The organism is Paenibacillus sp. YN15 (genome assembly GCF_003285005.1).
Taxonomy (GTDB): Bacteria; Bacillota; Bacilli; order Paenibacillales; family NBRC-103111; genus Paenibacillus_AR.
Genome location: NZ_QMFA01000042.1, coordinates 1 through 57,671 on the forward strand (window position 1 = coordinate 1; position 57,671 = coordinate 57,671).

Here is a 57,671-nt window from a genome sequence, read left to right on the forward strand (position 1 = left end):
GGCGCGTGCTAGTACCGTGCCCTTATAGGGCTGATGGAAGCCACCGGCTAAGCCGGTGGTTATGACTCGGCGGTTATCGTGATGGCCGTGCCGGAATATCTGCCGCTCCTGCGGCACCGTTACGAGCAGCTGGAGGGACGGCGTTACCGGGTATACTTCCGGGATGCGGCGAGCCTGGGTTCGGTGCTCTTGGGCTGTCCCTGTGAATACCGGATCGAGCGGCCGGGGTGGCTGCGCAATATGATGCAGAACCGGCTTAACCATATGCAGGCTTCCTTCCAGGGGACTTTGCCGCTATGACATCATATGGCAGAGCGGCGTGTTAGGATGTGGTTGTTGAAGCAGTTGACCCTCTAACAAAAGGAGCGTGCGGGTATGAGCGTGGTGCTGAACCGGTTGAAGTACCGGAATTTTTGGGTGACAAGGCTTGGAGCGCTGAAGGCGTGTATGGAGTTTTTGGGCAAAAAGGATTCGGATGCGTGGCTGTTCGGAGCGACAGGACATGCTTTTGTCCTCAATGTGGCGCCGGACGGGTGCAGCTCCGGTCCAACGGCGTGGAACTGCGATATGATCACCAATCTGGCCCATAATCTGGGGGTCAGCGTCAACGCGGTGAACGGCTGGACAACGGAGCATGATTTTGCCCTGAAGCAGAAGATTGCCTGGGAAAACACCAAGCGGGCGCTGGACAAGGGCCTGCCCTGCTACGGCTGGGAGCTGGGCATTCCGGAGTTTTACACCATTTGCGGCTATAACGAACACGGCTATCTGTACAAAGGCATTGGCACCCCCACGCTGCAATTTACGGCGGATATGAGCGTGTGGGAGGAAATTCTCCGGGGAGAGGCGGGACCGCAGCTGCGGGAGGCCTTTGCTTCCCAAGGAATACCCCTTGCCGGTCAAGTGACGTTTGGGCCGGGGGGTTATGGGGATATAGTTATCCGCTGTGAAGGAGCGGAGGGGGAATATTGCGCATTTCCCATGAACGGGCAGGTGCAGATTCATGATGACTATTCCCGCCACAGCGAAGGGCATAAGCCTTGGGAGGAGCTGGGCAATGCCTCTGTGGGCTGGCTTCATGCGGGTTGGTTGGAATTGGGGGCGGCCTCCGATGATTTCACCACGGTTCTGGAGGCGTTGGAGTTCGCCGTGGAATTTGCCGCCAATCCGCCCAAATGGGTGATGCCGGGTTATAAATCCGGCTTGCCCGGCTACGATAACTGGATTCATGCTGTGAGTCATGCGCCGGAGAACGACGATCCCCAAGGGCTGGCCTACAATGGGGAGGTCTGGGCGGAATGCCGCCGCTTTGCCGGCGCATTCCTGGAGGAAGCGGCCGACCGGATCGGCGGGCCTGCCGGAGCTTTACTGCGCGAGGCGGCCGTGCCTTACCAGGAGGTTGCCGCCAGCCTGGCCCGGTACCGCAGTCTCCTGCCCTTCTTTGGCCGGAAGCCCGGTATGCCGGAGGAGCTGCGCCGGGAGCTGCTGCAGGCGCTGGGGAACGCCCGGAAGGCGGAGGAGGCGGGGCTGGCGGCTCTGAAGACGGCATACGGCACGATGGAGGCGAAGCTCTCTGCCCGTTGACAATTGAACTTGGCGGAAGTGCAGCGGGTATCCTGCCGCCGACGGCGAGGAAAGTATGAAGCTTCCGGCAGATAAAAGGGGGACGTAAAGATGCGGATGGACAGACTGTTGAATATGGTGGCGCTTCTGGCCAACCGCCGGCAGATGAAGGCTCAGGAGCTGGCGGACCATTTTGGCGTGTCGGTGCGCACTATCTACCGGGATGCGGATACCATCAGTCTGGCGGGCTTTCCCATTGTCTCCTATCCCGGCGCGGGGGGCGGACTTGGCATCGCCGAAGGCTTCCGGCTGGACCGGACGGTGCTGTCGGAGGAGGAGCTGTCCAGCGTGCTGCTGGCTTTGCACAGCACCTCCGGCCTGTGGCCCGGCGATACCGGCTCCGCTGCCCTGGAGAAGCTGAAGGCGGTGCTGGCGGGAGCCTGCCGGGCTGAAGCGGGACATGCCTGGCTGCTGGAGGGGATGGACAGCCTGCGCTTCGACTATGCCCCGTGGAGCCGCCCGGAGGGGTATGCGGAGGAGCTTACGCTGCTGCGTCAAGGTGTGGAAGCCCGCCGCCTGGCCCGCTTCCATTATTTCAGCGCTGCGGGAGAGTCTGTGGAGCGTGTAGTGGAGCCTTATACCCTGGTGATGAAAAGCGGGCAGTGGTATCTTTACGCCTATTGCCTGCTCCGCCAGGATTTCCGGTTGTTCCGGCTCTCCCGGATGCGGGAGCTGGAGCTGGCGGAGGAGCATTTCCGGCGGCGCGAGACGGAAGCGGCTTCTCTGCCCTGGAACAACGAGTGGCCCATGGAGGGCTCTCAGGTGGAGCTGAAGCTGCGGTTTCCCGGGCGGCTGCGGCCGCTGGTGGAGGAATGGTTCGGCTGGGGGCTGCTTCACCTGGAGCCGGGCGGGGAAACCCAAGAGGAAGATCAGGTGGCCATCGTGCGGATGCCCGAGGATAACCGGCTCATTGGGTACTTGCTCAGCTTCGGAGAGCTGGTGGAGGTGCTGGAGCCGGAGCGCGTCCGCCGGAGGCTGCGGGAGGCGGCTTTGGCCGTGGCTGCCCGGTATGCGGACGGCGGGGAGTAAGCCGGAGCCCGCGCATACGCGGAAGTGCTGCCTCCGGCTTAGGCCCCTGAGTCAAGGGGATAATACAAGGAAAGGGCCGCGCTGCCCCTCCCCAGCCTCTTCCTTGCCTATGGAATTCCGCCAAACTGCCGGGTCTCCCGGGGCTTTTTTGAAAACCTGACGTTCTGTTGTCACAGCCTGGGGTTATACTGGGGAAGAAGAAGTCCCATATGACCAAGGAGGAAGGACATGGCAATGGACAAGCTGGATTTGAAGAAAGCATACCGCGAGCTTTACCGGGCCAAACCCCAGCCCGCGCTGGTGGAGGTGCCGCCGCTGCACTATCTGATGATTGACGGGGAAGGGAACCCCAATACGGCCCAGGCGTACAAGGAGTCGGTAGAGGCGCTGTTTTCCCTGTCTTATACCCTCAAATTTATGATCAAGCGTATGCCGGAGGGGACAGATTACGGCGTGATGCCTCTGGAGGGGTTGTGGTGGACCGAGCCCATAGAGGCGTTCAGCGTAGAGCGCAAGGAGGATTGGAAATGGACCTCCCTGATGCTGCAGCCGGACTTCATCACTCCGGCCCTTATGGAAGAAGCCCGGCAGCAAGCGGCCGCCAAAAAGGAGCTGCCCGCCCTCCCGCTCATCCGTTTGGAGCGCCTGGAGGAAGGAAAATGCGCCCAGGTGCTGCATATCGGCCCTTATGCGGAGGAGGCGCCCACTGTTCAGCGGCTGCATGATTTTATCCGGGAGCAGGGTCTACGCCTCCGGGGCAAGCACCACGAAATCTACTTGGGCGACCCCAGGCGCGCCGCTCCCGACAAGCTGCAAACCATCATCCGCCAGCCGGTGGAATGACAGCATTGGCTTTGCCGCTGCCTGCCGCCTATTTGACTTTGCCGCTGCCCTGGTTTTATGCTGATAATAGAAGCATCACCCACCGCGAGCACACCCCGATTGCCATTATGCAATAGGGGTGTTTTTGGCTATAAAAGAGGAGGATTTGCCTTATGTATGAATCCATTATCGAGAAGGTCAAGCATACCCACCGTCACCTCCGGCAGCAGGCGCTGGCCACCATGTTCGACCAGTTCGATATCCGCATTATGAAGCTGGACCAAACCGGCCGGATGCTGAAATACAGCAAAATGGCCGAGTCGCCCTATTCCTTTTTCCGCGGGAGCGCCTATCTGTTCTATTCCGACGTGTCCCGGGAGTGGTTCCCTTATCATACGGCGGAGGACCGGCCCACTTGGGTGCAGGGGGATCTGCACCTGGAGAATTTCGGCGCGTTCCGGGACGAAAACGGCGATCTGGTTTACGACATCAATGATTTTGACGAGGGCTGCCTGGGTTCCTATCTCTACGACCTGCTGCGGATGTCTGCAAGCATTGCCCTGGCGGGCCGGGAGCTGGGACTGGACGAGCGGGAGCGGATCGAAGCTATCGAAGCTTACGCGGAAGCCTATTACCGGCAAATCCGCAGGTTTGCCCAGCGGGAGGAGGACCCGTCCCGGCTGCAGTTCGGCGAGGACAATACCGAGGGCAGCATCCGCAAGCTTTTGCGCAAGCTGGCAAAGCGGGAGCCACATAAGTTTGTGCTGTCGGTGACAGACGGCGTTAGTGACCGGCGTTTTGTCCGTTCTGTGGAGCTGGAGGAGGTGGAGGCGGAAACACGCAAGGCCCTTCTGGCCGCCTGGCGGGAATATACCGCGATGCTGGGGCGGGAGCGGGGGATTGAAGCGCGTTTTTTGCAGATAAAGGATATGGCGGTGAAAAAGGGCTCGGGTACGGCGTCCATTGGGCTGGACCGCTATTATCTGCTCATTGAAGGGGGCGGCGCGGCGGATGCCCTGGATGATGTGGTGCTGGAGGTAAAGGAGGCGCGGGTGCCGATACCGGCTTATTTTTTGCCGTACCGGGAGGAGTTCTGGCAGGAATTTGGCCATCAGGGCAAGCGGGTGGCGGCAACCCAGCAGGCTATGCACCATGAGGCGGACCCGTTTCTTGGCTATCTGACTGTCGGAGGCAAGCATTATTACATCCGGGAGCGCTCCCCTTATAAGAAGAAGCTGAAGCTTTCCGATCTGGAGGGGAAAAAGGATTTTCTTGAGGCGCTGGAGATTATGGGGCGGATTACGGCCAAGGCCCATGCCCGGGCGGATGCGGATGTGGAAAACGGCATGCTGTCCTACCATAGCGAGGATGAGATTGCGCAGGCCATGGGAGACAAAAGCGGTGTGTTCACCAGGGATTTGGCCCTGTGGGCGATGTCTTATGCAAGGCAGACGGAGGAGGATTACCGGCTGTTTCTGGACTGGGTGCAGCAGGGCGCTCCGGCTGCCGGGGAGCTTCTTTTGCCGGAGTAAGAAGGAGAGGTTCTGTCCGGGGTTGGAAAAGGCCGGGTTTGGAGACGCCCACCGGGGTATGGTAAAATATCCTTTTATAAGACCGGTAACCAACTTGGCGTCCGGCACAAGCATGCATAAGCGGTTTTCCCCTGCGGAAAGCCCTGGGAGGTCGTTTGGATGGGCAAGCGTTTCAGGAGCACAGCAACTGCAGTAATCGTCACGGCGGTGGCCGCCAGCGGCTTAACCTTTGCCTATACCCGCAATCATTACGAGAAATGGGACAAGCTGGATGCGGTGTATCAGCATCTGGCGGCGGAATATGTGGAGCCGGTGACGGAGAGCAAGCTGCTGGACGGGGCGTTGGACGGCATGATGAAGGCGCTGGATGACCCGTATTCCGTTTATATGAACCAGGAGGAATCCAAAAGCTTCGGAGAGGTGATCAGCTCCTCTTTTGTGGGCATTGGAGCGGAGATTGAGGAGCGGGACGGGCGGATTGTCATCGTGTCCCCCATTAAGGGCGCGCCTGCCGAGAAGGCGGGGCTTAAGCCCAATGACCGGATTGTCAAGCTGGGCGAAACCAGTCTCATCGGCATGAAGTCTACGGAGGCGGTGAAGCTGCTCCGCGGCGAGAAGGGCACCAAGGCCGAGCTGACCATCGAAAGACCCGGGGAAACCGAGCCGATCCAGGTGACTGTCATCCGGGATGTAATTCCCATTGAGACGGTGTACAGCAACCTGCTGGACAACGGCATCGGGGTGATTCAAATCACTTCCGTTTCGGAGACAACGGGCGCAGAGTTCGCCAAGCAGCTGTCTGAGCTGAAAGGAAAGGGGATGAAGGGGCTGGTGCTGGATTTGCGCCAGAATCCCGGCGGTCTGCTGGACCAGGCGGTGGAAATCGGCGAGATGCTGCTCCCCGCAGGCCAAACGCTGCTTAAGGTAGAGGACCGGGACGGGCGGACCCAGGAATACCGGGCAAGAGGCAGCGGCAAGAATCCCAGCGTGGCGGGTTTGCCCATGGTGGGCCTCATCGACGGCGGCACAGCCAGCGCCGGAGAGATCCTGGCAGGCGCGTTGAAGGAATCGGCAGGCGCCAAGCTGGTGGGCGAGAAAACCTTCGGCAAGGGCACGGCCCAGACCATTATGAACCTGAAGGACGGCTCCACGGTGAAATACACCAATGCCAAGTGGCTGACTCCCGGCGGCACATGGATTCACAAAACCGGCATCGCTCCCGATGTGGAGGTGGCTTTGCCGGAATATGCCTCAACGCCTTATGTCAGCCCCGACAAGGAGTGGAAGCAGGACAGCTATGCCACCGAGGTGAAAAGCATCCAGGTGATGCTGGGAGCGCTGGGGTTTGATCCCGGCCGGAAGGACGGATACTTCGACGGGAAAACGGCGGAGGCTGTGAAGGCATTCCAATCCGCCCAGAGCTTCGAAGCCACCGGCGTGGCAGGCGGGGAAACCCTGCGGAGGATGACGGAGCTTTTGGCAGCGGAGTTGAAAAAGAATGACCCGCAGCTCCAGGCGGCAATCAAGCTTTTGGCTCCTTGAGCGAGGTTCTGAAGGCTATGAAACCGCCTCCTTAAAATACGAACTATATTCATCCTTTCTACACAAACGTTCGGTTTTTAAGGTTGACATAGCCGCTATGGGACTGTTAAACTTAACATGGACAAGTAAACTATTATATTTTGCATTCGTTGCATGACTCGTATATCTTCGGGGATAGGGCCCGAACGTTTCTACCCGGCAACCGTAAATTACCGGACTACGAGCGAAGGATGCCTGATTTGGGTCTGCCCACGCGGGACATACGCGGCAGCCGTATTCGCTCATATCCGTAAATTGCATTTTGCCCGTCGCCGGCCGCCTGTTTCTTTGGGCTCCGGTGGCGCTGCATGCGCGCAGCTTATCTGCTTTTGCGGCCACAGGTGAATACCGGCTTGCCGCGTTTTTTATCCCTTTTATTCCTATAGAAAGAAGGATGTCAGATGACGCCAGTTGTCGGAGTAATCATGGGCAGCCAGTCGGATTGGGAAACCATGAAGCTTGCTTGCCAGCCTTTGGAGGAATTCGGCATTCCTTATGAAAAGAAAGTGGTGTCCGCCCACCGCACCCCGGATTTGATGTTTGAATACGCGGAGCAGGCGGCCGGGCGCGGCATCAAGGTGATCATTGCCGGAGCGGGCGGAGCCGCCCATCTGCCGGGGATGGTGGCGGCCAAGACGGTGCTGCCGGTTATTGGCGTCCCTGTGAAGACCTCCACCCTGAACGGGCTGGACTCGCTGTTGTCCATTGTGCAAATGCCGGGGGGCATTCCCGTGGCTACGGTAGCCATCGGAAACGCCGGGGCCACCAACGCGGGTTTGCTGGCTGCGCAGATTCTGGGGGCGTTTGACCGGTCGTTGGCGGCCAAGGTAACCTCGCGGCGGGAGCGGATCAGCCGGGAAGCGATGGAGAGCAGCGAGCGGCTTGTGTAAGTGACCGGCCGAACGGCGGCGCATGGCTTATGTGGGAAAGACGGACGGCAGCGGAAAGGTGGACGGGCTTTCATGAACGGAAATGACAGATTGGGCGAGCGGGAGAGAGAGCCGGTTGCTCAGGCGGCGACGGATGGCTGCTCCGGCAGCGGAGCAGCGGGGCAGACGCAGGCTGACGGCAAAACCCCGGGAGAGATACAGTCCGGTGCCGGCCGAGGCAAAGTGATTCTCCCCGGCAGCACCATCGGCGTGCTGGGGGGCGGACAGCTGGGCCGGATGCTGGCGTTGGCGGGGACGCATATGGGCTACCGCTTCGCCACGCTGGAGCCAACCCCGGATTCCCCCATGCAGCAGGCAGGGGCCCGCCAGATTACGGCGTCCTACGGGGATGAGGCGGCGGCCCGGGAGCTGGCCCGGATCTCCGATGTGATCACCTACGAATTTGAGAATGTCAGCTCCGGGGTGGCGGAGATGCTGGCGCAAGAGTCCTACGTGCCCCAGGGCAGCACCTTGCTGCACACCACCCAGCACCGGCTGCGGGAGAAGCGGGCCATTGAGGCGGCCGGTGTTCCCGTGGCGCCTTATGCGCCTGTCGGCAGCCTGGCGGAGCTGGAGGCTGCGGTGGCCCGGTTCGGCACCCCCTGCGTGCTGAAGACCGTCTCCGGCGGCTATGACGGCAAGGGCCAATGGGTGCTTCGTTCGCCGGAGGAATGCGGCGCAGCCTATGAGACCCTGAGCCGCAGCGGCGTAGAGCTGGTGCTGGAGAAGTTCATTGCCTTCAGCCAGGAGATATCGGCGATTGCCGCCAGAAGTCCCCGGGGTGAGGTGAAGGTGTTCCCGGTGGCGGAGAATATCCATGTGGGCAACATCCTGCACCTGTCCATTGTGCCGGCGCGGATTCCGGCGGAGGTGCGCCGCCGGGCCGGAGAGCTGGCGGTGCGGCTGGCGGAGTCCCTGGACATGGTAGGGCTCTTGGCAGTGGAGATGTTTGTGACGGAGGCCGGAGAGCTGTACGTGAATGAGCTGGCCCCCCGCCCCCACAACTCCGGTCACTATACCATGGAGGCCTGCGCCACCTCCCAGTTCGAGCAGCATGTGCGGGCCGTCTGCAATTTGCCCCTGGGTCCGGTGGAGCTGCTGTCCCCGGTAGTGATGGTGAATGTGCTGGGCGAGCACCTGGCCCCGCTGCTGGATTGGCTGGCCGGACAGGAGCGGGAGCCGGAGGGGGTGGCCCTGAAGCTTCACCTCTACGGCAAAGCGGAGGCCAAGGCCCGGCGGAAGATGGGCCACGTGAACCTGCTGGCGCAGGACGCGGCTGCGGCGCTCGATTGGGTCCGCAGCACCGGCATCTGGGCAGCGGAGTGCCGGGAATGGAGCTAGAAGGCAGTCCGCGCCCGGCAGGGTGGCGGTACAGGCCGGAGAGGGCCGAATCGGGCGGCGCCAGGTCCGCCGGTGCCTGATAATCGCACAGTGGCCATTGGATGCTGTCAGATTCGACGGGCCTAATCCAACGGTTCAGGATCGCACGGTGCGGGGATTCGACGGTATCGGCCCCAGCCAGTAGATGCCCATCCTGCAAAAATGCAGTTAATTCCGGAGCATTTGGCAATAGTGGCCGCCTATCCTGCAAAAATACAGTTATTTTGCGGTTGAACCCGCTAATCCGGCCAGAATGACTGGAAATAGTTGCACTTTTGCAAGAAGCCCTCTTTTATAGAGAAGGATGGGGAAAAATAACTGCAGTTTTGCATTTTGACTACCCTTTGATCTGTATTTGCAGCAGCACAAGGTTAACTGTAACTGCAACGCAATTGAATCCATACCGCCGGCCCACAACCGGCGCAACTATATGAGCAGTAAGCATACGATTAGGAGGTTCCACATGCTGGAGCGTTATAGCCGCAAGGAAATGTCGTCCATTTGGACAGAAGAGAATAAATTCAAGGCCTGGCTGGAGGTGGAGATTCTCTCCTGCGAAGCCTGGGCGGAGCTGGGAGTGATCCCCAAGGAGGACGTAACCGCTCTCCGCGCCAACGCCACCTTCAATATTGACCGCATCTATGAGATTGAGCAGGAAACCCGCCATGACGTCATCGCCTTTACCCGCGCAGTTTCCGAATCCCTTGGCGAAGAGCGCAAATGGGTCCACTACGGGCTGACCTCCACAGACGTGGTGGATACCGCCCTGGGTTATTTGCTGCTGCAGGCCAACCGGATTCTGGAGAAGGACCTGGAGAATTTCATCGCCATCCTGAAAGACAAGGCCATCGCCTACAAGGACACTCCCATGATGGGGCGCACCCACGGCGTTCATGCGGAGCCGACTACCTTCGGGCTGAAGATGGCCTTGTGGCATGAAGAAATGAAGCGGAACCTGGAGCGTTTCCGCCGCGCCGCGGACGAGGTGCAATACGGCAAAATCTCCGGCGCAGTAGGCACCTACGCCAACATTGATCCCTTCATTGAAGAGTATGTTTGCGGCAAGCTGGGCACCAAGCCTGCGCCCATCTCCACCCAAACTCTCCAGCGGGACCGCCACGCCCAATACATGGCGACGCTGGCGCTTATCGCCACCTCCATGGACAAGTTCGCCACCGAAATCCGCGCGCTCCAGAAGAGCGAGTTCCGCGAGGTGGAGGAGCCCTTCGCCAAGGGCCAAAAAGGCTCCTCGGCTATGCCCCACAAGCGCAACCCCATCGGCTGCGAGAACATCTCCGGCCTCTCCCGTGTCATCCGCGGCCACATGCTGTCCGCCTACGAGAATGTGCCGCTGTGGCATGAGCGGGACATTTCCCACTCCTCCGTGGAGCGGATCATCCTGCCCGACGCCACCGCTCTCCTGGACTACATGCTGAACCGCCTGGGCAACATCATCAAGAACCTGACCGTGTTCCCGGAAAATATGAAGCGCAACATGCAAAGCACCTACGGCGTGCCCTTCTCCGGACGGGTGATGACCAAGCTCATCGACAAGGGCGCGAGCCGGGAGCAGGCTTACGATACGGTCCAGCCCAACGCCATGAAGGCATGGGAGGAGCAGCGCCAATTCCGCTCCATTATTGAAGCGGACGCAACCATCTCCAAAACTTTGACTGCGGAGGAAATCGACGATTGCTTCAATCCCTCATGGCATCTGAAGCATGTGGACACCATTTTCCGCAAGCTGGGACTAACTGAATAAAGAGCTTGCTTCTACCGGCTGCCCGGGGCTTACGACAGTCCCGCGGCGGCTTCAGCCGGGGGCTTTTCACATAACGCTTCACCAGACTGGATTAGAGCAACACACGGCGCTGGCGCCGGATCTTATGCCCTCACCTTCAACCGGCGGGGCGCAAAACAGGAGGCATCCTTAACGTGGTGACAACAACATTGTCCACGGCGGTGGAATTGGTCAAGGCTCCGCTTTTGTACAAAGGCAAGGTGCGGGAGCTGTACGATTTGGGCGAGGAAATGCTTTTGGTGGTGACGGATCGGATCTCCGCATTCGATTATGTCCTGTCCCCGGCTGTTCCCGACAAGGGGAATATGCTGAATCAGATCAGCCGCTTCTGGTTTGAACAGACTGCATCCCTTCAGGAGAATCATGTGGTGCATACGGATGTGGAGCGGTTGGGGGAGCTGGTAACGGCGCCGGAGCAACTGAAGGACCGGATCATGGTTGCCAAAAAGGCTCAGCGCATCGACATCGAATGTATTGTCCGCGGTTATATTACCGGAGGCGGCTGGCGGCAGTACCAGGCCACCGGCGAGATCAACGGGCGCAAGCTGCCGGAAGGACTGCGCAAGAACCAGGAGCTGCCGGAGCCGATTTTTACCCCCTCCGCCAAAAACGATGTGGGCCACGACGAGGACATCTCCATTGCGCGGATGAAGGAACTGGTGGGCGCGGAGCTTACCGATGAGCTGGAGCGCCGCAGCATTATGCTGTACAAGGCGGCCCATGAATACTGCCGCAAGCGGGGCATTATTCTGGCGGACACCAAGTTCGAGTTCGGCATCCTGGACGGGCGGATTATTCTCATCGACGAGATTTTTACGCCGGATTCCTCCCGCTTCTGGGCGGTGGAGAATTACGCCTTGGACACGGAGATCGACAGCATGGACAAGGAGCCGGTGCGCACCTATCTGGCAGGCTCCGGCTGGGACAAAAACAGCCCGCCCGACCCGCTGCCGGCAGAGGTGGTGGAGGCGACGGCCAACCGCTACCGGGAAATTTACCGCAGGCTGACGGCGGCGGAGTAAGCTGCCGATTGTGGAGTGCAAATGTTCAGCCCCCATATTTTGCTGCGGGGCACTATATGAAATGACTTTCGGGAGGAATCCGGCAAATGATCAAAGCGACAGTATATGTGACCATCAAGCAAAGCGTGCTTGATCCCCAAGGCAATGCCGTCCAGGGTGCGCTGCACTCCATGGGCTTTAACGAAGTGGGCAAGGTGCGCATCGGCAAATACCTGGAACTGACCCTGAACACCGTTGACCGGAACGAGGCGGAAGCCCGGGTGCGGACCATGTGCGAGAAGCTGCTCGCCAATACCGTCATCGAAGACTACCGCTTTGAACTGGAGGGCTACTAAAATGAAATTCGCAGTGTTGGTCTTTCCAGGCTCCAACTGCGACCTGGATTGCTACAAAGCGGTAGAGTCCACCATCGGCCAGTCGGTGGAATATGTCTGGCATACGGAGACGGACCTCTCCGCCTACGATTGCATTATTGTCCCCGGCGGCTTCTCCTACGGGGATTACCTGCGGTGCGGCGCCATTGCCCGTTTTGCTCCCGTGATGGGGGCATTGGTGGAGGCGGCGGCCCAAGGCAAATACATCATCGGCATCTGCAACGGCTTCCAGATCCTCACCGAGGCGGGACTTCTGCCGGGGGCGCTCCTGCGCAACCAGTCCCTGAAATTCCGCTGCCATTCCACGATGTTGAAGGTGGAGAACAACAATACCCCCTTCACCTCCGAATATGCGGCCGGCGAAAAGATCGACATTCCCATCGCCCACGGGGAAGGCAATTTCTACTGCGATGAAGCCACCCTGCAGGAGCTTGCGGCCCATAACCAGATCGTCTTCCGCTACGCCGGGGAAAATCCCAACGGCTCCGTCGGCGATATTGCCGGGGTATGCTCCAAGGACGGCCGGGTGCTGGGCATGATGCCCCATCCGGAGCGGGCGGTCAGCCAACTGTTGGGCTCCGAGGACGGCGTGCGGATTTTCAAATCGATTTTGAACACCTGGAGGGAAAAACATGGCGCAGCAGCTATCGGCTAAGGAGCCCAATGCACAGCAGATCGAGGAACAACAGATTTACCGCCAGTTTGGCGTAACCGACGAGGAATATGCCAAGATCTGCGGCTTCCTTGGACGCAAGCCCAATTATGTGGAGATCGGCGTGTTCAGCGTCATGTGGTCGGAGCATTGCTCCTACAAAAATTCCAAGGTTGTGCTGAAGAAATTCCCCGTCACCGGACCGAGAGTGCTCATGGGTCCCGGCGAGGGAGCAGGCATCGTGGACATCGGCGACAACCAGGCGGTCGTGTTCAAAATTGAAAGCCATAACCATCCATCGGCTGTGGAGCCGTATCAAGGCGCGGCAACCGGGGTGGGGGGCATTATCCGGGATATTTTTTCCATGGGCTCGCGGCCTGTGGCTCTGCTCAACTCCCTGCGCTTCGGCAAGCTGGACAATGAGCGCGTAAAATATCTGTTCGAGCATGTGGTATCCGGCATTGCAGGCTACGGCAACTGTATCGGCATTCCCACCGTCGGCGGGGAGGTTATGTTTGACGAAAGCTACGAGGGCAATCCGCTGGTAAACGCCATGTGCGTGGGACTTATCGATCATGACAAGATTCAGAAGGGTGTGGCCCAGGGCATCGGCAACCCGGTTTTCTACGTGGGACCGGCCACCGGACGGGATGGCATTCACGGCGCCACCTTCGCTTCCGTAGAGCTGACGGAAGAGTCCGAGGCCAAACGGACGGCGGTTCAGGTAGGCGATCCCTTTATGGAAAAGCTGGTGCTGGAAGCAACCCTGGAGCTTATCGACTCCGGCATTGTAGTGGGCATCCAGGATATGGGCGCAGCAGGCCTTACCTGCTCCAGCTCGGAAATGGCCAGCAAGGCGGGCAACGGCATGGAGCTGTATCTGGACGAGGTGCCCCAGCGCGAGGAGGGGATGACCCCTTACGAAATGATGCTGTCGGAATCCCAGGAGCGGATGCTGTTTGTGGTGAAGCCGGAGCATGAGGAGCAGGCCAAGGCGATTTTTGACCGGTGGGGACTCCATTGCGCCAAGGTGGGCAAAGTAACGGATGACGGCAACCTGAAGCTGTTCCACAAGGGCGAGCTGGTGGGCAACATGCCTGTAACGGCGCTGGTGGACGAGTGCCCCATGTATCACAAGCCTTCGGAAGTGCCTGCTTATTATGTGGAAAATGCTTCTGTAGACACCCTGCGTTATCCCGCCCCGGCCAGCCTGGAGGAGGCGCTGCTAAAGGTGCTGGGCTCCCCGACGGTAGCCAGCAAGGAATGGGTGTATAACCAGTATGACTTTATGGTGCGGACGGAGACCTTTGTCCAACCGGGCTCGGATGCGGCCGTAGTCGGCGTTCCCGGCACCCGCAAGGCGTTGGCTATGACCACGGACTGCAACAGCCGTTATGTGTATCTTGATCCGGAAGCGGGCGGAGCCATTGCCCTGGCGGAAGCGGCCCGAAATATTGTCTGCTCCGGCGGCGAGCCTTTGGCGATTACGGACAACCTGAATTTCGGCAGCCCGGAGAAGCCGGAGATTTTCTGGCAATTGGAAAAAGCGGTGGACGGCATGGCAGAGGCCTGCCGGCGTCTCGGCACGCCTGTTATCGGCGGCAATGTAAGCTTGTACAACGAAAACAACAAAGGCGCCATTTACCCCACACCGGTGGTAGGTATGGTGGGTCTGGTCCATGATACCGACCATATTACCACTCAGGGCTTCAAGCAGGAGGGGGATGTGATCCTTCTGTTGGGTGACACCCGTGCAGAGCTGGGAGGAAGCGAATTCCAGTACGCGGTTCACGGTGTAACCGAAGGGCGTCCGCCGGTTATTGATCTGGATGTGGAAAAGAAGCTGCTGGACGGCGTGCTTTCCGCCATTCAAGCGGGTCTGGTGGCCTCGGCCCATGATGTGTCCGACGGCGGTTTGGCTGCGGCCTTGGCAGAGTCCTGCATCAGCGGCCGTGTTGGCGCTTCGGTGAAGCTGGCCTCGGAGCTGCGTGCGGACCATCTTTTGTTCAGCGAAAGCCAGTCACGGATATTGGTGAGCGTGAAGGCCGATAAGGCTGCGGCGCTGGTTGCCCACTTGTCCGCTACCGGTGTTCCCGTGGGCGAGATCGGCCGCGTAGCCGGTGTTGGCGGTGATTTGAAGATTGACCTGAATGGAGCCACGATCCTCGACACCCCTGTTGCGAAGCTAGAAAAGGTTTGGAAGGATGCGATTCCATGTCTGATGAAATCCTGATCCACTCCGACCAGCCCGCGTTATGGACCGGCCGGTATTATAACGAGGGTGTGGACTCTCAGGTGTTTGACAAGCTTAGGGAGGAGTGTGGCGTCTTCGGCGTGTTCAACCATACCGAAGCGTCGGCTTTGGCCTACTTCGGCCTTCATGCGCTCCAGCACCGGGGGGAGGAATCCGCCGGCATCTGCACCACGGACGGAGAGCAGTTCTATGTTCACCGGGGGATGGGACTGGTGAAGGAGGTTTTTGACAACGACAGGATTCTGTCGCTGAAGGGCTCCACCGCCATCGGCCACGTGCGCTACTCCACGGCGGGGGCCAGCAAGCTGCAAAATGCCCAGCCTCTGGTATTCCGCTTCCGCGGCGGCGATCTGGCCATTGCCACCAACGGCAATCTGGTGAATGCCGACGAGCTGCGCCGGGAGCTGGAGGAGGCAGGCTCCATCTTCCAGACCACCAGCGATACGGAGGTGCTGATCCACCTCATTGCCCGGTCCAAGCACCATGATCCGCGGCTGGCAGTAAAAGAAGCGCTGCAGCGGGTGGTGGGCGGCTTCGCCTTCCTGATTTTGATCAACGATACCCTGTTTGTGGCCCAGGACCCCAACGGTCTGCGCCCGTTGATGATCGGCACCCTGGACGGGGGGTATGTGTTTGCCTCCGAAACCTGCGCATTTGAGACTGTAGGCGCGGCTTATCTGCGGGATGTGCAGCCGGGAGAGCTGCTGATTTTTGACAAAGATGGCATGACCGAGGACCGGTTCGCGGAGATGACCCGGCGTTCCCTGTGCGCCATGGAGTTCATCTATTTCTCCCGTCCGGACAGCGACGTAGACAATATCAACCTGCATATGGCCCGGAAGCGGATGGGGATGCGGCTGGCGATGGAAAGCTTTGTGGATGCGGATGTGGTGACGGGCGTGCCGGACTCCAGTATCTCCGCGGCTATCGGCTTTGCCGAGCAGACGGGCATTCCGTATGAGATCGGGCTGATCAAAAACCGCTACACCGGCCGGACCTTCATCCAGCCCAGCCAGGAGCTGCGGGAGCGGGGCGTGAAGATGAAGCTGTCCGCGGTGCGCAAGGTGGTGGAGGGCAAGCGGGTAGTCATGATCGACGACTCCATTGTCCGCGGCACTACCTCCCTGCGGATTGTGAACATGCTGCGGGAGGCGGGGGCGCGGGAGGTCCATGTGCGGATCAGCTCGCCGCCGTACATGAATCCCTGCTTCTACGGCATTGATACCCCCAGCCGGAGCGAATTGATCGCCTCCAGCAAGACGGTGGAGGAGATACGCCAGGCGATCAATGCAGACTCGCTGCATTTTCTGTCCAAGCAGGGACTGATCGAGGCCATCGGCCGTCCCGCGTCGGAGTATAACCGGGGCATGTGCCTGGGCTGCTTCGACAACGACTACCCCACTCCGGTGGCGGATGCGGAGAAGGCGGGCTGCAGCTGCTAGAGGGGCGGTTGCCGGAAGAGAATAGCGTACATGATTGGTATGCTATTTGTCTTTTTTCGCCGGAAAACCGGAAATAGCATACATGTTTTGTATGTTATTTCTTCGATAATGGCGCAATTGCAGGGTTTCCACTTGAATAGCAAGCATTTTATGTACGCTATTTGGCTTCAAACAAGAGAAAAAACGGAATAGCGTACATTTTGTGCCGCTTACATCAGATGATCTGTTGCGGCAGGATGAACCAGTTACATCAGATGATCTGTTGCGGCAGGATGAACCAGTTACATCAGATGATCTGTTGCGGCAGGATGATCCAGTTACATCAGATGATCTGTTGCGGCAGATGATCCAGTTACATCAGATGACCAGTTGCGGGTTAGCCTGGCGGGCTATTCCCGGGATGGCGGCCCCGCAACGTGCAGCAGCTTTACCATTTACTTAACCAAAGGAGCGATCCCGGTGTCAGAAGCCTACAAACAAGCTGGTGTCGATATAGCCGCAGGCAATGAAGCGGTGGAGAGGATGAAGAAGCATGTCGGCCGGACGATGCGCCCCGAGGTGCTGACCGGTCTGGGCGGCTTCGGCGGTCTGTTCGGATTGGACAAAAACGGCTACCAGGACCCGGTGCTGGTTTCCGGCACGGACGGCGTAGGGACCAAGCTGAAGCTGGCCTTCGAGCTGGACAAGCATGATACCATCGGCATCGATGCCGTGGCCATGTGCGTCAACGACATTGTGGTGTCCGGCGCCGAGCCTCTGTTCTTCCTGGATTATCTGGCTTGCGGCAAGCTGGTGCCGGAGAAGATCGAAGCCATTGTCGCCGGCGTGGCCGAGGGCTGCGTTCAGGCCGGCTGCGCGCTGATCGGCGGGGAAACCGCCGAGATGCCGGGCATGTATCAGGATGGCGAATACGATATCGCCGGTTTCTCCGTGGGTGTGGTGGACCGGCCCAAGATTGTGGACGGCACCGCCATCCGCCCGGGTGACGCCGTGATCGGCCTGGGCTCCACAGGGGTTCACAGCAACGGCTTCTCCCTGGTGCGCAAGCTCCTGCTGGAGACCAAAGGCTACAGCCTGGAGGCCCGGATAGAAGGCTTGAACGGAACTCTCGGCGAGGTGCTGCTTGCCCCCACCAAAATTTATGTAAAATCCATCCTGGCGCTGCTGAAGCAGGTGGAAGTCAAGGGCATGGCCCATATTACCGGCGGCGGCTTCCTGGAGAATATTCCGCGCTGCCTGCCCGACGGGGTGAATGTGGAGATCGATTACGGCTCCTGGCCGATCCATCCCATTTTCCACCTGATGCAAAAAGACGGCAATATTACCAACAACGATATGTTCCGCACCTTCAACATGGGCATCGGCATGGTGCTGATTGTGCCTGAGGCGGAAGCGGAGAAGGCGTTGAAGCTGGCGGAGGAGCATGGAGAGAAGGCATACCGCCTTGGCCGTGTTACTCCCGGAGAAAAGATCGTTACCTTTGCAGGTGCGGAGGTATGATCAGCCCGGCCTCTTTTTCGGGAGAGGCGCAGCCTCTGCGGATCGCGGTGTTTGCCTCCGGCGGCGGCAGCAATTTCCAGGCGATAGCCGATGCCATTGCCGAAGGCAAGCTCCATGCGGAGCTGAAGCTGCTGGTCTGCGACAAGCCCCAGGCGGCCGTGGTGGAGCGGGCAGCCAAGGCGGGAGTGCCCGCCTTCGTCTTCCGCCCCAAGGATTACCCCGGCCGGGAGGCTTATGAGGAGGAAATCCTGCGGAAGCTCCGGGAGGCCCGGGTGGAGCTGGTGGTGCTGGCCGGGTATATGCGGATTCTCACGGATGTGATGGTGCAGGGCTATTGGGGACGGATGCTGAATATCCATCCCTCGCTGCTGCCGTCTTTTCCGGGAATGCACGCGGTCCGGCAGGCTCTGGATTACGGAGTCAAGGTTACCGGCGTGACTGTCCATATTGTGGACGGGGGACTGGACAGCGGACCGATTGTGGCCCAGCGGGCCGTAGAGCTCCGCGAAGGGGACACGGAGGATTCCGTCAGTGAGCGGATTCACCGCATTGAGCACGAGCTGTATCCCCAGGTGGTGCAGGATATCGCCAGCGGGAAAATCAAGCTGGAGCAGCTGGTCCGGCAGGAGCAGTAGGCAAAAGGATCATCTGCCGGGACGTATGGTGCAGCGGATAGGGTAAATCGGACAGGGTTGAATCGGATATGAACAAACGGATACTTCAACAAAAAAGGACGGGATAAGAACTCATGAGTCAGAATGCGGAATCCAAGGAATTGACCCTTCGCTATGGCATGAACCCGCACCAGAAGCAGGCCAAGCTTACCCATGACGCGGCGCTTCCGCTCAAGGTGCTGAACGGGGAGCCGGGTTATATCAACCTGCTGGACGCCCTGAACGGCTTTCAGCTGGCACGGGAGCTGCGGCTTGCCACCGGTTTGCCTGCGGCGGCATCGTTTAAGCATGTCAGCCCTGCGGGGGCGGCGGTAGCCGTACCGCTGACAGGGTCGCTGGCCAAGGCGTATTTTGTGGAGGGGCTCACGCTGTCTCCACTGGCTACCGCTTATGCCCGGGCCCGGGGAGCGGACCGGATGTCCTCCTTCGGCGATGCGGCGGCGCTCTCCGATGTGGTGGACGCCTCCACCGCGCAGCTCTTGAAGCGGGAGGTATCCGACCTGGTAGTGGCGCCGGGATATACGGATGAGGCGCTGGAGATTTTGAAGGCCAAGAAGGGCGGCAAGTACCTGATTCTGCAAATTGACCCCGACTATGTGCCCGACCCGCTGGAAAGCCGCAAGCTGTTCGGCCTGACCCTGCAGCAGGAGCGCAACAATGCGGTGATCGATGAGGATGCCCTGAATCATATCGTCACTGAAAACAAGGATTTGCCGGAGCAGGCCAAACGGGATTTGCTGATTGCTCTGGTGACGCTGAAATATACCCAGTCCAACTCCATCGTGTACGCCCTGGACGGACAAACCATCGGCATCGGCGCCGGACAGCAGTCGCGGATTCACTGCACCCGGCTGGCCGGGGACAAGGCGGACCGCTGGTTCCTGCGCCAGCATCCGGCGGCCCTCTCCATGAGCTTCCGTCCCGGTCTCTCCCGTGCCGAGCAGAACAACGCCATCGACCTGTGGCTGGAGGAGGAACTGACGGCCGTGGAGCAGGCGGCGTGGGAAGCGGCCTTCGCAGAGGTTCCGGCCAAGCTGACCCGGGAGGAGAAGCGGGCCTGGCTGAATAAGCTCACCGGCGTGTCCTACGGCTCGGACGCTTTCCTGCCCTTCCGGGACAACCTGGACCGGGCCAGCCGCAGCGGCGTCAAGTATGTGGCCCAGGCAGGCAGCTCCGTGCGGGACGAGGAAGTGGTCCAGGCCGCCAACGACTATGGCATGGTTATGGCCTACTCCGGCGTCCGGCTGTTCCACCACTAAGAAGGAGGCGCAGGCATGACAACCAACAGAGCCGCACTTGCGGACGCTTATCTGAATGAGCTTCGAACCAATTCCTACCCCGGCCGGGGCATTGTCATCGGCTTGTCCGAGGACGGGGAGCAGTATATCCAGGTCTACTGGATCATGGGGCGCAGCGAAAATAGCCGCAACCGGGTGTTTATTGCCGAGGACAACGGCTTCCTGCGGACGGAAGCCCGGGACCCGGCCAAGCTCACCGACCCGTCGCTGATTATCTACTACCCGCTGAAGCACTTGGGCGGCGCCCATATCGTCACCAACGGGGACCAGACGGACACCATCCACGAGGCGCTCCAGCAGGGAGGCAGCTTCGAGGGCGCTTTGGCCACCCGGACCTACGAGCCCGACGGCCCCAACTTTACCCCGCGGATCAGCGGGCTCACGGACCTGGCGGACAGCCAGTTTGCCTACAAGCTGTCCATCCTGAAGTCCGCCGGCAACAGCGAGGACCAAACCCTGCGCCACACCTACACCTACGAAAAGGCCCTGCCCGGCTTCGGCCACTGCATCCATACCTACGAAGGCGACGGCAACCCGCTGCCCTCCTTTACTGGCGAACCCCGGCTGGTTCCCCTCCGCGGCGATGCGGAGACGATTGCCGGCACATATTGGAGCCTGCTTGATGCGGACAACCGCATTTCTCTTTTGGTCAAAACCATCCGCAAAAACAGCGGTGAAACCGGACTTGTTATTATCAATAAGGAGTAGAGAACATGCGGATTTTAGTCATTGGAAAAGGCGGCCGGGAGCATGCCATTCTGTGGGCCCTGGCCAAAAGCCCCAAGGTGTCCAAGCTGTACTGCGCTCCGGGCAACGGCGGAATCGCCTCCCTGGCGGAATGTGTGCCCATCAAGGAGCTGGAGTTCGAGAAGCTTAGCGCTTTTGCGTTGGAAAACAAGATTGATCTGGTTATGGTTGCCCCTGACGACCCTCTTGTGGCCGGGCTGGTGGACCATCTGGAGGAGAAGGGCATTACCGCCTACGGTCCCCGCAAAAACGCGGCCCTCATCGAAGGCAGCAAGATCTTTACTAAGCAGTTGATGATGCAATACGGCATTCCTACTGCTGCTTATGCCAGCTTTACCAGCTACGATGAGGCTGTGGCCTATGTGCGGGCCCAGGGAGCGCCTATTGTGGTCAAGGCCGACGGCCTGGCCGCAGGCAAGGGTGTAATCGTGGCGCGGACGGTGGAAGAGGCGGAGGAAGCTTTGAAGAGCATTTTGCTGGACAAGGTGTTTGGCGTTTCCGGCAGCAGTGTGGTGATTGAGGAATTTTTGGAAGGGCAGGAAATGTCCCTGCTGTCCTTCGTGGATGGGACGACTGTTAAGCCGATGGCGCCCTCTCAGGACCATAAGCAGGTCTTCGACAATGACCAGGGGCCGAATACGGGCGGGATGGGTACCTACTCTCCTTTGCCCCATATTCCGGAGGCGGTGGTAGAGGAGGCTCTGGCCAACATCGTGCGCCCCATGGCTGAAGCGCTGGTCAAGGAAGGACGCCCCTTCAAGGGCATCCTGTATGCCGGACTGATGCTGACCAATAAGGGTGTCAAAACCATCGAGTTCAACGCCCGTTTCGGCGACCCGGAAACCCAGGTGCTTTTGCCCAAGCTGAAGACGGATCTGGTGGATATTATGCTGGCGACCTTGGACGGGACGCTGGAGCAATTGGAAATTGAATGGACCGATGACGCGGCTGTTTGCGTCGTGATGGCTTCCCCCGGCTATCCGGGCAGCTATCCTACGGGCTTGACCATCAGCGGTTTGGACCGGGTAAGCCCCGAGGCCATGGTATTCCATGCAGGGACGGCGTTGGGTCCGAACGGGGAAATTGTCACTGCCGGAGGCCGTGTGCTGAACGTGGTGGGTGTGGGCCGCGACATCGCCGAAGCCCGGAACAACGCCTACGCCGAAGTGGACAAAATCAGCTTTGATGGCGCCCACTACCGGACGGACATCGCCGCCAAGGCGTTGCGGGGCTGATAAGGCATTACACACAATACGGCAGATAGAATTGCAGGCGGCTCCCAAAGCGGGGGGCCGCTTTTTGTTGCCTGTTTGTCTCCCTGTCCGGACCATGCCGTGCCCGCCGCCGAGCTGTTCTTTTGCCGCTTCCCCCAAAAAAAGTCACCTCCACAAGAAAAATGAGCTGCCATACCTAAAGAATGGTCACCTGACGGGAGAGGTGTCAGTTGTCCGATAAAGGCGGGCTTTGCTATGCTTCGTCACAGCGCGGGAGTCCCGGCTCCGGACTGCGTCAGGATCGGAGGTCGGAGCGCAGGCGGCAGCACCGCCCAATATGCCCCAAGAAAGGGAGAGATAAGATTTGGCCAATCACAGATGGAGGCTTGCAAGAAACATGCTGACGGTTCTTCTGGCAGCATTGCTGGCTGTTCCCGCAGTCCCCTGGCTGCCCGGTGAGCGCAATCGCACAGTTGCTATGGCAGCTGGCGGAGGGAATATTTTCCAGTTGGCTCCTACAGATGATGCATATGTAAGAGGAGGCCATGCCAATGCCGATACTGCTTTCGGTACAGAGGAGAGCATTATTATCAAAAATGTAAACGCTGACATTGTTTCGACCAGACAGGGGTTGCTGAAATTTGACCTGAGCGCCGTTCAGGGGCCGGTCCGCTCGGCCAAGCTTAAGGTGTACGGCAAGATAGACTCCGATCCCGATCCCAAGTATCCGCCGCATGACCTGTTTTTTTACGGGCTGGAAAATGACAGCTGGACGGAAAAGGGAGCCACCTGGAACAAACGTCCGGATATGGACCATTTTATCGGTTCGTCGTTGCCGGATAAGACATGGAAGTGGCTTGAAATTGATGCGACCGCTTTCGTAAATAAGCAGCTGCTGCAGGACGGCAAAGCCAGCTTCGGCGTGGTGCAGAAAACCGCCAATGGGGTTGTCGCCCGCATCAACAGCAAGGAAAGCAGCGCCAATCAGCCGTATCTGGAGATTGAAACCGGTTCTGCCGGGGAGGGTGTGCCGGAATGGCCGCAGGACGCCCGTCTGGAATTGGCGCAGCGTGCGGGAGAGGAGCCCGCCTTGCAGTGGACTCCCGCAGAGTATGCCGGAGACTACCGGATCTACCGGGACGGCGCGCTGCTGGGTACAAGCGGCGGCGGAACCTCCTTCACCCTGGCCGGGCTGGAGCCAGGCCAAAAACATACCTTCCGGGTAGAAGCCGGAAATGCCCTGGGCCAGTGGAATTCCGCCGGACCGTATGTAACGGCAATCATTCCTCCTGCAGGCAGTGGGGTGATTGCTCCCGCTGCGGACACCTTTGTGCAGGGCGGAAGCTCTGCAACGAAAAATTATGGCTCTTCCCCGGTTTTGGCCATCAAAAATGTCAACAGCGACCTGAACGTCACGCGGCAAGGGCTGCTGAAGTTTGATCTTTCCGGCTATGCGGGAGCCGTTGGCTCCGCTAAGCTGCGCATTTATGCAGCCAGCATAGACGCCGATGCAGCCAATCTTCTTTTTTACGGTCTGGAGAATGATGGGTGGCAGGAGAATGCAGTGGTTTGGAGCAACAAGCCCGAGTTGGAGCATACGCTGGGGAAAGCCGCTCTGAACAGGATCTGGAAATGGGTGGAGATAGATGTCACTTCCTTCATCAGGGAGCAGGCAGCCAAGGACCGGACGGCAGGCTTCGCCATTGTCCAGCAGGAGACAATGGGCAATGTCATCAACATGACCAGCCGGGAGAACAGCCTGTTCCGTCCCTACCTGACCATTGCGGAGGAAAAGGCCGATCCGCTCGCCCCCGTCTGGCCGGATCAGGCCCGGGTTGCCGCTGACGGTATGACGGAAACGGGACTCGCCCTGAGCTGGTTCCCTGCAGCCGACCCGGGAGGTGTGACCGCCTACCGGATTTATCGCAACGGGGAAATTATGGGGACAGTGGATGGCAGTACCCTTGCCTATCAAGCGGAGGGACTGGAGCCGGGCCAGCGGTATACCTTCCGGGTGGAAGCGGGCAATGCCGCCGGACGGTGGACCTTGGACGGACCGTATGCCACTGTGCTTGTTCCAAAGACCTCGCTGGTATCCGAAGTCATGGGCAATGTTTTCACTGCCGGGGAGCCCATCCGCATGAAGGTGGCCACCACAAGGCCTTTGGTGGAGTGGAGGGTGCGGGATTGGCGGGGAAGCCTGCAGCAGGAGGGGACTGCCTATTCTCATAATGGCGAGGTTCAGTTGAATGTCCCTTTTAGCAAGCTGGGGCAATTTATTCTGGAAGCGGCGGTGAAGTCGGAATACGGGGAGGATATCGAGCTGAAAACAAGCTTCGCCGTTGTTCCCGGGCCGCAGGATCAGGCCAAGCTTGCCGGATCGCCCTTTGGCGTTGCCGCCCATCTTCACCGTTATGCGTACGGCTGGACGCCCGATTTGCTTCCGTTGATGCATTATGCAGGCATTCATACCGTCCGGGGAGGCAATGAATGGCCTCTCGAAAATCCCAGAGGCGTATACAACTTCGGGACGCCGGACGGATATATGTACAAGGTTGCCGATAGCGGCATGGAATTTATGCTGGTGACCGGCTATAACAATCCTCTTTACGACAATAACAGCACCCCCTATACGGAGGATGGCCGCCAGGGCTTTGCCAATTTCGCCAAGGCGTATGCGGATCAATATCCCGGCATGATCCACTCCATGGAGGTCTACAATGAATTCAACGGCGGCTTCGGGGACAGGGGCACGGGTCCTGCCGATTCCAAGCCGGAATATTATTTTTCCCTTCTCAAAAAGACCTATGAGACGGTGAAGGCAGCGCATCCGGACCTGCCGGTGGCGGGGATGGTCACGGCCGGCACTCCGCTGGCCTGGATGGAGGAGGTCTTCAAGCTGGGCGGGCTGGACTATCTGGATGTCATTTCTATCCACCCCTACCAGTATCCCAATTCGCCCGAAAAACTGCTGAAGGACATACAGGGGCTGAAGGCGCTGGTGCGCAAGTACAATAACGGGCAGCTGAAGCCGATTTGGATCAGCGAATTCGGCTGGCCCACCTTTATCGGAGCCAGAGGGGTAACGGAGAGCGTGCAGGCGGATTATTTGCTGCAGGCCCATGTGCTGGCCCTATCGGAGGGAATCGAAAAGATCATCTGGTACAATTTTATGGATGACGGCATTGTGAAGGATCTGAATGAGGATAACTTCGGTTTGGTGCACAATGTATTAAGCGAATGGGGGGCCTATACGCCCAAGCCGGCTTATGCGGTATATGCCGCTATGACCCGGGAGCTTTCCCAAGCGGAATTTAAGGCGGATGAAACTGCCGATGGGGTGTCCAGCTACTTGTTTGACGCCGCCGGAACGCCATTGCGGGTGGTTTGGAGCAACACGCCCCTGCAGGCTGCCATTCTTGCGGATGGGCCGGTGGAGATTATGGATGCCATGGGCAACTCCGCTCTTTATACCCCCTATGAGGGCAAGATTTACGCCACTCTGACGGGGGAGCCCATCTACATCAAGGGGGCCGTCGAAGGCGTTGAGCCGGATTCCTCAATCACCATAACCGCCGGCAATGCTTTTGCCGGGCAGCCCGTCCCGATGAGCGTCGGGTTTGCCAATTCCGATGCAGAAGAGTTCCAGGCGGAGCTGCGTGTGGACGGTCAGACTTATCCGATTCAGGCTGCCGCCGGGGAGACTGTCAGTGTGCCGGTTGCCGCAGGGGGACTGTCCAATCCGGGAAGGCGGGTCGTGGAGGGTTATCTGTACCGGGACCAACAGCGGATTGGTCTGCTGCGCAGCATGGCCCAGGTGCAGGAAGCCTATGAGGTCAGCCTGCATCCCACCTATGCAGCCGGGGAGAAAGGAGAGCAGGTGCTCAAGCTCAAGGTGCGCAATCTGGATGAGCAAACCCCGCTGACGGTGGAAAAAGCACAGTGGAAAGTAGGGAGCCAGTCTGGAGAGGAAATCTGGAGCGCCCGGATACAGCCGGGCGAAAGGGGGAGCTTTTCTATTCCTCTTGCGGCCGTGCCCGAAGGCACCGATCAGGCCGTCAGCGTTAGTCTGAGCCTGGGCTCCGCAGGCAAATACGTCTATGAGGGCAAGCTGCAATTCAACCCCGTTCTGAAGGGAACCGTAGCGGTGGACGGCAGTGTGGATGAATGGGTTGGTTCAAGCCGGCCTGCTATTGATTTGTCCAAGGGAACCGTCAAAATAACCGGCTATCAGGGAGCCGGGGATTTAAGCGGGCAGGCATGGATGCACCATGACCAGCAATATCTGTACGTCACGGCGCAAATCACCGACAACAAGCACAGCGCCGCATTTGCCGGAGCGGATATCTGGCGCAATGACAGCATCCAGTTCGGCATTGCCTCCGGACTTCCCGGAGCAAGCGCCGATTGGTACGAATACGGCATATCCCTCACAGATGCCGGTCCTCAGTTGTACCGCTGGACCGCTCCCGCCGGGAAGAAGGCCGGTCCGGTGGAGAGCGGGCAGGTCAGGATTGCCCGTTCCGAGGAAGAGAAGCACACGGTCTATGAGCTGGCTCTGCCCTGGGAAGAGCTTGAGCCTGTCCGGGCGCAGAAGGATGGCGTCATCAGCTTCTCTCTGCTGGTTAACGACAACGATGGCGATGGCAGACGGGGCTGGATTGAGTGGGGCTCGGGAATCGGCGAGGGCAAGCAGCCCAGCAAATTCAGAACCATGCAGTGGATTGACGATTCCTACCTCCCTGCCGTCCGCATCACCGGGGTTCAAAATGGGGCCGTCTACAACGACCGGGCTGTGCCCGTTGTGAGGGCGGAGGATGAGGACGGGGACCTGGCGGAGGTTCACATTCTCCTGGACGGAGCGCCCTGGGATTCCGGCATAGCCGTCACCGGCAAAGGAAGCCATGTGCTGGCCGCAGAGGCGAGGGATCAGGCTGGGCATACGGCCAAGGCTTCCGCTGCCTTCACCATCCTGCACAGCACGGCGCTCGGGCTGGAGAACAAGGCGGTGAAGCTGGGCGAAGCCATCGTCCTGCAGGCTGCGCTCCGTGATCTTGGGGACCGTCCGGTTGCCGGACAGCCGGTTGCCTTCAATATTTCGGGACAGTCGGGCACCGCTCTGACGGATGAAGCGGGGATGGCTTCCTGGACAGTGCCGGAAGGGGCTTTGCCGGAAGCGGGCATATACCCGTGGCAGGCTATGTATGCGGGGAGCGATACGGATTATTACAGGGGGAGCAGCGGGCGGAGAAGCCTGCATGTGTATGAAGGCGCAGCCGTTCCGCCTGTTGCTCTAAGTGGACGGTATGCCACCCGGAGCGGTGAGGCGGTTAACGGGACGCTCCGGGCGGAGGCGGCGGCAGGCAGCAGTCTGAGCTTTTGGATCACTGCCAATGGCAGCAAGGGAACGGCAACGATTACGGATGCGGTGTATGGGCAGTTTATTTATGAGCCGCGGCCCGGTGAGACAGGAATGGATGAATTTCAGTTTGCGGTTTCCGATGGAACAGCGCAATCGGCGCCGGCCACCATTGCCATTGAAATCCGGGAGGAGGAGCCGGTTCTCCGTCAACTGGAGTTTGGGCAATCCGGGTACACTCTGTATCCGGGGGATACCCTGCAGACCGTGGTGCAGGCTGTTTATGAGCATGGCGCCCGCGTGGACGCAACCTCCCGGTCCAGCTTCTCCTCGGGCAATCCTGCCGTGGCGGAGATGAATGCCGCCGGGGTCATTCAGGCGCGTTCAGCGGGAACAACGGTGATTGCAGCCACTTATGGAGGGCTTAGGGCAGAAGCGACAGTAACTGTGAAGGAGCGCTGGTATTCAACAGGGGGCGCCCCCTCTGAAGCAATATCGGCTACAGGTCGTCTGCTGGTTCCTTCGGGAATACCGGGTGAGCTTTCGCTGAACAGCGAGGCGGCAATTTCCATCCCGGCCGGGGCCATGAATGCCTCTGTTCTCTATACCATCGAAAAGCTGGAAAATCGGCAGGACTATCCTGCGGGCGACGGTCTTATCCTGATGAGCGGCATGTACGATATCCAAAAGGATGTCCCGGGGGATTTTGCCAAGCCTGTGCTCGTCCGCATCCGACTGGCTTCGGGGATGCCGGGAGCAGGACGGCAGCCGGCGCTTTATTATTATGATAACCAGACGGGGAAATGGGTGAAAATAGGCGGGACGCTTCAGGACGGATTCGTCGGCGCTCAGGTGGATCACTTTACCGTATTTGCTGTTTTTGCGGAAGCGCCCGGGCAGGAGAAGCCCGTGAAGACGGAGCCGCCGTTAATGGGATTTGCGGATATTTCAGGCCATTGGGGGGAGGCGGCCATCAAGCGGGCTGTACAGTATAAGCTCGTCGACGGCTACGATGGCGGCCTGTTCCTGCCGGACCGGAGCTTGACCCGGGAGGAGCTTGCGGTGATGCTGTGGCGGGCTGCGGGCCAGCAGGCGGCTGCTGCAGGAGGGGCTGCCTTCACGGATGAGGACCGGATCAGTCCCTGGGCGCTGGAGGCTGTCCGCCATGCCGCCGCCCGCGGCTGGATCGAAGGCTATGAAGACGGCAGTCTTCGCCCGCAGGCCCTTGTCACCCGCGCCGAAATGGCCGTTTTGCTGATGAGGATGTGCCAGGACGGACCTTGGACGCTGGCGGCAACCGGATTCTCCGATGACGGGAACATTCCCCAATGGGCCAAATCCTTCATTGCCCATGCAGTGGAGGCGGGGTATCTGGAGGGAAGAGGGGAGAACCGGTTTGAGCCGTTGGCTCCCGTCACCCGGGCGGAAATGGCAGCCGTTCTGGTCCGCGTGAAGGAGAAGGATTGATCTCCAAAGCGTGGAAAAACAGTAAATGAAAATAGCTGTTCAAATTTCATTTTTTTGTGCAAAGAAAGAGACTGTGCGAAAAGTCAAATGGGAGAAGCGCTAACGAATCTATGTATCGCTATTTGACTATAGGTGAGCATGTTTGAAATCTAACGAATCGTAGGATCGCTATTTGTCCGAATTTGCGCCGAACTGCGCTCAAACAGGCGAATAACGCGATATAGATTCGTTAGATTTTTTTTCATGCCCGTTTTCGCGAAATAGCGTGATAGAGATTTGTTAGCCAGATTCTGCTTGTCCTCAGGACAGCCCCTTGTTCTTGTTTTTTTGGCCATAAAAATGCTGCAAAAAACAGCCCAAAAAAGTGCAAGAGCCGCCTCCCGGGATATGATACGCTTTTGGGAGCTTCCCGAAAGTTTCCTGCTGGAAGTTGATGATCTGCGGGAGGGCGGCGGATTCAGTCTGGACTTATGGCTGAAGCTGGAATCGCTGGAGGAAGGACAGATGATCGCGGACACAACAGCTTCTTCAGGTGTGGGGCTAAGGCTGTGTACCGGGCCGCATGGAACCTTGCGTCTGGAAATGAGCGACGGGCGGAGCGGCTCTTATTGGGACAGCGACGCGGGATTGCTGCAGACAGGGAAATGGCATCATGCCGCCGTTATTGTGGATGGGGGCCCCAAATTGATTCTGTTCGTCATGGATGGCATTCTGTGCGATGGGGGAGAGGAACGCCCCTTCGGGTGGGGACGCTTTAACCGGGAGCTGCGCTCGGTCACAAGCGGAGCGCCTCTCCGCACCGGTACTTCCAGGGGGATTGAGCTTGCGGTGCTTCGGTTCTACAACCGGGCGCTGCGGACCTCGGAGGCGGTAGGAAACTTTCAGGCCGGTAAGGACTAGCCATTCGGGGGAGGGGGAAGCACCCTATGAGTTGAGGAGCCTGTACTTCCCGGGCATAATGAAGCATTGTGGGATATCGCCCTGCACAGCAGCGCGCTTATTGCTGCGGGAGAACGGATGTTTTCCCGTTGGAGAAAATGCGGCAAGCAGAATCTGGCTAACGAATCTCTCTCACGCTATTTCGCGAAAACGGGCATGATGAAAAATCTAACGAATCTATATCGCGTTTTTCGCCTGTTTGAACGCCTTTTGGCGCAAAATCGGACCAATAGCGATCCTACGATTCGTTAGATTTCAAACATTCTCGCATATAGTCAAATAGCGATATATAGATTCGTTAGCGTTTCTCCCATTTTTGAGCTTTCAAGACAGCCTCTGGACCGTTGTGCCGGAAGAGGCCATTTGGTACGGTACAATCCGCCAATTGCATCTTTTGTTCCGCTCAGGGCAGAATTTCCGGATGATTATCCGGTGCTCTGGGCTTGTTTCGTCTTCTATGTAAGCGGGGCTTTTCTGCTGGAGGAATGCTCTTGATCAAGCCGCCGCGGAAAAAACATACGGATAATGCAGCGCCGCAGGAGCAGCGGAGCTGTGAACAATCTGATTCGCTTAGGGCTCCGGCTTGTTGTAGAACAGCCGCTGCTTATGAGCCCAGACGAATGCCACCGCACCCGCCGAACCGGCCAACAGAGCCAGGAACAGCCAATGGTTCCGCACAAAATCCACAAAAGCTCCCATGCTGGTTTTCCTCCTGCCTTAATCTCCCCAAACCTGTGCCCTGTGAATGCTCCCGGACTTACGTCACGTTTTGGGGGATGATTATAGTATGGGTTCCATAAATTCACCTTATGCTAAGCCTTGGGTCTTCAGGACAGGTAATAAAATGGCAGGAATATGTGATACAATGGAAGGAGGACAACTGCAAGAATCAAATCGAACCGAAAGGTGGAGCTTCAAAATGGATGTTCAATCCCGCCCGATTGTGGTGGATATGGAACGGGAAGCGTACAATGATCCCTTCCACAAGCTTATGCGGATGTTTACCATCTCCGTTCTTATTTCCTTCATTGGCACGGCTATCGGAACCATGGTTCCGCCGGCGCTGTTCCTGCCTTTGGTGGTGGTGGAGTTCGTGATGGTGATTTCGGCGTTCTGGATACGCAGAGGCAAAAAAGCCATCGGCTACCCCTTTGTGTTTGCCTTTACCTTCATCAGCGGCGTGACGCTGTACCCGACCATCGCTCATTATGCCAATATTGGCGGCAATTCTTTGGTGCTGACGGCATTTTCGGTGACGGCCGCAGGTTTTGCCGCGCTGTCCTTCTACGCCTATTTCTCCAAGCGGGACTTCAGCTTCCTGGGCGGTATGCTGACCATCGGGCTGTTTACCCTGGTGGGCTTCAGCCTGGTGGGCATGTTCACCGGCGGCTTCGGCGGCGGCCTTGGTCTGGGAATTTCCGTTTTGGGCGTGCTGATCTTCTCCGGCTACATCCTGTATGATATTTCCCGCTACCGGCAGGGTCTCTCCGACGAAATGATTCCGCTGGCTGTCATGTGCCTGTATCTGGACTTTATCAACCTGTTCCTGTACGTGCTGCGCATCCTGGGCATTCTCAGCTCCGACGACTAGAGGCGGCGGTTGGGCAGAGGTGCGCGGGCCAAGCCTGGGCCGGTTGCGGATGCGGGTCAAGCCTGGGCCAGTTGGTACGGGTCAAACCTGAGCCGCGCGCGGGTGCGAATCAAGTGAACAGCAGCAAGGGGCCGACTCGAATTCGGCTAGGACGTGTTTGCAAACTCCGAGTGGAGCAGATTTGGCCGAATTTTCGTTCATGGCAAGGAACTTTCGTGAAGGCGTACCGGGGGTACGTCAAGCGGAAGTGACGAAGTAAGGGACGAAAAGGCGGTGAAAGATGCCCTCAAGCGGGTTTGCAAACACGGCCTAGGCAGGCGACCGTGCGGGTTCGAATCCCACCCTCCGTTTTATGTACCACAGATCAAACTCCTGCCGATTGCTGCAGGAGTTTTTGTTCGTATATCGGAGAAGCCCGTTTTTCTGGCAAGGAAAATGATAGCGCACAACAAAAGTATGCTATTAGCATAAAACGGATGAAATTCGCCGATTAGCACACATAAAATGTATGCTATTGCCGCTCAAGTTCCACCAAATGGGCAGAATGGAGCGAATAGGATACATTTTATGATTGCTATGTGAGAAATTTGGAGGCGAATAAACAGTTAGCGTACATTTTTAGGCGCTTACATCAGCTTGGCGGCTTGGCATTTTACCAAACACGGGTTTCTTTTTGTTTTTGCAAAAATGAGAGGCCATCCCTCCGTCATCCTCATGACTTTTGGGACAGCCTCTTTTTTTGTGGTCGCCGGGGCCAATTGGTGGAATAACGGAAGCCAATTTTTGCTATTCGTCTGAGGGAATGGAGATCACCGGGGAAAACCTATCGCTTCTCCTCCACCCGTTGGAGAGAGCGGCGGAAGCGGTGGGGGCTTAGGCCCACATGCTTGCGGAACATCTGGCAAAAATAGGAGGTGTTCTGCAGCCCCACGGCGCGGCCGATTTCCTCCACGCTTTTGTCCCCTGTCCGCAGCAGGAGACAGGCCTGGCGGACCCGGACTGCCGTCAGGTAGTCCGTAATGGTGCTGCCCACCGCCTGGCGGAAGGCGGCGGAGACATGGCTGGGGGTCAGATGGACGGCCTGGGCCAGCAGCTCCAGCTGGAAGGGCTCGGCGTAGCGGGCCTCCAGCCAGTCCATCACCTGCTCCGCCACCTGCGAGCCCTGGGGCGGCGGCAGCCGGCGCAGCATATCCGGCTCCTCATGCCGCTTCAGATGCCCCAGCATATCCGCCAGGCAGAGCATTTGCTCCTCCAAAAGCTGGGCCTGCTCCGCCCCCTCCATCCGCTCCCGGTATTCCGCCAGCTTGTCCACAGTCCGCTCGAGGGGGAGGCTCTGGAACACCTGCTGCTGCAGGGGCTCTTTCCATAGCCGAAGCAAAAACTGGCGAAGCGAGGGAAAGGCCTCCAGACGCTCGGCCAGCTCTCCCGGCTCAAAAACCAGGAGGGTCCGGATATACGAGCCGCCCGGCTCTGTCCGCATGATCACACGGTGGAGCTGAAAGGGCCGGAAGGCCACCAGATTGCCTGCTGTCAGGTCAAAAATTTGCCGGTTGACCACCACCCGGATGCTGCCTTCATGGACAAACAGCAGCTCCATGCCTTGATGGGCATGGTAAATTTCCGAGAACTGCCGGGTCCGGTCCACCCGGAAGGAGCATTGCACCGGATGCTGGTTCAGGTTCATATAGTTGAGTATTTTCATAAGCAACATTCGCCGCCTCACCGTAATGTAACAACATTTTATCATAACAGACCCGGACTTTGCAGGCTCCTTCATCTGGTAAGATGCAGGTATAACCTTCCCCCAAAAGTGACGGTAAGCCCAGAAGCGGATTCCGGGTACTTTTGGGGGAGCCCCCATTTGCAAAAACGCAGATTAGCTTGTTTCACATAAATGAGGAGGGAACCGACATGCAATCCATCACATTGACAGAGGGCTGGGAGCACTACCGCGGCGGTTTGGGAGGGATTTGGGAGGTTTGGCGGGCGGATAAGCTGCCCAACAGTTTTTTTCATTTGCCGTGGGAAAAGGTGACGCTGCCCCATTGCTTCAACAGCCATGACGGCGTGGACCCGGACGTGAAGTATTACCAGGGGGAAGGCTGGTACCGGACCCGGCTGCAGATCAATAACCCCTATCCGGGCGGGCGGACGCTGCTTCATTTTGAGGGTGTGGGGCAAAAATCGGCGGTGTTCATCCATACGGAGGAGCTTGTCCGGCATAACGGCGGCTATGATGAATTTACGGTGGATATTACCGAAGCGGCGGAGCGCATCCGGCAGCATCCCTTATACGGAGACGGCCGAGTGCCCTTGGCGGTGCTGGCGGACAATTCCCGGGACCTGCAGACAGTGCCGTCGGATATCAGCGATTTTAACCTGTATGGGGGGATTTACCGGAAGGCGCATCTGGTGTATGTGCCGGCGATCTCCCTGGAGCGGGTGCATGTGGCGGTGGAGACGGAGGAAGCCGGACTTGGGCAAAAGGGGCAACCCCGCTTCCGGGCACAGGTTTCCGTGCGGACCAGATTGTACAATCCGGCAGGGACAGCGGGGGAGACGCGGCTGACGGCTGTGGTCCGCGATCCGTCCGGAACGGAAATCGGCCGGTTCGAGCAGCTGTGCGACCCGTCGCGGGAGGGGACGGTGGAGATCGGTTCCTTCGGGCTGGAGGAGCCGGTGCTGTGGAGCCCGGACGAGCCTCTTTTGTATACATGTGAGGTTATATTGTCAGGGGAACACGGAGAAACCAAGCTGCTGGAGCGCTTCGGGGTACGCCACTTTGAATTTGTGCAAAAAGGGCCGTTCCTCCTGAACGGGCAGCGGCTTCTCTTAAACGGCACCCAGCGCCATGAGGACCATGCCGGAGTAGGAGCGGCGATGACCGATGGGATGATCCGCGCCGAAATGAAGCTGGTGAAGGAAATGGGCGCCAATTTTATCCGGCTGGGCCATTACCAGCAATCCCGGCTGGTGCTGGACCTGTGCGATGAGCTGGGGCTCTTGGTGTGGGAGGAGATTCCTTGGTGCCGCGGCGGGCTGGGCAATGAGGCGTACAAGGCGCAATGCCGGGACATGCTCCGGGCGATGATCGACCAGCATTACAACCACCCGTCCGTCATCATCTGGGGACTGGGCAATGAAAATGACTGGGAAGGCGACTACGACTATTTTGACAAAGAAGCCATCCGGGCGTTTATGAAGGAGCTGCATGAGCTGTCCCACCGGCTGGACGACTCCCGGGTGACGGCCATCCGTCGCTGCGAATTCTGCAAGGATCTTGTGGATGTGTATTCCCCCTCCATCTGGGCGGGCTGGTACCGGGGCATCTATACCCAGTATGAAACCTATACCCGCAATGAGTTTGAGCAGACAGACCGCTTCTTCCATATGGAGTGGGGCGCGGACAATATGGCCGGCCGCCATGTGGAAAAGCCGTACACCGGCTTTGCGGAGATTGCTTCCGGCGTTACCGCCGAGGAGCGGGACGGGGATTTCCTGATGTCCGGCGGCGAACCCCGGGTATCCGTGCTGGGGGATTGGTCGGAAACCTATTTCTGCGATCTGGCGGATTGGCATCTGAAATGCCAAGAGACCATGGATTGGCTCACCGGCACGGCCCAATGGGTGTTTAAGGATTTTTCCACCCCGGTGCGTCCGGAGAATCCGGTGCCGTATGTGAATCAGAAGGGCTTGGTGGAGCGGGATTTGACCAAAAAAGAAGTCTATTACGTCTTCCAATCCTATTGGAGCAAGGAGCCCATGGTGCGGATCTACGGCCATTCCTGGAAGGTGCGCTGGGGCCGGGCCGGGGAAAAGAAGCGTATCCGCGTCTACTCCAACTGCCGCCGGGTAGAGCTCTTCGTCAACGGCGTAAGCCAGGGTGTGAAGGAGCGGAACAACCAGGATTTCCCCTGCGCCGGATTGCGCTGGGACGTGGAGCTGGCGGAGGGAAACAATGAGCTGAAGGCTGTAGGCTGGAATGGTGATGGCGCAGTTGACGGAGCGGTTGGCGGGGCAGGAGAGTCTGCAGGAGCTTCCGCGGCTGCGGGCAGCGCACAGTCTGCCGCTGTGGCGGATCAGGTGCAGCTCCGCTATCAGACGGAGACCTGGACGGCGCCGGCTCACCTCCAGCTCACCGCCCGCCGGGTTGCCGCGGACCGGGTGCTGCTGGAGGCGGAGGCCTATGACGCCAATGGCGTTTACTGCGCCGATGCCGCCTGCTTCGTGCGCTTCTCTACGGCAGGGGATGGCCGGCTGCTGGATAACCTGGGCACCGCCCAAGGCAGCCGCCTGGTGCAGCTGGCCAACGGCCGGGCGGCCATTTACGCCCAGGTTCAGCCGGGAGCGGGCTTTGTGGCCGCTGTTTCGGCGGAGGGACTGCCGGCCGCCCATGTGATTGTGACCTAATGCAGGCAGCACTGCTTTCCCGGTAAGGAATGAAAATGGATGAATATTTTTGGCTCTAACCATAAATCAGGGCTTGAGCGCGCCTCTGCCTGTTGTCTGTTCATAAGCTTAGGCAGTTTAGCGCAGATTTGAACCCATGGCGATACTGGGAACATGCCCCCATTCCTAACGGCGGTGAGAGCCTCTATTTGCTCCAAAACGGGGGGCTGCCAAATCTAACGGAAGCAGGAGCCCTTATTGGGCTAAAAAAGGACTTGCGGCGGAGCAATCGGTCCCAATAGCGGCTGTTGCCGCCGTTAGATTGTCTGAAGCGGTGTTTTTGCAGAAATAAGAGCTCCCACTGCCGTTAGCGTCAGACCATGGCATGGTCTAACAGCCCTCCGTCCGTGGCGTCAAGCACTGATTTTGGCGTAGAGCCATATNCGTCAGACCATGGCATGGTCTAACAGCCCTCCGTCCGTGGCGTCAAGCACTGATTTTGGCGTAGAGCCATATTTATTCGCTTAAACAACTCCGTTGGACAGACTCCTGGTATACTTGTACAAAACGAACGAGAAGGGGGCGGGCAGAGCAAAGCCGTACTCTCCCCGGCTGTCGGGCTGCAGCAGCAGCGGTTGCGGCGGGGATGGCTGCAGCGAACCGCCGTCCACCCGGATCAGCTCCTCCAGAACAATGGGGGAGCTTTCCGTATTCCATAAGCGGAATTTCGCCGATGGGGCGGGGGCAAGCTCCCGGAAGATCAGCAGGTAGCCGCTGTCTGCGGAGGAGATGCTTTGCAGCCCAGTCCATTCCGCGCCCGAGGGTTCCTGACCCAGGGGCAGAATGTGGCCTGCCAGAATGGCGCTGTGGTGGGGCTTCACCGCCCGGATGACGGCGGTCAGCGCCTCCGACTGGGCATCATTCAGACCGGAGAGCTCCATCCATGCCAGCGGATTGGCGAACATGGCCGCTGCCAGGGCGTACAGCTGCCCGCAGCGCGCAGGCGCAAGGGGGTCCGCCCCATACTTCTCAACGTTGCGCTCCACATTCAGAAATTCCATCTGCAGCCTGCGGGCAGGCAGATACGGACACAGGGTCCACAGATTCCGCAGAGTCCAGTGGGGATAATAATTGAGCCAATCGGTGTAGCGGTTCTCCAGAAAAATGCTGCCGTATTGGGTGCGGCCAAAGTATCCCAGACGTTTCTGTGCAGTGGCGTCCAGATTGAACTGCACCCGCCCCCTGGCGGCCAGAACAACCTGCTGCATGGCTTTGCACAGTCTTTGCTCTCCGGTCTTGGAGCGGATATCGATGCCGTCCAGCTTGAACGCGGCGATGCCGTATTGCCGGTGCAGCTCCAGCATTCTGGCGGCATCCTGCTCCCAGTGAATGTAGTCGTTGGTGGTGTCCAGAGAGAACCATAGCCCCAGCTTTACGCCCAGCTGCCGCGCCAGCTCCGCCACAGGGCCAAGCCCGTTGGGGAACCGCTCAGGATGATGGCTCCAGAAATCGCCCCCGCCGCTGTAGAAATCCCCCCACCGGCCGTTGCCTCCGGCAGCGGCCACGGAATTGGAGCTTACGCCCTTCTGCCAGCCGTCGTCAATCTGGACGATATCCAGTCCAAGCTCCGCCGCTTTGCGCAGCTCCTGCATCAGGAAATGCTCGTTGACTCTTCCGTCCTTGGAGCGGTCGCCCCAGGTATTGCTCATCATGAAGGCGTCCCGCTCCGGGCGGAATACCCGGATGCTGCTGTGGTAGTCGTGAAGCAGCCTGAGTCCTCCATATTCCGAACCGTCGAATACGCCGACTGTGCTGCCGTATGTGCAGATTTCCTCCCCGTCAGCCTCCTCCCGCCGTATTCCCGTCCCCATAATGGCCAAACGGCAGCCTGTGAGCTGAAAGTCCAAACCAGGCTCCTCCAGCTGTCCAAGCGGGGTGGGCCCCTCCTTGATCAGAACAAGTCCGGCCTTCGCCAGCGTCCGGCGGAAAAACATCAGATTGCCCTTTAATCCCCTGCGTTCATTCCGGTACAAAAGCCCATGCTCATGGCTTGCCAGATTATTGTTGGTATCGGTCCGGTCATAGAAGGCCGCCGTCTCCCAGCGGCAATGAAGATGATTCAGCTCCAGCGCGTCCAGATATCCGCCTTCTGCGGCCGCAAGCTGCTGCGTGGCATTGTTGTCCAGGACGGGGGAGCCGTCTTCTTCACGTTTGTCCGTGTTTTTGTCCTTGTCCCGCCTCTCTTCCCACAGAAGCAAACCCGCGGGTTTGCCGCTATCCGAAGGGCGGGGAGTGCAAGCCTTCACCGTGAGAACCTGCCGAATAAAGGGGCTATCGGGATAAATCGCCGCACTAAGCCGCACGGTCAGCCCCATACCCGGAAACGCCATGTCGATATGAGCCCGCAGGTGCTTGCAGGCGATGCCGCAGTCATCATCCGTGTCGGCGGATGCGGCGATCCATGCCGCGGCCTCCTCATTGACGGCCTGCCACGGCAGGGCGAACGCCAGCGCAGCAGAGCCGTCCAGCTTGATCCATTCCTCCTTTCCGGTTTTGTCCAGGAGGGAGACGCAAGCAAGGCGTCCTCCCGCGAAGCTCCAGCTCCGCTCAATGCGGCTGTTGCCCACTGCAATCCGTTCTCCGTCCGCCAGCACGTAGCAATCCTGCCATTGTCCGATAGTTTTCACTTTATTCATGCCCCGCTTTCGTTCCTATGAATAGAGTAGTAATATATTATTAAGCATATATAGGAGCATTTCTTGCATCAACAGTAAATAATTCATAAGGAGTAGTAAAATATGACGGCCAACAGTGTTGGATTCCGCTATCTGTCCGAAAGCTCCGACCGGTTGTACCGCATCTATTCCATCGGACATCAGACAATCCGGAGCGAAACGTATTCATGGAATGGCTTGACTAGGGAGGGCGGCGGCTTGATCTTCCAATATACGCTGCAGGGGACAGGCTGGCTGGAGGTTGGGGGCGAAAGGCATAAAGTGGGCAGGGGCCGGGGGTTTCTCGTGCAGGTGCCCGGCGATCATAAATATGCCTTCGACGCTCATGAAGCGGGGGAGTGGGAATTCATCTGGCTCAGATTCGAGGGGCCGGGGATTGAAGAGCTGTGGCGGGAGTGGATGGACAAGGTGGGGCCGGTGGCGGAAATTGCCCCCCAGGACCAGCCCATTGTCCTCTTGCATGATTTGTACCGGGACGTGGCGCTGAGGCAGACGGGAGACCGTTTTGCCATGTCCCTGCGGATTTACGAGTGGATGCTGTCGCTGCTGCGTCTGCTTGCTGGCAAGCAGGGGGAGCCAGCGGGTATTCCCGGTCCGTGCCGCAATGCGGCTGCCATGATGAACAAATTCTTCGCCAAGGATTTGACCCTTGGGCAGGTAGCGGAGCAGGCGGGGGTAAGCCCCGGCCATCTGTGCGCCATGTTCACCCGCTATTACGGCGTCACCCCCATCGAATACATCCGGAACCGGCGGCTGGAGCATGGAGCCAAGCTGCTGCGCCAAACGGAGCTTTCCGTATCGCGGATAGCCGTCCTGTGCGGATACGACAATGCCAGCTATTTCGGCAAGGTGTTTCACAAGGTGCTGGGCATGGCTCCAAGCGCATACCGGCAGCTTCCCCCTGGGGAGATTGAGGACGCCATGCGGCTGCTGGAATAATTCCCCTGGTAATCGGGCCACACGCTGCAGAGAGACTCAGAATGGCAGCTTTTCCACCGTGCCTGTCTTGCGGGATGACTCTGCAGCGAATCCGATGGCATGTCCGTAGATGGATTGCTCCAGCGCTGTGCAGGAGATGGAGGGCGCTTCCCCCTGAAGCACCCTGACGAAATCCTGGACAAGCAGCAAATCCCCGCCTCCGTGATGGTCGCCTGAGACGTTCAGGACAACCTCCCGCTCTGTGTAGCCGCTGGCAGTCCGGAAGGAAGGCCTGCGGATGAGAAAACGCCCGTCCTCCATTACACCCTGAATCTCCCCCTCCGTGCCGATGATATGAAGGGTGCGGCATGGTCTGGTTGTAGCCCCCACCATATTGTGGGTGGCGGTGCTCCCGTTGGCGAACCCGATCAGCACGGACTGGCGGTCCACCACATCATTGCCACAATGCCACACACACCTTCCATAAGGACTCTCTTCCTTGAGGAGGCGGTGTTTTTCCTCTTGGGACATCGCACTGCCCAGATGCTCATTGGGCCACACATAGAAGCCCCACCAGTTCTGCAGCAGGTAGTGCTTGGCGGCGGAGAACATGCAGGCATGCTCGATGGCGCAATCCTTCAGACAGCGTGTTCCCGCTCCCGCCGGAGCCCGCTCCGAACGGAAATAGACCAGCCCGCCCAAACTGCTGACCTGTTGGGGAAATGTATCCCCGTTGAGCCAGGATATCAGATCCAGATCATGGCAGCACTTTTGCATCAGCATGGGGGAGCCGCATTCCGCCTCGTTGGCCCATTTGCCCCGGATAAAGGAAACCGCCATATGATGATAGCTGACATGCTCGGCAGTCTGAACATTGACGATTTCCCCGATTTCCCCGTCCTTCAGAGCCTGGCGGACGGCTGTGTAGAAGGGGGCATAGCGCAGGACATGACAGATCATGACAATCCGGCTGCATCGGCGGGCGCATTCCTGCAGGCGGATAATTTCCTCCATGCTGACGCCAATGGGCTTCTCCAGCAGGACATGGTAGCCTGCTTCAAGGAAGGGGATTGTCGTTGCGATATGCTGCCGGTCCATGGTGCCGTTAATAATGGCATCCGCCATCCGGGGACGGGCCGCCGCTTCCTCGGCAGAGCGGAAGCAGGAGGCAGGCTCAAGGCCGTATAACTCGGCTGCCAATTGTCTCCGCTCATCATCAGGCTCCACCACTCCGGCAATGCGCAGCTTGTCGGGATGCAGCCGGGCATACGAGGCGTAAATCATGGCCCGGTGCCCGGCGCCGACAATGACGGCTGTGACAGGATTAGGGCCTTTCATGGACAGCACCCTCCTCCCGGTGACGAAGGTGACGCCGGATCAACCGGTTGACAGCCTCCCGCTTTTCAAGAAGCCAGCTGTCCTCCCGGGGATAGCTGCTGAAGGTCAGCTGAGTGTCCAGACCTTCCTCCAGCATAGCCAGGACATGCTCTCTGCCGATCAGGGCCTCGAGACATTCCAGAGCCCGCAGATCCTGCAGCCCTTCATGGAAGGCGGCCAGCCGGATGGATTCAATCGGTCCGTCCGGTCCCGGATAGACAACGAAGGCGTCGCCGGAGGGGAAGGCGTGATCGCAATCCGTAACCTGGAATGGATTTAACTGCCGGATGGAGTATTGGCTGTACCAGAAGTTGTAGCCCCAATGCAGGAACCCGCTGATTTTGTATTTGTACAGCTGCATGCCGATGATCCGGGTGCGGGCAAGGGGATGGGCCATAAAGCGGTTGGATACATCTCGGTCCTGGGAGTTGCAATAATACACCCATAAGCCGGGCACCTCCGCGTCAAGAAACGGCTGGACATGGTTGGTGGCGGGCACCGGAACCGGCACCAGGCCGGATTCATAGAAAGCATAATCCGACAATGCATCAATGCGCGGGTACGCATCCACATGGCCGCTGATCCCTTTTACCGCTTCCCGGTAGGATTCCAGATGCTCCAGATGAGGCTCGTCCGACACATGAAAGAAGCAGTTGGAGCCAAGCTGATGGTCTTCAATGAAAAGCCTCAGTTGGGGAAGAAACTGCTTCAGGAACGACCGGTATTCGCTCCCGGCCGCATCGGTGTCCCATCCGAACAGCCTTACCGTCCCTTCCTTTGTGTCCGCCATGATTTTCGGCGCATGCTGTGCCCCCCACTGGGTGAACAAGTGGGAGAACTCAAAATGGGTAATGCCGCATTTCCGGCATAACGCCACCCAACGCTCCAGCTTGGCGAATCCGAAGCTGTAACGCCCTGCCGAGGCGTACACGTCCACCAATTGGGCAGTGGGCCGTTCTCCTCCCACTTTGGTATCCAGAGGAGGGGTAAACAGCGGGGTCAGCAGCGTGTTGACTCCGTTCCTGACGGCGGTGCGAATAAACGCCTCCATCAGTTTCCAATGCTCCTCGCTGAATATCTCCTGCCTGTAATGGGTGGCGATGCAATCCGCATGGAACCATTCGGTCCGCAGCAGCCTTTGCCCGGGAAGAGTGGCGGGAAGCAGCTGCAGGTTGAGGGTTTCCTCTCCCAATATGCCCTTTTCCGGGGAGCTTAGCCGGATCGTAATGGGATAGCTGCCTGGAGCATACCGGCAATCCGGGTCCACTTCAATCCGCAGCGAATGCCATTGGCCGCCAAGGGCCGTGATGGGTTCGCCGGAGGCCAGGCCATAGAGCGGGTCCGGATACAGCCCCGGCGTCCGCCGGAGGACATAATCGTCCGAGGTGTCTCTCACCGGATATTCCGACGGAACCAGCCCGATGCGCTGCACCCGAATCGCCTCCTTCAGCCCGGACTCCACCTCTACCTTGATGTCCCGAATCCGTTGGCCGGAACGGAAGGCAATCTGAAAGGAAAAACGCTCGTTCAGAAGGGCAGAACCCGCCGAATATGCCGAAGCGTCAAGCTCCACGTCAGGGAATACCTTGGGCAGAGAGCTGATGCAACGGGTTTCGAAGCGGTTTGCATCTGATGTCATGATAAATTTCTCCCCTTTATTCTGCGATTTAATCATACCAATAACCCGGGCGCTTGTTCTCCAGACGCATCATCGCCTCGAGATAGTAGTAATCTCCCCAGATCATATAGTCATCCATGCCTCTTCCTCCCCGGACATGATAAGCACCGTGCTTCAGCAGCCCCTCTGCATCCGGCTCATGTCTGGTGGAATAGTTTTCGTACAGGGATTGCATGGCGCGTTCTGCAGATTGGGCAAAATAGCGGGTATCCTCTCCCTGCGGGTCCAGATGCTCCAGCAGCTCCAGAATGCCGCATACTGCAATGGCGGAGGCGGAGCTGTCCCGTGGGGTGTCCCCCGTAACGGGAGCGTCAACATCCCAATATGCCACGTGGTCATCGGGCAAATGCAGGATGAAGTAGCGGGCCAGCCGTTTGGAGGTTTCCAGGTACAGGGAGTTGCCGGTGTACCGGTAGGACAAGGCAAAGCCGTAAATGCCCCAGGCCTGGCCCCGGGTCCAGGTGGACCCGTCCTGATAGCCCTGATGGGTTCCGCCCCGCAGCGGCGTTCCGTCCTCTGGGTCGAACCAGAAGGTGTGATAGGAGGAATCATCGCCCCTGACCAGGAACCTGCGGCTGATGTCCGCCTGACGCTCCGCAATCTGCCGGTACCGGCTGTCGCCTGTCTGTTGGGACGCCCAATACAGAAGGGGAAGATTCATCAGGCAGTCGATAATAATTCTTCCCCCATTCTGGGGATCGCCTTCAGTCCCCCAGGCCTGGATAAAGCCTCCCTTGGGCCGGTAGCGCTCCAGGAGAAGGTCCGCCGCATCCAGAGCCAGCCGGCGGGCTCCCTCATCCCGGGTGGCCATCCATCCCGCCATGGCCGACAGCGAATAGAGGAAGCCCAAATCATGGTGGGCCAGATTCACCCGTTCCTCCAGTCTTCGTCTGAAGTCCGCCAGCTGGCGGCGGGCGGCGGACAGCAATTCCCTGTCGCCGGAATATTCAAAGCCCAGCCAGATCATGCCGGTATAAAAACCGTCGATCCAGTCGGTATTGCCTTCCCATAAGTAATGCTTGCTCGGCGATGCTTCCCGGGTGATATGCGGGAAAAGCTCCCCGTGGCTTCTGATGTTGTTGTGCAGCTTGCCAATGGCATCTTCAATCGCTGATTTCCACATGCCGTGCTCCTTTTGATGTCTGTTACTCCTTGATGGCGCCGATCATGACGCCCTTCACAAAATACTTTTGCAAAAACGGATAGAGCAGAAGTATCGGAACCGTAGCGACGATGATAGTGGCGTACTTGATGGTCTCCGATACAAACTGGGTATCGCCGCCGCCCACGCCGGTGAGCATGTTGTCCGTGCTGTTCTGGATAAGAATCTCGCGCAGAATCAGCTGCAGGGGAAACAGCTCCCGCGTCCTCAGGAAAATCAGGGCATGGAACCAGGCATTCCAGTGCTGCACGCCGTAGAACAGCACCATTACCGCCATAACCGGCAGGGACAGCGGAATGATAACGCGAAACAGAATGACCATGTCATTGGCCCCGTCGATTCTGGCCGATTCCTCCAGTGCGGCGGGAACGCCCTGGAAGGCAGTACGCATAATGATCAGATTGTAGGCGCTGATCAGAGTCGGAAGAATCAGCGCCAGGCGGTTGTCCAGAAGGCCGATGTCTCCCACCAGAAGATACAGCGGCACCAGTCCGCCTTGGAAGAACATTGTGAAAACAATCATGAACATGATGGCGTTCCTCCACATCACTCCCTGTCTGGAGAGCCCGTAGGCTCCCAGCGCTGTCATAAACACATTCAGAGTGGTGCCCAGGAGGACATAAAACAGCGTATTCAGATACCCTTTGGGAATCATCGGATTTTCGAATACCCGCATATAGGATTCAAAACTGAAGCCCACCGGCTTCCACAGTATTCCCCGCGCCTGATAAAGCTGGGACGGATCGCTCAGCGAGGCGAACAAGACATAAAGAAAGGGGTACAGAGTGAGAAGAGACAGCAGGACAAGAAAAAGGTAATTGCAAAACTCGAATGTCCGCTCTCCCGGTGTCAATTTGCCTGGCATGCAAGGTTCCTCCTTACCATAGCTTGGTGTCTCCCAGCTTCTTCGCAACGGTGTTGGTCAGAACCAGCAAGGTGAAGTTAATAATGGAATTGAACAGTCCCACAGCGGCGCTGTAGCTGAAGCTGGCCTCCAGAATGCCCTTGCGGTAGATGAAGGTGCCGATGACATCCGCTGTGGCATAGGTGCTGGGATTATACATCAGCAGGACCTTTTCGGTGCCTACGGACATAATGGAGCCCATCCGCAGGATGAAGAAAATGACAACTGTAGGCATTATCCCCGGCAGGGTGATGTTCAATGTCTGCTTCCAGCGCCCGGCCCCGTCTACCCGTGCGGCTTCATACAAGGACGGATCGATATTGGACATGGCGGCCAAATAGACAATGGAACCCCAGCCTACGCTCTGCCATACCTCCGACCCGACAAAAATGGTGCGGAACCAGGAGGCCTCCCGGAGGAAGGGGATAGCTTCCATCCCCGCCCATTCCAGAATATTGTTGACAAACCCGTCCGTTGACAGAAAATCCACCATCATGCCGACGATGACCACCACGGAAATAAAGTGGGGCATGTACGTAATGGATTGGACAACCCGCTTGAAGGAGGAATGGCGAACCTCATTAAGCAGCAAGGCCAGAATGATGGGAGCGGGAAAGGCAAACAGAACTTCATAGAAGCTTAGCAGCAGGGTGTTTTTCACAATTCTTCCAAAGTAAAAGCTGCTGAAGAATTCCTGAAAATGCTCGATTCCTACCCAAGGGCTTCCCCAGATGCCGTCGCCCGGAGAGAAGTTTTTGAAGGCAATCTGAACGCCGTACATAGGCGCATAATGAAAGACGGCATAGTACAGGACAACGGGAATCAGCATGACATAAATCAATTTATTCCGGGATAGATCCCGCAAAACGGCAGTGCCAAAGGAAGATTTGCGGACTGCTTCGGCCGGGAATGTCCGGTTCTGCTTTAATTCCATATCAGCAGCCCCTTTCTGTCATATTCAGGAAAATCATTTGCGGTTATTGTATCTGTCCAGGGCGGCCTGCCGGAGCTTTACGGCTTCCTCAATGCCCATGCTCTTGATCCGGGACACAAATTTGTCATAGCTGTCAATGGAGTCCGCTCCCATAATAATCCGGTTGACCGCTTCGTCGAACTGGGTATTCACATCATTCATGATGGAAGCAAACCGGGTGCTTTCCTCGGCAGTAGGGGACAGGAACGGCAGGAGCTTCTCGTTGGACGCGTTCATCCAGATTTCGATGGCTTCCTTCTGCTCAGGCAGCACGGCGAATTGCTCCATATACCGGGGGTCCTGAATGAACGGGCCGGAGAAGGCGGCCAACGCATATTTGGACATGGCCTGGCTAATGGGCAGGTTGTTGGGATTCTTCATAACCTCATCCGTATAGGTCGGATAATTGTTCTTCATGGTATAGCTGACTCCGTCAATACCGAAGTTGAACAGAAGATGTCCTTCCTGGCCGTATTTGTAATCCAGCCACTTCACGGTTTCGGCGGGATTTGCATTGGAGCCGGTAATTGCTGCGCCGATGCCGGTGAAGGGAGATTCCTTCTGGCTGATTTGCGGCTTGTCGCCCTTCTTCAGAACAACGGACGGAGCGCCCACCAGCTTGAAGTCCGGGTTCTTGGGTGTCATCAGAGGCATATACTTGCCGATTCCGCTGCCGGAATACATGGACAGAGCCCCTAATTGATCATTTGTCACCTTGGCGTCCTTCAGTTTATTGTCCGTGGAGACGTAATCCTTGTCGATTAGGCCTTCCTTGTACCATTGGGCCATGGTAGCCACATACTCCTTAAATTCGGGCTGGAGGGGACCGTATTTCACAACACCCTTGTCCTGATAGAAATCGGCGGTAATGCCCCAGGCGCCGACGAAGACATTGTTGAAGGCCAGCTCCGTTCCCTTGTCGTCGATGAGCAGCGGAATTTCATCCGCCTTTCCGTTGCCGTTGGGGTCCTTTTCCTTGAAGGCCTTGAGCACCGTATGCCATTCCTCGATGGTTTCCGGAACGGGCAGTCCCACCTTGTCCAGCCAGTCCTTGCGGATGGCCATCCCGTTGAAGGTGGTGAGATACTCGCTTCCGCGGACAAAGGGGAAGACGAAGATGTTGCCTTCGTCCGTTGTGATCAATTTCTTGATTTCCGGGTTTTCCTTCAGGTATTTGCCGAGGTTGGGGGCATGCTGCTCAATCAGCTCGTTCAGCCGGATAATGGTCTTGTCCTTGATTGCCTTGTCGGGACCGGCCGGCACGTTGGACCAGTTATATTCAATCACATCCGGAAGCTTGTTGGTTGCGATCATCAAATTGAAGGCATCCTTCTCCTGCCCTGCCGGAGGATGCTGAAATTCTACCTTGGTGCCGGTAATTTCCTCCAGCTTTTTGTAAGCGCCAATCTCGGCATTGCTCTTCATGGTGGCGGAAACATTGGTATTCAGCGCGGACCAATAGGTCAGCGACTTGGGATAACCCAGCTCCGCCGCCGCAGGCTGTGACTGGCCGGGACTATTCCGGGCGGGAGCGGCAGCCTCATCGCCGCCGCCACAGCCCCATGTTACGCCGGCCATTACAGCCAGAGCCAGCGAGGTACAGACCGGTTTCTTCAATTTCTGTTTCATCATTGCAACCTCCCGTTTGTAAGTGATCAGATACCGAAATGAATCGGATGCAATCCTGATTCCTGAGCTCCATGTTAGCGCGACGCCGTCCGTTTGCATATGTCCGCTTTTCCCGATGTATGCTCCACTCTCCCGATTGGCGGTTTTCCATTATCCATGCGGGCTGCAAGCGGGTTATCCGGATTCCAGATGCGCACTCCGAAACCCAGATTTCTACTCCGGCCTGCCGATCTGGTCTCTGTATTTTCCGGGGGTAACCCCTTCCAGCTTGCGAAACACACGGATCAGTCCTGCGTCATTGGCATAGCCAACCCGGTGGGCAATCTGTTCAATGGTCAGCGGGGTTTCGCGGAGCAATTTCTTCGCCTGCTGAACCCGAACAGAGGCCAGATAATCGGAGAGGTTGCGGCCGCTGTATTTTTTGTAGAAGGCGGAGAGATATTTTCCGTTCATTCCGAGGTCGTCAGCCATGGAGGTCAGACTGAACATGCTGTCGGCATATCTGCTGTCCACATACTCCTTGATGCGGTTGAACAATTCATCGCTGCGGTCTGTCTGGCTGTCGGCTACATAGAGGCAGATGCTCCCGTACAGCTCGGCAATCATGGCGTGCATGCTGTCCGGGGCTGCGGCCTGTTCGATCAGCTGGAGAGGATCAAGCTCCCTGCCGAATACCTTGGCTTGATCCAGCCCCAGGGAGTTCAGAAGCTTGAACAGGGTGCTGATCAGCTCCAGATACAGGCATTTGGCCATTTCCGGAGGGATGAAGCCCTCGCTGAAATTGGCCTCGAACACATCATTGAGAGCCCTGAAGCAGCCCTCATAATCGCCGCATTTGCCCAAATTGATCAGCATGGATTCCACTTCCACCGGGTAATGGTAGTAGGTCCGTTTATGGGAGCGGTTCTTTTCATAGACATTCACCGAATTGATTCCCCGGACGACCCGGTAATCCAGGGCATTCAGCGCCTCCCGGTAGGAGAGGGCGGCAGATTCCAATCCATGGTGAAGCTCTCCGATGCCGATGACGATCCCCATATGAAAACGCTCATTCAGAAGGCCAAGCAGCTGAATACCCTTGTTATGAATTTCCTTTGCCGTTTCGGGCGAATCGTCAGGCCTGTTCATCAGCACGGCAATCCGGTCCTGCTCCAGCTCCACCACATGACCGGCGCTTTCCAGAAGCTCGGCGGAAATATTGGATACGATAAAATTGGCCAGCTCCCGCTCCGATACGGCGAAGGAGCTGGAATTCTCTATCTGGATCAGCAATACGCCAAAATAGGGATGCCGGAAATTCAGCTTCATAAATTCCAGGGATTCGGGGCTGAGGCGTTCGGGCCAGGCCAGCCCGCGAATCAGCCTGGAGAGGAAGTTGGCCCGGACCACGGGAATTTCCCTTGATAAAGCCTGCCGCAGATCCCGTTCCTCCTGCCACGAGGTTTGGAGTGTGTGGCTGATCCATTCCATCTCATTGCCTTTGGGCCGGCCGGTGTTCCACAATTGGGAAATATCCCGCAGCACCTTCCTGACAGGCGTATAATTGCGGTAACTGAGGATATAGGCAGTCAGCAGTCCCGCTGCCAGCGAAATGCTGAGAATGGCTATGGCATGGTACCGGTTGCGCTCAACCTCCGCCATGACCACATCCTCGGGAATAGCGGATACAAAGGTCCAGCCGCTGACATCGGAACGGGTAAAGGATACAATTTCGGTTTTTTTCTGGGAATCATCGGAGAATTGGCCGGCATTTCCGGTAATCCGGTCAAGGGGAATTGTGCGGCCGCCGGACTGGGACTCAGTGGAAAGAATAATCTGCCCGTGTTCGTCAAGCACAACGACCCTGCCCTGGTTCAACTGGCTGATGTTCTCAAGCAGGCTTTGGATGTAGGACTCGCTGATCAGGATGACCAGGCTTCCCTGGGGAAGACCGCTCTTCGCTTCCAGGGGAAGGGACTGGATGAAGGGGATTATTTTCCGGGCCTGCGTTCCCTCCAGTACGGTCTCCACCGGATAGAAAGTTCCGGAGTGAAAGGCGTTTATCCTGGACAGGCTGCTTTCGGGGGCAAGATTGACATTCGGCAGAATATTTCTGAAGAACAGGCCGGAATCGGTTTTCAGGCTGTCGGTGAGCACAATGTCGCTTGCCGGAAAGTAAAGATAGAGGCTTTGAATGAAGCCGGACGGGATATCCAGCCCCTTTAAGTCATTCATCACCCGGATATATTTTTGCCGGACCTCGGGGGAATCGTCTGAGCCGAAATTCAGAAGCCACTGGACATCGGTATTCATGGAAATATGAATCCTGATTTTGTCGAAATCCTCCATCTGGCTGTCTACGGCCTGGCGGATCTGATCCAGAAGCGCCATGTTGGAGCGGCCGGCATGGCCTGCGAGAATGTTCTCGAACCGGCTGTAGAACAGGGAGGATATGGCCAAGGGGAGCAGCAGGACTGCCAGAAAAGAAAGCAGCATCTTGACAAAGAAGCTCCTGCGCTTAAATGAAAACCACGCCATCTGCTTAACCTTCTTCCGTGTATGGTAATGGAACAGTATGGTGTAATTATAGCAAAGGCGGCTTGGCCTGTCTTGACACGCTTTGTTACCTGAAGCATAGTGGGTTCCGCAATGTTCCGCTGCAGCGGGCCAAAGCAAAAGGCCCATGCTCAAGGCATGGGCCTCTCTCATTGCAAGCCATATCTATTGTGCGGCCAATATTTACCGTCCGGCAAGCCCTAGCAGTCTGCTGACGACAGTTGCGCCCTCGGCGCGGGTTGCAGAAGCCTGGGGCCGGAACAGGCCGCCGTCCAATCCGTTCATCAGACCCAGCTCCGAAGCCTTCTGCACCGCTTCCGCCGCCCAGTCGCTGACTGAGCCGAGATCGGCATAGGCAGGAAGCGCCGGGTTTTCTCCGGTCTCTGTTCCGGAAGCTCCGCTCTGCAGAATGCTGTAAGTCCGGCTCATCATGGCAGCCATTTCTTCACGGCTTATCGGCCGTGCAGGCTCGAAGGCCGCTGCGTTTCCTTCCACAATGCCCGCCTTTGCCAGAGCGGCTACCGCCGGGGCGTACCAGGCGTCGGACGGCACATCAGAGAAGTCCTCCGCTCCGTCCTCCGCATGCAGTCCCAAGGCTCGGGCTATCAATGCCGCAAATTCGCTGCGGGTGATAGGCCGCTCCGGTTCAAAGGCGTCATCCGCTGTTCCGGCAATAATGCCTCTCATGGACATATTCTGAACCGTTGCATACGCCCAATGGTTCTGTGGCAGATCCCTATAGGCTTTCACATACTCCAACAGCGCATAGACCCCGCCGTCTGCCACCGGCACGGAGAGCTGTCCATTCCCGGCGGTTTGTCCTCCGATCAAGCGGAAGAATCCATGCTCGTCCAGCTTGTAGATGCCCCATTGTCCGGTGGGGGAGGCTTCCGGCGCCGGGAATGAAAGCGCCGCTGTGCCTGCCGCGCCGGGAAGCAGCAGCTCCGTCCCCGAAGCGGCGGCGGCATCCAGCAGCTTGAAGCCCAATTGGAGCGGATCAGCCGACAGCCGGAGCGCAGCCTTCAGCTCCGCCGCCGTTCGGGAGACATCGGATGCCGCCGCTGCGGCTTCAAGCTGCGCCGCCTCCAGGGCGAAGATGCCGTCCGGCGGCAGCTGCTCCCGGATTTCCCGCAGGGCTTCCGCCGATAGCTGCACCCGGGATAGGCCGACAGCCACGGCGATTCCCAATCCCTCCGCCTTGTCTATGGAGGCGGCAGGCAGATGAAGAATATGCTTGTCCTTGGACAGAGCTACTTCAAGGACGCCGTTTTTTGATGGAAGCGAGAGGATCTCCTCCGGGGTTACCGTCTGGATGGCGTCTGTCTGCCGGCCGTTGCCGGAGCCGCCCGGCGGCAGGGAATTTCCGGTTCCTGCATTCCCGCTGTCTCCGCTGTCTCCGGCGGTGTCTTCATCATCGTCGTGATTGCCGTCTTCTCCGCTCTGCGCCGGAGCCACAGCAATCTGCCACGATGAAGCCAGACCATATACCGGGTCCGTTACGGTGACGACGGCAACTCCCGCTTTTTTGGCCGCGGCCATGCCCGCTTCCCCGATCTCCAGAATATCCGGGCTGCTGCTGGTTATCTGGGCCCGGCTTGTCGGCTCCTGTCTGCCGTCGGGATACAAGTACTGTACAGTTACCAGCTTTTCTTCTCCCACTTTCCATTGCGCCGTCGGCTGAAGCAAAAGCGATACCGGGGTTGTCCGGAAAATCCCCACTTCACCGATGCTGTTCCATCTGCTGGCTGAATTGCCGTACCCGTTAATGCGCACATATCTGGCCTGCACGCTTGGGAAATGAACCAGCTCCGGCTGTGTGGTTGTCCCTGAGCTGATTCCCTCCGGATATACCGAGGTCCAATTGATTCCGTCCGGCGAGGCTTCAATAGAGAAGTAGGCTCTGCGCACATCCCCGCTGATAAATGCGATGGAGACTGCGCCCAACTCCCGCTCTGTTCCCAGATCGTATTGAATCCAGTGGGCGCCTTCCGAGGTCCAGCGGGTATTCAGGTCCCGGTCCACTGTTTTGTCCGGGGTGAATCCCTGATCTGCCTGGGGAGTGGAGTCGGCTTCCACCGCCGCCGCTTCCCAGCGGTTGACATCAGGCGGATCGCCTACGATGGGCCCGCGGATGAATGAAACCGTATAGCGGGTCTTCCGTGCCGGATTTGCGGGATCGGACACATCGATATATGTCTTGCCGGGTATGGTCTGCGCCGGAACAACGGAAGCCGCATGGCCCGTTACCGCTTCAACGGCTGGGATATCCGGCGTGTTGAAGGGAACCAGGTATTCATAATACGTCTCTTCGGGATGGAAGTCCGCCAGCGGAGTGCCGTTAACCAGCAGGAAGTCCAGCGCCAGCGGCGCCGGCTTCTCCGTCAATGCCCCCTTCGGAATTGTCCAGCCGCTGAGAGGAGTTGCCTGCGGAGCTTGCAGCGGCAGGGGGTCCTCCTCGTTCAAAGGCACCATCCAGACGGATAATCTGGCTTCTGTCACATCCGCCATATGAACCGCCAGCTTCCGGATGCCATGATTCAGGGTTTGCCCATCGGGATTCGGCGTGCCCGGAAGCGCCTCTGCCTTCATGGACAGAAATTCCGCCTGCTCCGGGGCGTCGATCATCCTGACATACAATTTCTTGTCTCCCTGCCGCAGCAAGGCCGTCTTGCCATTGTCCAGAATCGAGATGGATGAAGCGGTATGCATGAACCAATATACGTCCGAGGGGAATTTCAAAGTCATTTCGTCCTGGAGGATCAGTTGGTTGTTCTCCCGGTCCAGCATCATCCCGCGCTGATAAGCCGCAGTGTCCCGGGGATAGCGGCTGGCCATATCCAGGATGCCGTAAGCGCCCCGCGGTTTGGATTCCGATTTCACCAGCAGGGCCGGGGCGTCGAACTTCTGCATGTGCACCGGATTGTCCAGCGGATTGATCACAACCGTATTCTGGCCTTGCGCTCCCTTGCGGTAATAGGTCCAGCGCTGGCCGCCTGCCGAATCCCAGAAGCCGGGCAGATTGTAATTCTCCAATCCTAGGTCCATAGCCCATCTGACGCCCAGAGCATCATATACGAAGCTGCCTGCGTCCATATCGATATGGCTCAGCAAGGTATCGTTAGAGCCCTTCATAGCGGCGTAGCTGTCATTGCGGCTGGTCCAGCCGCTGCGCATGGTGATGGCCTCAATGGTTTGGAAAGTGCGGTCCAGCCCCGATTGGGGAGGAGAATCAAACATGCCCGGCCTGTAATAAAAGAAGTAGTAGGGCGAATACGCGCCATACCGCCGGTAGTTCTCGCCCATATTCCAGGCCAGACCGGGATCGTCATACCGGTTGGCCGACCACAGCGACTGGGGATGCGCCAGGGTATTGCCGGAATCGCCGAAGTTGAAGAAACCCTCCGGTCCCTGGAGATACAGGGGATAATCGCCCCATTCCTTCATTCCCTGCAGCGCGGACAAGCCATAATCTGTACCCAGGATGTTCTGCAGCGCATCCATCATGTGGTACAGAGGCTCTGTGCCGAATTGCCAATAGATCGGGCCCTCCGGCCACGAGCCGTCCTCCGTCATGAAGCGCAGGGATTGCTGCAGCTTGCGGAAGGAGCCTTGAAGAATGTCGCCTGCCTGCTGATGAATGGAGGAGGCTTCTCCCAGGAAGGCCAACGCCGCAACGGAAAAGCTGCCGTTGTCCACCAGATTGATATTGTTGTATTCGCCGTTATGGGTAAATACCCCGTTATACCATTCCAATGCAGTGGCAAAGGAGTTCCGCGACACTGCCGCTTCGATCATCGCCCGCTGCTCGCCGGTCAGCGCATCGTACAGCCAGTCGTAGCCGATTGCGGCTCCCATCGTCAGATAGGTCAACGCCAGCATGTTATTATAGCGTCCACCCCAGTCTTCAAAGGCGGCCGCCGACTCCAATTCGGCAATCGCCCGGTCGGCATACTTCTGCTCGCCGGTCAGCTTGTACATAAGGGCTGTATTCAGGACGATGTCCTTTATTTTTCCGTTGTTTGCTCCATTAGCCAAATATGGATAGGGTTCGGTGTCCAGCATACTGTCGGCCACTGTCTTGAGTAGGCCGAACCATTCGGACATGTATCTGTCTTCTCCGATCCATCCCCGGATGCGGGCAAATTCCTCTTCGTTGGCAAACAGCCGCGGGTGGACGCCGTCATAGCCGTTGGCAGTCATGGCATTGGCGAAATCGGCGGCATCCGGTATGACGAACACCTCAACGCGGCCTTCCGTTTCCAGCCCGTTGTCCGCCTTGGCTTTTACCCGGAAGCTGTCGTATCCGACAAACTGAGGGGGCGGCGTATACTGGAAGGCGCCGTCAGGGCTAAGCAGGAGCTGCCCCTGGGGCTCCGCGTTTTTTTCCCACTCCACTGCTTCGGGGGCAGGGGAAAGGACCTTCTCCAGGCGTCCCTGCAGCGGCTTGTCCTTGGGGGTGGAATACCACAGCAGATCAAGGGCCGGAGCCTTGAGAACAGGCTCAACGGTTACAGTGGCGGCGGCGAATTTCGGTATTCCCCCGCCGGTCCTGGCCATGTATGCAAACTGGTCTGTGCCGGAGAAATCCCGTTCCGGGTAATACAGGAATGTTCCATCCGGCTGAATGGCAACGGTTCCATGTTTGGGTTCAAGGCCAAGGCCATATTCAACAGGAGCGCCATTCAGCTCTTCCGCCGACAGTTGTCCTGTCAAAACTCCGTTTTCCTGAACGGTTCCGCTGTATGGAGCCGCAAGCAGCGTTTCCGGCGCGCCTACGGAGACAATAATCGTCTGCGATGCCTTCGTCTCCAGGGAAGTTGCGGTAACATAGGCATAGCCGGGAGCTATGGCAGCAATCCGTCCATCCTGGTAAACCGCCGCCGTTACCGGATCGGAGGAGGTCCACGCCAGATTCTGGTTGGCCGCGTCGGATGGCACGAAACGGGCCTCCGTCTGCAAGGATTGGCCCGGCTGCAATTCCGCATATGCCGGCGACACCGTAAAGGATTCCAGCGGAATATGCTCGGCGATGGAAAAGTCATCAAACCAGACTGTCCCGGCGGAGCGCTCCAGGAATGCCTCCACCTTCACGGCAGGTGCCGACGGGTTATCCGTATTGTCCGGGAGTACAATGGATCTGCTGAAGTAGGTCCAGTCCTTTGTTCCGCCGGTATTGGCCAATTCAACATTGATTCCCTTTCCGCCGCGCTTGTACTGCAAACGGATCAGGATATTGCTTGTAACATTGTCCGTTTTGAACCAGCCGCTGACCAGATAGGCTTTGCCCACCTGCATGGACTGGGTTTCCAGCACCACGGCCCCCCGGTCTTTACCGGGGGTGCTCCCGGAAATCCGGACGGACCGGCTGCCCGTATGATAGACATCCTCCACTACGGAAAACACCGGATTGCCGTCGGCTTTCCACTCTGAGGCATTGGCCGGAGCCACACCCCCGGTCCAGATAGCGGCTCCGGTGCGGACCTCCTCGAATCCTCCGTTCTCAAAAAGATTTGTCCGGACAGCCTCCCCATGCGCCGCACCCGGACGAACCGGCGCCAGGCCGGCCAATAGAACCAAGGCCAGCAGCAGTGCAATCCATTTTCTGCTCATCTGCATTCCTCCCCAAATGTTTCAGCTACGGTGCAAGTTTACAAAGAAAAGCATGAACCGTATACTGCCTTGTTTCAAGATGAAGGCCAATTTTTACTTATTATCAACAATCCTTTTTCCAGATGGCCTGTCCATCCTCCATTTGCTTGGGAAGGCTCCCCTTTTCCACGCCGCAAAAGCACAAAAAAGCCCGCACTCCCCATAGCGGGGAGCCGGACTTCTGTGCCGTAAGATTACAGGGTGACGCCATCCTTGAAGATGGAGATTTCCCGGTAGCCGTTGACTTCGTTGCGGGTTTCTTTGCCGGAGGCCACCTCCAGCACAAAGCCGAAGAATTCGTCGCGGACATGGGGCATATCCTTGCCCTCCAGCAGCTGGCCGGCGTTGAAGTCGATCCAGTTGCTTTTGCGGGTAGCCAGATCGGAGTTGGTGGAGACCTTCACCGTCGGAACCGGAGCGCCCAGCGGGGTGCCGCGGCCGGTGGTGAACAGGACCATGTGGGCGCCCGCAGCCATCAGCGCGGTTACAGCTACGATGTCATTGCCGGGGCCTTGCAGCAGGTTCAGGCCGGGTTTGGAGGCGTGGTCGCCGTATTGCAGCACGTCCACCACATTGCCGGTGCCGCCCTTTTGGGTGCAGCCCAGGGATTTTTCCTCCAGAGTGGAAATGCCGCCCTTTTTGTTGCCGGGGGACGGATTCTCATATACCACTTGGTTATGGCGGATGTAGTATTCCTTGAAGTCATTGATCAGGTGAACGGTTTTGTCGAAGACTTCCTCGTCCAAGCAACGGTTCATCAGAATCGTCTCCGCGCCGAACATCTCAGGCACCTCGGTGAGGATGGTGGTGCCGCCGTGAGAAATCAGGGTATCGGAGAACTCGCCCAGCAGCGGATTGGCGGTGATGCCGGAGAAGGCATCGGAGCCGCCGCACTTCAGGCCCACAATCAGCTTGGAGGCGGGAACAGGCTGGCGCTTGAAGGTTTCGGCATAGCCGACCAGTTCATCGATCAGGTCCATAGCCGCTTCCAGCTCGTCATCCACATCCTGGGTGGACAAGAAGCGGACGCGGTTTTCATCATATTCGCCCAAGAACTTCTTGAACTCGGGGATGTTGTTGTTCTCACAACCCAGACCCAGCACCAGCACGCCGCCGGCGTTGGGATGGCGGACCATATCCGCCAGGACCTTTTGGGTCATGACCTGGTCGTCGCCCATCTGGGAGCAGCCGAAGGGATGGACGAAGGAATAGACGCCGTCCACACGGCCCTTATATTTCTCGGTGGCTTCCTTGGCCAGCACCTCGGAGGTTTTGTTGACGCAGCCTACGGTGTTGACGATCCAGATTTCATTGCGGATGCCCACGTCGCCGTTCTTGCGCACAAAACCCATGAAGGTTGCTTCCTGGCGGGTCTTTTCCTCGCTCAGGTTCGGATTGTAGCTGTATTCCAGCTTACCTTCCAGGTTGGTCTTGATATTGTGAGTGTGGATATAGTCGCCGGCTTGGATCGGTTCCTTGGCGTGGCCGATGGGGAAGCCGTATTTGATGATGTTTTCGCCTTGGGGGATGTCCCGGAAGGCAATCTTGTGGCCCTTGTCGATATCTTCACGGGCGGTTACGGTGTAGCTGCCCAGGGAAACCGTCTCGCCCTTGGCGATGGGCACCATGGCGACGGCCACATTGTCCGCTTCATTAATTTGAATCAGCTTATCGCTTTTGATCATCTTAAATCACGTCCTTCAGTGCGGCGGCTGCGCCGTTAGTCAGGATGCTGTGCAGATAGTCGGATACCAGCGCGGTGAAGCCTGCCACCTCATTGAGGTTTTGGCCCCACATTTCGGTGTGGGAGAGCACTTCTTCAACCAATGCGCCAGCGGCCTCGCGGCTGCCGTCGTACTTGCTCCACAGGGAAGCGAACAGCTGCAGCACCGGCAGATCATCGCTGATCTGGTATTCGTTGCCGGCCGGGCGTTTGCCTATCAGAGTGTTGTCCTTCAGCTCGGTGCCGCGGTAGAAGGCAAGCAGGGCAGCCAGGGAGAAGGAAAGCACCTTGGGCAGCTCGCCCTTGCGGTTTACATACTCCAGAATGGAAGGCAGCACCCGGGTTTTGAATTTGGAAGTAGAGTTCAAGGAAATGGAGAGCAGATAATGGCGGATAAACGGATTGGCAAAACGCTCTGTAACAGCGGCGGCAAATGCCTTCAGCTCACTCTCCGGCAGATCCAGCGTCGGGATAACCTCGTTGTAGATCCCTTTTTCCATGAAGGAACGGATCAGCTCGTCATCCATACATTCCTTGACCGTGTCCAGGCCATAGAGGTAAGCAGCCAGTACAGTCATGGTGTGGGCGCCGTTCAGAATCCGGACCTTGCGGGTGCGGTACGGAGCCATGTCGTCGGTCCAGATCACGTCCAAGCCAACCTTGTGGAACGGAAGCTCTTCGGCAAAACGCTTGTCGCCCTCGATGACCCACAGGTGGAAGATTTCGGCGGTGTTCAGAAGCTTGTCCTCGTAGCCCAGCTTCTCGGTCA

At 58.1% G+C, this 57,671-nt stretch carries 37 protein-coding genes and 1 riboswitch (1 of these 38 running past the window's edge); of the genes, 24 read left to right on the plus strand and 13 right to left on the minus strand.

Annotation, left to right across the window (positions count from 1 at the left end; all coding sequences use genetic code 11):
• The first annotated feature begins 81 nt into the window (after nt 1-81).
• The 21 genes from DQG13_RS24820 to DQG13_RS24920 all read left to right on the plus strand — a co-directional run bounded on the left by DQG13_RS24820 (nt 82) and on the right by DQG13_RS24920 (nt 29,600).
• Nucleotides 82-300, plus strand: a complete 219-nt coding sequence (locus tag DQG13_RS24820) for a hypothetical protein (protein WP_113022875.1) — start codon at nt 82-84, stop codon at nt 298-300.
• Between the two features lie 75 nt (nt 301-375).
• Nucleotides 376-1,584, plus strand: a complete 1,209-nt coding sequence (locus DQG13_RS24825; RefSeq protein WP_113022876.1) for a hypothetical protein — start codon at nt 376-378, stop codon at nt 1,582-1,584.
• Between the two features lie 90 nt (nt 1,585-1,674).
• On the plus strand, nt 1,675-2,652 hold the full coding sequence (locus tag DQG13_RS24830) for a helix-turn-helix transcriptional regulator (RefSeq protein ID WP_113022877.1): 978 nt from the start codon (nt 1,675-1,677) through the stop codon (nt 2,650-2,652).
• Between the two features lie 228 nt (nt 2,653-2,880).
• On the plus strand, nt 2,881-3,495 hold the full coding sequence (locus DQG13_RS24835) for a GyrI-like domain-containing protein (protein WP_220094444.1): 615 nt from the start codon (nt 2,881-2,883) through the stop codon (nt 3,493-3,495).
• Nucleotides 3,496-3,647: 152 nt separating this feature from the next.
• Nucleotides 3,648-5,006: a DUF2252 domain-containing protein gene (locus DQG13_RS24840; RefSeq protein ID WP_113022878.1), complete on the plus strand. Its 1,359-nt coding sequence runs from the start codon at nt 3,648-3,650 to the stop codon at nt 5,004-5,006.
• Between the two features lie 159 nt (nt 5,007-5,165).
• Nucleotides 5,166-6,548: a S41 family peptidase gene (locus tag DQG13_RS24845; RefSeq protein ID WP_113022879.1), complete on the plus strand. Its 1,383-nt coding sequence runs from the start codon at nt 5,166-5,168 to the stop codon at nt 6,546-6,548.
• A gap of 138 nt (nt 6,549-6,686) precedes the next feature.
• A riboswitch (purine riboswitch) is annotated at nt 6,687-6,788 on the plus strand.
• A gap of 200 nt (nt 6,789-6,988) precedes the next feature.
• Complete coding sequence (purE, locus tag DQG13_RS24850; protein ID WP_113022880.1) at nt 6,989-7,477, plus strand: 5-(carboxyamino)imidazole ribonucleotide mutase; 489 nt, start codon at nt 6,989-6,991, stop codon at nt 7,475-7,477.
• Nucleotides 7,478-7,549: 72 nt separating this feature from the next.
• A complete protein-coding gene (purK, locus tag DQG13_RS24855; RefSeq protein ID WP_113022881.1) occupies nt 7,550-8,857 on the plus strand; it encodes a 5-(carboxyamino)imidazole ribonucleotide synthase in 1,308 nt (435 codons plus the stop codon).
• Nucleotides 8,858-9,359: 502 nt separating this feature from the next.
• Nucleotides 9,360-10,658, plus strand: a complete 1,299-nt coding sequence (gene purB / locus DQG13_RS24860) for an adenylosuccinate lyase (RefSeq protein WP_113022882.1) — start codon at nt 9,360-9,362, stop codon at nt 10,656-10,658.
• A 173-nt stretch (nt 10,659-10,831) separates the two neighbouring features.
• Nucleotides 10,832-11,719, plus strand: coding sequence for a phosphoribosylaminoimidazolesuccinocarboxamide synthase (locus DQG13_RS24865; protein ID WP_258525850.1), 888 nt, complete (start codon nt 10,832-10,834; stop codon nt 11,717-11,719).
• Between the two features lie 86 nt (nt 11,720-11,805).
• Entirely contained in the window at nt 11,806-12,054 is a 249-nt protein-coding gene (gene purS, locus DQG13_RS24870) for a phosphoribosylformylglycinamidine synthase subunit PurS (RefSeq protein ID WP_113022884.1), read from the plus strand.
• A gap of 1 nt (nt 12,055) precedes the next feature.
• Nucleotides 12,056-12,748: a phosphoribosylformylglycinamidine synthase subunit PurQ gene (gene purQ, locus DQG13_RS24875; protein ID WP_113022885.1), complete on the plus strand. Its 693-nt coding sequence runs from the start codon at nt 12,056-12,058 to the stop codon at nt 12,746-12,748.
• Nucleotides 12,726-14,978, plus strand: coding sequence for a phosphoribosylformylglycinamidine synthase subunit PurL (gene purL, locus DQG13_RS24880; protein WP_113022886.1), 2,253 nt, complete (start codon nt 12,726-12,728; stop codon nt 14,976-14,978). Before purQ ends, purL begins: the two co-directional genes overlap by 23 nt.
• A complete protein-coding gene (gene purF / locus DQG13_RS24885) occupies nt 14,960-16,441 on the plus strand; it encodes an amidophosphoribosyltransferase (protein WP_113022887.1) in 1,482 nt (493 codons plus the stop codon). Before purL ends, purF begins: the two co-directional genes overlap by 19 nt.
• Nucleotides 16,442-16,900: 459 nt before the next feature.
• Nucleotides 16,901-17,941, plus strand: coding sequence for a phosphoribosylformylglycinamidine cyclo-ligase (gene purM / locus DQG13_RS24890; RefSeq protein ID WP_113022921.1), 1,041 nt, complete (start codon nt 16,901-16,903; stop codon nt 17,939-17,941).
• Nucleotides 17,938-18,576 carry a phosphoribosylglycinamide formyltransferase gene (gene purN / locus DQG13_RS24895; protein WP_113022888.1) on the plus strand — a complete coding sequence of 213 codons (639 nt, stop codon included), beginning with the start codon at nt 17,938-17,940 and terminating at the stop codon, nt 18,574-18,576. Before purM ends, purN begins: the two co-directional genes overlap by 4 nt.
• Before the next feature lie 113 nt (nt 18,577-18,689).
• Entirely contained in the window at nt 18,690-19,874 is a 1,185-nt protein-coding gene (locus DQG13_RS24900) for a phosphoribosylaminoimidazolecarboxamide formyltransferase (protein WP_113022889.1), read from the plus strand.
• 15 nt (nt 19,875-19,889) lie between these two features.
• The gene (locus tag DQG13_RS24905) at nt 19,890-20,621 is read left to right on the plus strand and encodes an IMP cyclohydrolase (protein WP_113022890.1); all 732 of its coding nucleotides are present in this window, start codon (nt 19,890-19,892) and stop codon (nt 20,619-20,621) included.
• Nucleotides 20,622-20,626: 5 nt separating this feature from the next.
• Entirely contained in the window at nt 20,627-21,895 is a 1,269-nt protein-coding gene (gene purD / locus DQG13_RS24910) for a phosphoribosylamine--glycine ligase (protein ID WP_113022891.1), read from the plus strand.
• A gap of 376 nt (nt 21,896-22,271) precedes the next feature.
• The gene (locus DQG13_RS24915; protein WP_113022892.1) at nt 22,272-28,700 is read left to right on the plus strand and encodes a CBM96 family carbohydrate-binding protein; all 6,429 of its coding nucleotides are present in this window, start codon (nt 22,272-22,274) and stop codon (nt 28,698-28,700) included.
• 387 nt (nt 28,701-29,087) lie between these two features.
• Nucleotides 29,088-29,600, plus strand: coding sequence for a LamG domain-containing protein (locus DQG13_RS24920; protein WP_181592977.1), 513 nt, complete (start codon nt 29,088-29,090; stop codon nt 29,598-29,600).
• A gap of 609 nt (nt 29,601-30,209) precedes the next feature.
• Here DQG13_RS24920 and DQG13_RS31620 read toward each other — a convergent pair.
• Nucleotides 30,210-30,338, minus strand: coding sequence for a hypothetical protein (locus DQG13_RS31620; RefSeq protein WP_258525851.1), 129 nt, complete (start codon nt 30,336-30,338; stop codon nt 30,210-30,212).
• A gap of 220 nt (nt 30,339-30,558) precedes the next feature.
• Here DQG13_RS31620 and DQG13_RS24930 point away from each other — a divergent pair, with 220 nt between their 5' ends.
• Nucleotides 30,559-31,230 carry a Bax inhibitor-1/YccA family protein gene (locus DQG13_RS24930; protein WP_258525852.1) on the plus strand — a complete coding sequence of 224 codons (672 nt, stop codon included), beginning with the start codon at nt 30,559-30,561 and terminating at the stop codon, nt 31,228-31,230.
• A gap of 823 nt (nt 31,231-32,053) precedes the next feature.
• Here the strand turns inward: DQG13_RS24930 and DQG13_RS24935 are convergent.
• Entirely contained in the window at nt 32,054-32,932 is an 879-nt protein-coding gene (locus DQG13_RS24935; RefSeq protein WP_258525853.1) for an AraC family transcriptional regulator, read from the minus strand.
• 209 nt (nt 32,933-33,141) lie between these two features.
• Between DQG13_RS24935 and DQG13_RS24940 the strand changes: the two genes are divergently transcribed.
• Nucleotides 33,142-35,640 (plus strand): glycoside hydrolase family 2 TIM barrel-domain containing protein, encoded by a 2,499-nt coding sequence (locus DQG13_RS24940; RefSeq protein WP_113022896.1) that lies wholly within the window; start codon nt 33,142-33,144, stop codon nt 35,638-35,640.
• Nucleotides 35,641-36,143: 503 nt separating this feature from the next.
• Here the strand turns inward: DQG13_RS24940 and DQG13_RS24945 are convergent.
• Entirely contained in the window at nt 36,144-38,315 is a 2,172-nt protein-coding gene (locus DQG13_RS24945; protein WP_113022897.1) for an alpha-galactosidase, read from the minus strand.
• A gap of 102 nt (nt 38,316-38,417) precedes the next feature.
• Here DQG13_RS24945 and DQG13_RS24950 point away from each other — a divergent pair, with 102 nt between their 5' ends.
• A complete protein-coding gene (locus DQG13_RS24950) occupies nt 38,418-39,293 on the plus strand; it encodes a helix-turn-helix transcriptional regulator (RefSeq protein WP_113022898.1) in 876 nt (291 codons plus the stop codon).
• Nucleotides 39,294-39,329: 36 nt separating this feature from the next.
• Here the strand turns inward: DQG13_RS24950 and DQG13_RS24955 are convergent, their stop codons facing one another.
• The 10 genes from DQG13_RS24955 to DQG13_RS25000 all read right to left on the minus strand — a co-directional run.
• The gene (locus DQG13_RS24955) at nt 39,330-40,610 is read right to left on the minus strand and encodes a Gfo/Idh/MocA family protein (protein ID WP_113022899.1); all 1,281 of its coding nucleotides are present in this window, start codon (nt 40,608-40,610) and stop codon (nt 39,330-39,332) included.
• Nucleotides 40,597-42,288 carry a DUF4091 domain-containing protein gene (locus tag DQG13_RS24960; protein WP_113022923.1) on the minus strand — a complete coding sequence of 564 codons (1,692 nt, stop codon included), beginning with the start codon at nt 42,286-42,288 and terminating at the stop codon, nt 40,597-40,599. The genes DQG13_RS24955 and DQG13_RS24960 overlap by 14 nt, the downstream gene beginning before the upstream one ends.
• A 28-nt stretch (nt 42,289-42,316) precedes the next feature.
• Nucleotides 42,317-43,450 carry a glycoside hydrolase family 88 protein gene (locus DQG13_RS24965; RefSeq protein ID WP_113022900.1) on the minus strand — a complete coding sequence of 378 codons (1,134 nt, stop codon included), beginning with the start codon at nt 43,448-43,450 and terminating at the stop codon, nt 42,317-42,319.
• A gap of 22 nt (nt 43,451-43,472) precedes the next feature.
• Nucleotides 43,473-44,354, minus strand: coding sequence for a carbohydrate ABC transporter permease (locus tag DQG13_RS24970; RefSeq protein WP_113022901.1), 882 nt, complete (start codon nt 44,352-44,354; stop codon nt 43,473-43,475).
• Between the two features lie 13 nt (nt 44,355-44,367).
• Nucleotides 44,368-45,327: an ABC transporter permease gene (locus DQG13_RS24975; RefSeq protein ID WP_113022902.1), complete on the minus strand. Its 960-nt coding sequence runs from the start codon at nt 45,325-45,327 to the stop codon at nt 44,368-44,370.
• 33 nt (nt 45,328-45,360) lie between these two features.
• Nucleotides 45,361-46,995, minus strand: coding sequence for a type 2 periplasmic-binding domain-containing protein (locus DQG13_RS24980; RefSeq protein WP_113022903.1), 1,635 nt, complete (start codon nt 46,993-46,995; stop codon nt 45,361-45,363).
• Between the two features lie 213 nt (nt 46,996-47,208).
• Complete coding sequence (locus DQG13_RS24985) at nt 47,209-49,512, minus strand: helix-turn-helix domain-containing protein (RefSeq protein WP_181592978.1); 2,304 nt, start codon at nt 49,510-49,512, stop codon at nt 47,209-47,211.
• Between the two features lie 201 nt (nt 49,513-49,713).
• Nucleotides 49,714-55,140 (minus strand): S-layer homology domain-containing protein, encoded by a 5,427-nt coding sequence (locus DQG13_RS24990; protein ID WP_181592979.1) that lies wholly within the window; start codon nt 55,138-55,140, stop codon nt 49,714-49,716.
• Nucleotides 55,141-55,373: 233 nt separating this feature from the next.
• Nucleotides 55,374-56,864: a UxaA family hydrolase gene (locus DQG13_RS24995; protein WP_113022906.1), complete on the minus strand. Its 1,491-nt coding sequence runs from the start codon at nt 56,862-56,864 to the stop codon at nt 55,374-55,376.
• A 1-nt stretch (nt 56,865) separates the two neighbouring features.
• A protein-coding gene (locus tag DQG13_RS25000; protein WP_113022907.1) for a tagaturonate reductase crosses the window boundary here: on the minus strand, nt 56,866-57,671 show its 3' portion. The gene runs 688 nt beyond the window's last position; 806 of the gene's 1,494 nt are visible here — the last part of the coding sequence; its start codon lies beyond the right edge, outside the window; its stop codon occupies nt 56,866-56,868.

What these genes read in the sequence shown, in the direction of transcription:
- purQ (WP_113022885.1), top strand. Translation starts at nt 12,056, where the DNA reads ATGAAATTCGCAGTGTTGGTCTTTCCAGGCTCCAACTGCGACCTGGAT.
- purF (WP_113022887.1), top strand. Translation starts at nt 14,960, where the DNA reads ATGTCTGATGAAATCCTGATCCACTCCGACCAGCCCGCGTTATGGACC.
- DQG13_RS24975 (WP_113022902.1), bottom strand. Translation starts at nt 45,327, where the DNA reads ATGGAATTAAAGCAGAACCGGACATTCCCGGCCGAAGCAGTCCGCAAA.
- DQG13_RS24835 (WP_220094444.1), top strand. Translation starts at nt 2,881, where the DNA reads ATGGCAATGGACAAGCTGGATTTGAAGAAAGCATACCGCGAGCTTTAC.
- DQG13_RS24960 (WP_113022923.1), bottom strand. Translation starts at nt 42,288, where the DNA reads ATGACATCAGATGCAAACCGCTTCGAAACCCGTTGCATCAGCTCTCTG.
- DQG13_RS24825 (WP_113022876.1), top strand. Translation starts at nt 376, where the DNA reads ATGAGCGTGGTGCTGAACCGGTTGAAGTACCGGAATTTTTGGGTGACA.
- DQG13_RS24995 (WP_113022906.1), bottom strand. Translation starts at nt 56,864, where the DNA reads ATGATCAAAAGCGATAAGCTGATTCAAATTAATGAAGCGGACAATGTG.
- DQG13_RS24920 (WP_181592977.1), top strand. Translation starts at nt 29,088, where the DNA reads ATGATACGCTTTTGGGAGCTTCCCGAAAGTTTCCTGCTGGAAGTTGAT.
- purB (WP_113022882.1), top strand. Translation starts at nt 9,360, where the DNA reads ATGCTGGAGCGTTATAGCCGCAAGGAAATGTCGTCCATTTGGACAGAA.
- DQG13_RS24945 (WP_113022897.1), bottom strand. Translation starts at nt 38,315, where the DNA reads ATGAATAAAGTGAAAACTATCGGACAATGGCAGGATTGCTACGTGCTG.
- purK (WP_113022881.1), top strand. Translation starts at nt 7,550, where the DNA reads ATGAACGGAAATGACAGATTGGGCGAGCGGGAGAGAGAGCCGGTTGCT.
- DQG13_RS24935 (WP_258525853.1), bottom strand. Translation starts at nt 32,932, where the DNA reads ATGAAAATACTCAACTATATGAACCTGAACCAGCATCCGGTGCAATGC.
- DQG13_RS24985 (WP_181592978.1), bottom strand. Translation starts at nt 49,512, where the DNA reads ATGGCGTGGTTTTCATTTAAGCGCAGGAGCTTCTTTGTCAAGATGCTG.
- purD (WP_113022891.1), top strand. Translation starts at nt 20,627, where the DNA reads ATGCGGATTTTAGTCATTGGAAAAGGCGGCCGGGAGCATGCCATTCTG.
- DQG13_RS24955 (WP_113022899.1), bottom strand. Translation starts at nt 40,610, where the DNA reads ATGAAAGGCCCTAATCCTGTCACAGCCGTCATTGTCGGCGCCGGGCAC.
- purN (WP_113022888.1), top strand. Translation starts at nt 17,938, where the DNA reads ATGATCAGCCCGGCCTCTTTTTCGGGAGAGGCGCAGCCTCTGCGGATC.
- purL (WP_113022886.1), top strand. Translation starts at nt 12,726, where the DNA reads ATGGCGCAGCAGCTATCGGCTAAGGAGCCCAATGCACAGCAGATCGAG.
- DQG13_RS24930 (WP_258525852.1), top strand. Translation starts at nt 30,559, where the DNA reads ATGGATGTTCAATCCCGCCCGATTGTGGTGGATATGGAACGGGAAGCG.
- purS (WP_113022884.1), top strand. Translation starts at nt 11,806, where the DNA reads ATGATCAAAGCGACAGTATATGTGACCATCAAGCAAAGCGTGCTTGAT.
- DQG13_RS31620 (WP_258525851.1), bottom strand. Translation starts at nt 30,338, where the DNA reads ATGGGAGCTTTTGTGGATTTTGTGCGGAACCATTGGCTGTTCCTGGCT.
- DQG13_RS24965 (WP_113022900.1), bottom strand. Translation starts at nt 43,450, where the DNA reads ATGTGGAAATCAGCGATTGAAGATGCCATTGGCAAGCTGCACAACAAC.
- DQG13_RS24940 (WP_113022896.1), top strand. Translation starts at nt 33,142, where the DNA reads ATGCAATCCATCACATTGACAGAGGGCTGGGAGCACTACCGCGGCGGT.
- DQG13_RS24990 (WP_181592979.1), bottom strand. Translation starts at nt 55,140, where the DNA reads ATGAGCAGAAAATGGATTGCACTGCTGCTGGCCTTGGTTCTATTGGCC.
- DQG13_RS24830 (WP_113022877.1), top strand. Translation starts at nt 1,675, where the DNA reads ATGCGGATGGACAGACTGTTGAATATGGTGGCGCTTCTGGCCAACCGC.
- purE (WP_113022880.1), top strand. Translation starts at nt 6,989, where the DNA reads ATGACGCCAGTTGTCGGAGTAATCATGGGCAGCCAGTCGGATTGGGAA.
- DQG13_RS24915 (WP_113022892.1), top strand. Translation starts at nt 22,272, where the DNA reads ATGCTGACGGTTCTTCTGGCAGCATTGCTGGCTGTTCCCGCAGTCCCC.
- DQG13_RS24950 (WP_113022898.1), top strand. Translation starts at nt 38,418, where the DNA reads ATGACGGCCAACAGTGTTGGATTCCGCTATCTGTCCGAAAGCTCCGAC.
- DQG13_RS24820 (WP_113022875.1), top strand. Translation starts at nt 82, where the DNA reads ATGGCCGTGCCGGAATATCTGCCGCTCCTGCGGCACCGTTACGAGCAG.
- DQG13_RS24905 (WP_113022890.1), top strand. Translation starts at nt 19,890, where the DNA reads ATGACAACCAACAGAGCCGCACTTGCGGACGCTTATCTGAATGAGCTT.
- DQG13_RS24970 (WP_113022901.1), bottom strand. Translation starts at nt 44,354, where the DNA reads ATGCCAGGCAAATTGACACCGGGAGAGCGGACATTCGAGTTTTGCAAT.
- DQG13_RS24900 (WP_113022889.1), top strand. Translation starts at nt 18,690, where the DNA reads ATGAGTCAGAATGCGGAATCCAAGGAATTGACCCTTCGCTATGGCATG.
- DQG13_RS24980 (WP_113022903.1), bottom strand. Translation starts at nt 46,995, where the DNA reads ATGAAACAGAAATTGAAGAAACCGGTCTGTACCTCGCTGGCTCTGGCT.
- DQG13_RS24845 (WP_113022879.1), top strand. Translation starts at nt 5,166, where the DNA reads ATGGGCAAGCGTTTCAGGAGCACAGCAACTGCAGTAATCGTCACGGCG.
- DQG13_RS24840 (WP_113022878.1), top strand. Translation starts at nt 3,648, where the DNA reads ATGTATGAATCCATTATCGAGAAGGTCAAGCATACCCACCGTCACCTC.